Annotated in this window: 52 protein-coding genes (2 of these 52 only partly in view); 31 read left to right on the top strand and 21 right to left on the bottom strand. The window is 55.7% G+C overall.

Annotated elements, in window-relative coordinates:
• From hisG to JL474_RS08685, 4 genes are all read left to right on the top strand, one after another.
• Positions 1–32: the 3' end of an ATP phosphoribosyltransferase gene (hisG, locus tag JL474_RS08670; RefSeq protein WP_123632546.1), read on the top strand. The gene continues 613 nt to the left of window position 1, outside the view; only the last 32 of its 645 coding nucleotides appear in the window; its start codon lies off the left edge, out of view; it ends in the stop codon at positions 30–32.
• A gap of 60 nt (positions 33–92) precedes the next feature.
• On the top strand, positions 93–1,418 hold the full coding sequence (gene hisD / locus JL474_RS08675; RefSeq protein WP_203141733.1) for a histidinol dehydrogenase: 1,326 nt from the start codon (positions 93–95) through the stop codon (positions 1,416–1,418).
• On the top strand, positions 1,415–2,470 hold the full coding sequence (gene hisC / locus JL474_RS08680; protein WP_203141734.1) for a histidinol-phosphate transaminase: 1,056 nt from the start codon (positions 1,415–1,417) through the stop codon (positions 2,468–2,470). The genes hisD and hisC overlap by 4 nt, the downstream gene beginning before the upstream one ends.
• A gap of 69 nt (positions 2,471–2,539) precedes the next feature.
• Entirely contained in the window at positions 2,540–3,298 is a 759-nt protein-coding gene (locus JL474_RS08685) for a Nif3-like dinuclear metal center hexameric protein (RefSeq protein WP_203141735.1), read from the top strand.
• Between the two features lie 63 nt (positions 3,299–3,361).
• Here the strand turns inward: JL474_RS08685 and JL474_RS08690 are convergent, their stop codons facing one another.
• Positions 3,362–3,802 (bottom strand): YhcB family protein, encoded by a 441-nt coding sequence (locus JL474_RS08690; protein WP_123632542.1) that lies wholly within the window; start codon positions 3,800–3,802, stop codon positions 3,362–3,364.
• A 353-nt stretch (positions 3,803–4,155) separates the two neighbouring features.
• Between JL474_RS08690 and zapE the strand changes: the two genes are divergently transcribed.
• The 5 genes from zapE to JL474_RS08715 all read left to right on the top strand — a co-directional run bounded on the left by zapE (position 4,156) and on the right by JL474_RS08715 (position 13,348).
• A complete protein-coding gene (gene zapE, locus JL474_RS08695; protein WP_123632541.1) occupies positions 4,156–5,253 on the top strand; it encodes a cell division protein ZapE in 1,098 nt (365 codons plus the stop codon).
• Between the two features lie 83 nt (positions 5,254–5,336).
• Entirely contained in the window at positions 5,337–6,521 is a 1,185-nt protein-coding gene (locus JL474_RS08700; protein WP_203141736.1) for a thiolase family protein, read from the top strand.
• 500 nt (positions 6,522–7,021) lie between these two features.
• The gene (locus JL474_RS08705) at positions 7,022–8,887 is read left to right on the top strand and encodes a DUF1302 domain-containing protein (protein ID WP_123632539.1); all 1,866 of its coding nucleotides are present in this window, start codon (positions 7,022–7,024) and stop codon (positions 8,885–8,887) included.
• A gap of 32 nt (positions 8,888–8,919) precedes the next feature.
• Positions 8,920–10,281, top strand: coding sequence for a DUF1329 domain-containing protein (locus JL474_RS08710; RefSeq protein WP_203141737.1), 1,362 nt, complete (start codon positions 8,920–8,922; stop codon positions 10,279–10,281).
• 358 nt (positions 10,282–10,639) lie between these two features.
• On the top strand, positions 10,640–13,348 hold the full coding sequence (locus tag JL474_RS08715) for a LuxR C-terminal-related transcriptional regulator (protein ID WP_203141738.1): 2,709 nt from the start codon (positions 10,640–10,642) through the stop codon (positions 13,346–13,348).
• A gap of 222 nt (positions 13,349–13,570) precedes the next feature.
• Here JL474_RS08715 and JL474_RS08720 read toward each other — a convergent pair whose 3' ends face one another.
• The 16 genes from JL474_RS08720 to JL474_RS08795 all read right to left on the bottom strand — a co-directional run bounded on the left by JL474_RS08720 (position 13,571) and on the right by JL474_RS08795 (position 31,094).
• Entirely contained in the window at positions 13,571–14,509 is a 939-nt protein-coding gene (locus JL474_RS08720; RefSeq protein ID WP_203141739.1) for an acyltransferase, read from the bottom strand.
• Positions 14,510–14,528: 19 nt separating this feature from the next.
• On the bottom strand, positions 14,529–14,924 hold the full coding sequence (locus JL474_RS08725) for a YkvA family protein (protein ID WP_236012115.1): 396 nt from the start codon (positions 14,922–14,924) through the stop codon (positions 14,529–14,531).
• Positions 14,925–14,927: 3 nt separating this feature from the next.
• On the bottom strand, positions 14,928–15,839 hold the full coding sequence (locus tag JL474_RS08730) for a glucosaminidase domain-containing protein (RefSeq protein WP_203141740.1): 912 nt from the start codon (positions 15,837–15,839) through the stop codon (positions 14,928–14,930).
• Positions 15,840–16,167: 328 nt separating this feature from the next.
• Positions 16,168–18,342 (bottom strand): hypothetical protein, encoded by a 2,175-nt coding sequence (locus tag JL474_RS08735; protein WP_203141741.1) that lies wholly within the window; start codon positions 18,340–18,342, stop codon positions 16,168–16,170.
• A 205-nt stretch (positions 18,343–18,547) separates the two neighbouring features.
• Complete coding sequence (locus JL474_RS08740) at positions 18,548–19,102, bottom strand: YfaZ family outer membrane protein (RefSeq protein ID WP_123632533.1); 555 nt, start codon at positions 19,100–19,102, stop codon at positions 18,548–18,550.
• A 149-nt stretch (positions 19,103–19,251) separates the two neighbouring features.
• Positions 19,252–19,449, bottom strand: a complete 198-nt coding sequence (yacG, locus tag JL474_RS08745) for a DNA gyrase inhibitor YacG (protein WP_123632532.1) — start codon at positions 19,447–19,449, stop codon at positions 19,252–19,254.
• A gap of 142 nt (positions 19,450–19,591) precedes the next feature.
• On the bottom strand, positions 19,592–21,940 hold the full coding sequence (locus JL474_RS08750; RefSeq protein ID WP_328797802.1) for a hybrid sensor histidine kinase/response regulator: 2,349 nt from the start codon (positions 21,938–21,940) through the stop codon (positions 19,592–19,594).
• Positions 21,941–22,091: 151 nt separating this feature from the next.
• Entirely contained in the window at positions 22,092–22,832 is a 741-nt protein-coding gene (gene tsaA, locus JL474_RS08755) for a tRNA (N6-threonylcarbamoyladenosine(37)-N6)-methyltransferase TrmO (protein ID WP_203141742.1), read from the bottom strand.
• Positions 22,829–23,914, bottom strand: a complete 1,086-nt coding sequence (locus JL474_RS08760) for a hypothetical protein (RefSeq protein ID WP_236012116.1) — start codon at positions 23,912–23,914, stop codon at positions 22,829–22,831. Before JL474_RS08760 ends, tsaA begins: the two co-directional genes overlap by 4 nt.
• The gene (locus tag JL474_RS08765; RefSeq protein ID WP_203141743.1) at positions 23,889–24,347 is read right to left on the bottom strand and encodes an HIT family protein; all 459 of its coding nucleotides are present in this window, start codon (positions 24,345–24,347) and stop codon (positions 23,889–23,891) included. The genes JL474_RS08760 and JL474_RS08765 overlap by 26 nt, the downstream gene beginning before the upstream one ends.
• Positions 24,344–24,973 (bottom strand): dephospho-CoA kinase, encoded by a 630-nt coding sequence (gene coaE, locus JL474_RS08770; RefSeq protein ID WP_203141744.1) that lies wholly within the window; start codon positions 24,971–24,973, stop codon positions 24,344–24,346. The genes JL474_RS08765 and coaE overlap by 4 nt, the downstream gene beginning before the upstream one ends.
• 15 nt (positions 24,974–24,988) lie before the next feature.
• Positions 24,989–25,864 carry a prepilin peptidase gene (locus JL474_RS08775; RefSeq protein ID WP_203141912.1) on the bottom strand — a complete coding sequence of 292 codons (876 nt, stop codon included), beginning with the start codon at positions 25,862–25,864 and terminating at the stop codon, positions 24,989–24,991.
• Between the two features lie 73 nt (positions 25,865–25,937).
• Positions 25,938–27,158, bottom strand: coding sequence for a type II secretion system F family protein (locus JL474_RS08780; RefSeq protein WP_203141745.1), 1,221 nt, complete (start codon positions 27,156–27,158; stop codon positions 25,938–25,940).
• A 2-nt stretch (positions 27,159–27,160) separates the two neighbouring features.
• Positions 27,161–28,876: a type IV-A pilus assembly ATPase PilB gene (gene pilB / locus JL474_RS08785; RefSeq protein WP_203141746.1), complete on the bottom strand. Its 1,716-nt coding sequence runs from the start codon at positions 28,874–28,876 to the stop codon at positions 27,161–27,163.
• A 399-nt stretch (positions 28,877–29,275) separates the two neighbouring features.
• The gene (locus JL474_RS21700; protein ID WP_203141747.1) at positions 29,276–29,680 is read right to left on the bottom strand and encodes a pilin; all 405 of its coding nucleotides are present in this window, start codon (positions 29,678–29,680) and stop codon (positions 29,276–29,278) included.
• A 332-nt stretch (positions 29,681–30,012) separates the two neighbouring features.
• Positions 30,013–31,094, bottom strand: a protein-coding gene (locus tag JL474_RS08795; RefSeq protein ID WP_236012167.1) for an IS3 family transposase whose coding sequence is annotated in 2 segments (ribosomal slippage) — positions 30,013–30,905 and positions 30,905–31,094 — 1,083 coding nt in all. Because the reading frame shifts where the segments join, the coding sequence is not laid out codon by codon here.
• Between the two features lie 263 nt (positions 31,095–31,357).
• Here JL474_RS08795 and JL474_RS08800 point away from each other — a divergent pair.
• Positions 31,358–32,470, top strand: a complete 1,113-nt coding sequence (locus tag JL474_RS08800) for a Wzz/FepE/Etk N-terminal domain-containing protein (RefSeq protein ID WP_203141748.1) — start codon at positions 31,358–31,360, stop codon at positions 32,468–32,470.
• Between the two features lie 138 nt (positions 32,471–32,608).
• On the opposite strand, the gene JL474_RS08805 is transcribed toward JL474_RS08800, so the two are convergent.
• Positions 32,609–32,752, bottom strand: a complete 144-nt coding sequence (locus JL474_RS08805) for a hypothetical protein (protein ID WP_203141749.1) — start codon at positions 32,750–32,752, stop codon at positions 32,609–32,611.
• Positions 32,753–32,823: 71 nt separating this feature from the next.
• Here JL474_RS08805 and JL474_RS08810 point away from each other — a divergent pair, with 71 nt between their 5' ends.
• From JL474_RS08810 to JL474_RS08905, 20 genes are all read left to right on the top strand, one after another.
• A complete protein-coding gene (locus JL474_RS08810) occupies positions 32,824–34,233 on the top strand; it encodes a lipopolysaccharide biosynthesis protein (RefSeq protein ID WP_203141750.1) in 1,410 nt (469 codons plus the stop codon).
• Positions 34,230–35,078: a sulfotransferase domain-containing protein gene (locus JL474_RS08815; RefSeq protein WP_203141751.1), complete on the top strand. Its 849-nt coding sequence runs from the start codon at positions 34,230–34,232 to the stop codon at positions 35,076–35,078. The genes JL474_RS08810 and JL474_RS08815 overlap by 4 nt, the downstream gene beginning before the upstream one ends.
• Positions 35,079–35,151: 73 nt before the next feature.
• Complete coding sequence (wzy, locus tag JL474_RS08820) at positions 35,152–36,591, top strand: O-antigen polysaccharide polymerase Wzy (RefSeq protein WP_203141752.1); 1,440 nt, start codon at positions 35,152–35,154, stop codon at positions 36,589–36,591.
• An 11-nt stretch (positions 36,592–36,602) separates the two neighbouring features.
• Positions 36,603–37,445 carry a glycosyltransferase family 2 protein gene (locus tag JL474_RS08825; protein WP_203141753.1) on the top strand — a complete coding sequence of 281 codons (843 nt, stop codon included), beginning with the start codon at positions 36,603–36,605 and terminating at the stop codon, positions 37,443–37,445.
• A gap of 73 nt (positions 37,446–37,518) precedes the next feature.
• Complete coding sequence (locus JL474_RS08830; RefSeq protein ID WP_203141754.1) at positions 37,519–38,325, top strand: polysaccharide deacetylase family protein; 807 nt, start codon at positions 37,519–37,521, stop codon at positions 38,323–38,325.
• A 209-nt stretch (positions 38,326–38,534) separates the two neighbouring features.
• Entirely contained in the window at positions 38,535–39,059 is a 525-nt protein-coding gene (locus JL474_RS08835) for a hypothetical protein (RefSeq protein ID WP_203141755.1), read from the top strand.
• A 14-nt stretch (positions 39,060–39,073) separates the two neighbouring features.
• A complete protein-coding gene (locus tag JL474_RS21705; protein WP_203141756.1) occupies positions 39,074–40,216 on the top strand; it encodes a glycosyltransferase in 1,143 nt (380 codons plus the stop codon).
• 82 nt (positions 40,217–40,298) lie between these two features.
• Positions 40,299–41,426, top strand: coding sequence for a GDP-mannose 4,6-dehydratase (gene gmd / locus JL474_RS08845; RefSeq protein WP_203141757.1), 1,128 nt, complete (start codon positions 40,299–40,301; stop codon positions 41,424–41,426).
• Entirely contained in the window at positions 41,419–42,390 is a 972-nt protein-coding gene (gene fcl, locus JL474_RS08850) for a GDP-L-fucose synthase (RefSeq protein WP_203141758.1), read from the top strand. The genes gmd and fcl overlap by 8 nt, the downstream gene beginning before the upstream one ends.
• 48 nt (positions 42,391–42,438) lie before the next feature.
• Complete coding sequence (locus JL474_RS08855) at positions 42,439–43,200, top strand: glycosyltransferase family 2 protein (protein ID WP_203141759.1); 762 nt, start codon at positions 42,439–42,441, stop codon at positions 43,198–43,200.
• 27 nt (positions 43,201–43,227) lie between these two features.
• Positions 43,228–44,232, top strand: coding sequence for a UDP-glucose 4-epimerase family protein (locus JL474_RS08860; RefSeq protein WP_203141760.1), 1,005 nt, complete (start codon positions 43,228–43,230; stop codon positions 44,230–44,232).
• On the top strand, positions 44,225–44,776 hold the full coding sequence (locus JL474_RS08865) for a sugar transferase (RefSeq protein ID WP_236012171.1): 552 nt from the start codon (positions 44,225–44,227) through the stop codon (positions 44,774–44,776). The genes JL474_RS08860 and JL474_RS08865 overlap by 8 nt, the downstream gene beginning before the upstream one ends.
• A 2-nt stretch (positions 44,777–44,778) precedes the next feature.
• Entirely contained in the window at positions 44,779–46,719 is a 1,941-nt protein-coding gene (locus JL474_RS08870) for a polysaccharide biosynthesis protein (RefSeq protein WP_203141762.1), read from the top strand.
• 141 nt (positions 46,720–46,860) lie between these two features.
• The gene (cysC, locus tag JL474_RS08875) at positions 46,861–47,475 is read left to right on the top strand and encodes an adenylyl-sulfate kinase (RefSeq protein WP_203141763.1); all 615 of its coding nucleotides are present in this window, start codon (positions 46,861–46,863) and stop codon (positions 47,473–47,475) included.
• Between the two features lie 4 nt (positions 47,476–47,479).
• A complete protein-coding gene (locus JL474_RS08880) occupies positions 47,480–49,252 on the top strand; it encodes an SLC13 family permease (protein ID WP_203141764.1) in 1,773 nt (590 codons plus the stop codon).
• Between the two features lie 244 nt (positions 49,253–49,496).
• Positions 49,497–50,762, top strand: a complete 1,266-nt coding sequence (gene tviB, locus JL474_RS08885; protein WP_203141765.1) for a Vi polysaccharide biosynthesis UDP-N-acetylglucosamine C-6 dehydrogenase TviB — start codon at positions 49,497–49,499, stop codon at positions 50,760–50,762.
• Positions 50,763–50,988: 226 nt separating this feature from the next.
• Complete coding sequence (locus JL474_RS08890) at positions 50,989–51,357, top strand: histone-like nucleoid-structuring protein, MvaT/MvaU family (protein WP_203141766.1); 369 nt, start codon at positions 50,989–50,991, stop codon at positions 51,355–51,357.
• Positions 51,358–51,536: 179 nt separating this feature from the next.
• Complete coding sequence (locus tag JL474_RS08895) at positions 51,537–52,943, top strand: mannose-1-phosphate guanylyltransferase/mannose-6-phosphate isomerase (RefSeq protein WP_203141767.1); 1,407 nt, start codon at positions 51,537–51,539, stop codon at positions 52,941–52,943.
• Positions 52,944–53,292: 349 nt separating this feature from the next.
• Positions 53,293–54,045 (top strand): hypothetical protein, encoded by a 753-nt coding sequence (locus JL474_RS08900; RefSeq protein ID WP_203141768.1) that lies wholly within the window; start codon positions 53,293–53,295, stop codon positions 54,043–54,045.
• A gap of 102 nt (positions 54,046–54,147) precedes the next feature.
• A complete protein-coding gene (locus tag JL474_RS08905) occupies positions 54,148–54,522 on the top strand; it encodes a hypothetical protein (RefSeq protein ID WP_203141769.1) in 375 nt (124 codons plus the stop codon).
• Positions 54,523–54,587: 65 nt separating this feature from the next.
• On the opposite strand, the gene JL474_RS21710 is transcribed toward JL474_RS08905, so the two are convergent.
• On the bottom strand, positions 54,588–55,112 hold the full coding sequence (locus JL474_RS21710) for a cold-shock protein (protein ID WP_328797803.1): 525 nt from the start codon (positions 55,110–55,112) through the stop codon (positions 54,588–54,590).
• 201 nt (positions 55,113–55,313) lie between these two features.
• Here JL474_RS21710 and JL474_RS08915 point away from each other — a divergent pair, with 201 nt between their 5' ends.
• The gene (locus JL474_RS08915) at positions 55,314–55,532 is read left to right on the top strand and encodes a SlyX family protein (protein WP_123635000.1); all 219 of its coding nucleotides are present in this window, start codon (positions 55,314–55,316) and stop codon (positions 55,530–55,532) included.
• Between the two features lie 288 nt (positions 55,533–55,820).
• Here JL474_RS08915 and dapE read toward each other — a convergent pair whose 3' ends face one another.
• Together dapE and dapD are read right to left on the bottom strand one after the other, a co-directional pair.
• Entirely contained in the window at positions 55,821–56,954 is a 1,134-nt protein-coding gene (gene dapE / locus JL474_RS08920; protein WP_203141770.1) for a succinyl-diaminopimelate desuccinylase, read from the bottom strand.
• Between the two features lie 253 nt (positions 56,955–57,207).
• Positions 57,208–57,671, bottom strand: the 3' end of a protein-coding gene (gene dapD, locus JL474_RS08925; RefSeq protein WP_407944053.1) for a 2,3,4,5-tetrahydropyridine-2,6-dicarboxylate N-succinyltransferase. 574 nt of this gene lie beyond the right edge of the window; the window shows 464 of its 1,038 coding nt (coding positions 575–1,038); its start codon lies beyond the right edge, outside the window — the gene reads right to left on this strand; its stop codon occupies positions 57,208–57,210.

The following is a 57,671-nucleotide window of genomic DNA, read 5'->3' on the forward strand; positions in this document are numbered from 1 at the left end:
GTGAGGCGGTCGACCGTCGTCGCGAGGCCTGACGGCCGCCACGCCCCTGCCAAACCCAACCAGTCTTTGTCCGTATCCCGAGAGGATGTGTTATGACCGAGGTTACCGTAAAACGCCTGTCCGCCAATGCGGCGGATTTCGATGTCACCCTGGATCGCCTGCTGGCGTGGGATGACAGCGTCGATCATCAGGTCAACGAGTCGGTCCGGCATATCCTGCATGAAGTGCGCACCCGGGGTGACGCGGCGTTGCTGGAATTCACCGAGCGCTTCGATCGCGTCACGGCGACCGGCGTGGCTGAGCTGGAAGTCTCCAAAGCGCGCATGGCCGAAGCGGTTGACTCGATTCCTGACGCCCAGCGTGAGGCGCTGGAGTCCGCCGCGGCCCGTGTTCGCGATTACCACGAACGCCAGAAGGCGCCGTCCTGGCAGTACGAAGAAGCGGACGGCACCGTCCTGGGTCAGAAGGTGACCCCACTGGATCGGGCCGGGCTTTACGTGCCCGGCGGCAAGGCCGCCTATCCTTCATCCGTTTTGATGAATGCTATTCCGGCAAAAGTGGCCGGCGTGGAAGAGGTGGTGATGGTCGTGCCTACGCCCGGTGGAACGGTGAATGAGCTGGTCCTGGCTGCGGCTGGTATCGCCGGCGTGGACCGGGTTTTCACCATCGGCGGCGCTCAGGCGGTAGCCGCGCTGGCGTATGGCACCGAAACCGTGCCGCGGGTCGACAAGATCGTCGGTCCTGGCAACATCTTTGTCGCGACCGCCAAGCGCGAAGTGTTCGGCACGGTGGGTATCGATATGATTGCGGGCCCGTCGGAGATTCTGGTGATCTGCGACGGCCAGACCGATCCGGACTGGATCGCCATGGACCTGTTCTCCCAGGCCGAGCACGATGAACAGGCCCAGTCGATCCTGATCAGCCCGGACGCTGACTTCCTCGACCGGGTCGAAGCCAGTATCCGCAAGCTCCTGCCCACTATGGAACGGGCCGAGATTATCGCCACATCGATTTCCGATCGCGCGGCGCTGATCCATGTCGACGACCTGGCCCAGGCCGCTGCGGTCAGCAACCGCATTGCGCCGGAACACCTCGAGTTGTCGGTAGCGGATCCCGAAGGCTTGCTGCCGTCCATCCGGCACGCCGGCGCCATCTTTATGGGGCGCTTCACGGCGGAAGCCCTGGGCGATTACTGCGCCGGACCCAATCACGTACTGCCGACATCCGGCACGGCGCGCTTCTCGTCGCCGCTGGGCGTCTACGACTTCCAGAAACGCTCATCCATCATCGGCTTCTCTGCGGAAGGTGCGAGCGAAATGGGGAAAGTCGCTTCCGTATTGGCCCGTGGCGAGGGGCTGACAGCGCATGCGCAATCCGCTGAGTACCGTATCCGGGATAAGAATGGGGAGGCATCATGAGCCGATTCTGGAGCCCCCGGGTCAAGGAACTGACTCCCTATGTGCCCGGCGAACAGCCCAAACTCAAGGATCTGGTGAAGCTCAATACCAACGAGCACCCCCTGGGCCCGTCCCCGAAAGTGCTGGAAGCCATTCGTGCCGAGGCGGGCGACAACCTGCGTCTCTACCCGGACCCCAATGGCGATGTCCTTAAAGCCAAGCTGGCGGATTACCACGGGGTGTCGACAAAACAGGTGTTCCTGGGCAACGGGTCCGACGAAGTACTGGCGCATATCTTCTTCGGCCTGTTCCAGCACGGCAAGCCGGTCCTGTTTCCGGACATTACCTACAGTTTTTATCCGGTCTACTGCGGTATCTACCACATCGAGGCCCAGGCGATCCCGGTGGCGGAGGATTTCTCGATCCGTCCGGAGGATTACACTGGCGATTGTGGCGGTATCATCTTTCCCAACCCGAATGCGCCTTCCGGTCGGGCCCTGGCCTTATCCGGCGTCGAGCGGATTGTGGCGGGCAACCCGGATGTGGTCGTGGTGATTGATGAAGCCTACGTGGATTTCGGGGCTGAGAGCGCCATAAAGCTGGTGGATCGTTATCCCAACCTGCTGGTGACACAGACGCTGTCCAAGTCACGCTCGCTGGCCGGTCTGCGAGTGGGTTTCGCCGTGGGTCATGAAGACTTGATCGAGGCGTTGGAGCGCGTGAAGAACAGCTTCAACTCCTACCCACTGGATCGTCTGGCACTGGTTGGGGCCGTCGCCGCCTACGACGACGAAGACTATTTCCGTCACGCGACCGACTATGTGATCCGCGAGCGCCAGCGGGTGACGGCCGGACTGGAACGGTTGGGCTTCGACGTGGTGCCGTCAGCCGCCAATTTCGTGCTGGCTCGCCATCCCGGCCACGCCGGTGCAGACCTGGCTGCGGCATTGCGGGAGCGCAGCATCATCGTGCGCCACTTCAACAAGCCGCGTATCGAGGACCACCTGCGCATTACCATCGGTTCCGAAGCCCAGAACGACGCCCTGCTCGGGGCCCTGCCTGATATCGTGTAAGAACGAGGCCGGCGGTCTCTCGGGTCGCCGGCCTGTCATTTTTTCAAGCATCCACTCCGGAGGTCTCCCATGACGACGAGCACGACCCGTGACAAAGTGGTCAGCCTTGTAGAATCGTGGCTTGAACCCGGTCGATTCCAGGATTACTGCCCCAATGGCCTGCAGGTCGAGGGGCGTGATTCGGTGGCGCATGTGGTCACCGGTGTCACCGCATCCCAGGCGTTTATCGATGCTGCGATCGAGGCGGGCGCCGACTTGCTGCTGGTGCACCACGGCTACTTCTGGAAGGGTGAAGACCAGCGCATTCGCGGCATGAAAAAGCGGCGTTTGCAGACCCTGTTGCGTGAGGACGTCAGTCTGCTGGCCTATCATCTGCCGCTCGATGATCATGCCGCGCTGGGTAATAACCGGCAGCTGGCCGAGGTGTTGGATCTGCGCAACGCCGCACCGTTGCAGGCGGGTAGCCTGGTATGGACCGGCGACCTGGCATCACCGATGACAGCGACCGAGCTGTCCGGTCTGCTGGAAGAGCGGTTGCGCCGAACGCCCCTGCACGTAGGGCATGGCGCCGACCTAATTCGTCGGGTGGCCTGGTGTACCGGGGCTGCTCAAGGGTTCATCAATCAGGCTTTGGACGCTGGAGTGGACGCCTTTATCAGCGGTGAGATTTCCGAGCCCACCGTCCATACCGCACGGGAAGATGGCATTCACTATTTCTCGGCAGGTCATCACGCGACGGAGCGTTACGGCGTTCAGGCGGTGGGTGAGCGACTGGCCCGGGAGCTGGGAATTCGTCACACCTTCATCGATATCGATAATCCGGTGTAGGGAAGGGCGGTGGCAACCGGTTGTCGGGTTGCCACCGTCTGGTCACGTCGGAGCGTAGCCGTCTTATTCGGTCTTGCTTTTCTCGCGCAGGCCATAGTCTTCGGCCAGGGTGCCTTTCTCTTTGGGGTCGCTTTTGGGCGCATAGTCCCGGGGCGGCTCAAAACCGGAGTCGCCTGACTTGGCGTCCCCCAGGCGGGCGGTGTCGTCTTTCTTCTCCAGCTCATGGAGCCAGTCTTCATCGTGGCACAGCCGGTTGGCGCCGCGGGCCATGTGCTGGCTGACGTCCCGGTAGACATCGTTGAGCCGGCGCATCAGATGAGCAGATTCCATGAAGTGCTCGTTAACCTGGGCCTGGTACCGGGTATATTCGCTGCGCAACTCGTCGATCTGCTGCTCCAGACGGCGCTGGCGCAAGCTGGTGCTCTGGCCTGAGCGGCCGACCAGTACGCCGACAACGAGCCCGATGACGAGGGTGGCTAAACCGATGAGAATGAGTTGCGTCATACTGTCCCTGACCCTGAATTCGAGAATGAGTATTAAGACGCCGATGGTGGCGTCCCGGTGCCTTTGTGGCGGTTGATTACCCTGACTGCCCAGTCTTGCACCCTGGCGGCGCTCACTGGTTGGAGACGCATCGCAGGGTATTAACGCGGGCATCCTAAGTATACCGGCTGACCGGTATATCGCCCATGCCTGTTCGGCCCTCCAATCGTCGCATAGACCATCGATGGACCGGTATCGCCTGTAACGGGCGCGGTCTTGCCGCGTGCGAGCCGACACAATGGAGAAAAGGGACAAAATCAGCGACAATACGCCGCTTTATTGACCAGTATTATCCAGCGAGACAAGAGCAACGCATGACCCCGTGGGAACGCTATCAGCAAGACCTCCAGAAAGACGGTTTCGAGAAGGATGCCGCTCAGGCGGACGCGGTACAGCGTCTTCAGGCACTGTACGACAAACTGGTGGAATCCGAAAGCCAGCGACAAAAGACATTCACCAAGCTGCGGCGTAAGCTGCGTGGCGGCCGGGAGGAGCCCATTACGGGCCTGTACTTCTGGGGCGGAGTCGGTCGTGGCAAGACGTACCTGATGGACACGTTTTTTGAATCGCTGCCGTTCGAGCGCAAGATGCGGGTTCATTTCCATCGCTTCATGCAGCGGGTGCATAACGAACTCAAGACGCTCAAGGGAACCAAGAATCCACTGGAAACCGTCGGCGAGCGCTTTGCCGAAGAAACGGCCGTCATCTGCTTCGATGAGTTTTTCGTGTCGGACATTGGTGATGCCATGATCCTGGCTACGCTGCTCGATACGCTGTTCAGCCACGGCGTCACCCTGGTCTGCACCTCGAACATCGTGCCGGACGGCCTCTACAAGGACGGCCTCCAGCGCGCCCGATTCCTGCCGGCGATTGACCTGGTCAAGAAGTATACGGACGTCGTCAACGTCGATGGCGGCGTCGACTATCGTCTTCGGACGCTGGAGCAGGCCCGCCTGTTCCACACGCCACTGGGAGCTGAGGCTACCGAGAGTCTGCAGTCCAGTTTCGACCGGCTGTCGGTGGACTCCACCGGTCACTCCCTGAATCTGGAAGTGAACGGCCGCAAGATCCCGGCCATCGGTCACGCCGACGATGTCGTCTGGTTCGACTTCAAGGCCCTGTGCGACGGGCCGCGCAGCCAGAACGACTACATCGAGCTGGCGCGGGAGTTCCATGCGGTGATTGTCAGCGATGTGCCGGTTCTCGGCCGCGAAAAAGACGATCAGGCCCGGCGCTTCATCAACATGATCGATGAATTCTACGACCGCCACGTCAAAGTCATCATTTCGGCTGAGGCCCCCATCCACGAACTCTACGCCGGCGGCCGGTTGGGTTTCGAGTTCGAGCGGACCGAATCGCGTCTGCTGGAAATGCAGTCGAAAGAATACCTCCAGGCACCGCATAAGCCCTGACCCGGCGGGCGGAGCCGACGAAACACCAATAACAAGCCCGTGCCTTCCAATAAAACGGGCTCGACCACAGATGAGGAAATACCATGAGCAACGATAACGTCGTCATCGTCAGCGGTGCCCGCACGCCGATGGGCGGTTTCCAGGGGAGCCTTGCGGCGGTCAGTGCCGTCGAGCTGGGTGCGCTGACCATTGCCGAGGCCGTGCGCCGCGCCAAGCTGCAACCGGAAGACGTGCAGGAAGTCATCATGGGTAACGTGTTGCCCGCCGGCCTCAAGCAGGGGCCCGCGCGCCAGGCGATGCGTCAGGCGGGCCTGCCTGACGGCACCGGCGCCACAACGATCAATAAGCTGTGCGGCTCGGGCATGAAAGCCGCCATGCTGGCCCACGATCTGATCAAGGCCGGCACCAATGACATCATGGTGGCCGGTGGCATGGAAAGCATGTCCAACGCGCCCTATGTGCTGCTCGGTGCACGCCAGGGCTATCGGATGGGACCGGGTCAGGCGCCGCAGGACCACATGTTCCTGGATGGACTGGAAGACGCGGAAACCGGTCGTCTGATGGGCGCATTCGCCCAGGATATGGCCGACAAGAAGGGCTACACCCGTGAGGAGATGGACGATTACGCCATAAACTCGCTCAAGCGGGCCCAGCAGGCGATCAAGGACGGCGTGCTGAAAGACGAGATCATTCCGGTTACCGTCAAGACCCGCAAGGGCGAAACGGTGGTCGAGGATGACGAGCAGCCCATGACGGCAAACCTGGAGAAAATTCCCACGCTGCGGCCTGCGTTCAAGAAGGATGGTACGGTGACGGCAGCCAACGCGTCCTCCATTTCCGATGGTGCTTCCGCGCTTCTTTTGATGCGTGAGTCCGAGGCGGAGCGTCGCGGTCTCCAGCCCATGGCACGGATCGTCGCCCATTCGACTCATTCCCAGCATCCCTCGGAATTTACCTGTGCGCCGGTTGGTGCGATCAAGACCCTGTTCGAGAAAACCGGCTGGGCGAAGGATGACGTGGATCTGTTCGAGATCAACGAAGCGTTCGCCATGGTGGCGATGATGCCGATCCGGGAACTGGAGCTGGATCCGGCCAAGGTCAACGTTCACGGGGGCGCGTGCGCCCAGGGTCACCCGGTTGGTTCCACCGGCTCCCGTCTGGTGGTCACCCTGATGCATGCGCTCAAACGCCAGGGCAAGTCCCGGGGTATCGCTGCGTTGTGTATCGGTGGGGGCGAAGCCACCGCCATGGCCGTCGAAATGCTTTGATCCCCGCATCTGCGAGTTATTAACCGGCAGAATGTCCTCCCAAGCCCGGGCGTTGGTCGTGCCCGGGCTTGCCGGATTCCCTCCTGACCGATTCCGTTCCCTTGCAGTCCATCACAAATATCCTGCCGTCGGACCTGAAACCGGTTTGCCTGCGCTGGTTGCCCCCTGTTTTACCGTCTATATTGAGGGTGCTTTGCGAGAAGTCTTTACCGGGCGCTGGCGTCCGGCTGTGGCGAGCAGGCATTTTTCGGTGTTTTGGGCCGGCCAGGACAGAAAACCGGCATGCAGCACAAAAAGGGTGATCCGCAGGGGGCGGTGCCGCGATGGCATCACGGGAGACCCGGCGGTGAGGGGGCCGCAAAATCATACTTTTGATCGATCAAAGCGTCCCGGAGCCTTAGCTATAGTGCCATCATCACGAGCACTGTGCGTGGAGTCTCCGACATCGTGAAAACAAATAACTAGAGCGCGACTCAGAACAACAATGGAGTAGCTTTCCAATGACAAGAAAAATCCAACAGCGGCAACAGTGGGTCAAACTGCCCCTGGCAGCAGCCATTACGGCCGCACTGTCGACACCTGCCGCCGCCTTCCAGTTCTATCTGGGCGACGTTGAAGCTTCCTTTGACACCACACTGACAGCCGGTGCGGGCTGGCGTGTAGAAGACCGGGACAAGCGTCTGATTGCGCAGGGTAACCTCGGGCCGTCCTACGCGCCGGGTGGCGCCAACGCCAACATTGGTGCGTCGACCAACAACTATGACGACGGCAACCTGAACTTCGAAAAGGGCGACACCTACAGCAAGATCGTCAAGGGCACCAGTGAGTTGTACCTCAACTACAACGTGGACAGTGAATACCTGACCCGTGTCGGCGGTTTCCTGCGTGGCCGTTACTGGTACGACTTCGAACTGAAGGATGAATCCCGCGCGACCGACTACGTCGGCCAGCAGCGTGAACTGAACGATGAGGCTAAAGACAACGCTTCCGGTGGCGAGTTCCTGGACGCGTACGTTTTCAGTGACTGGTACTTCGGCGAGACGCCGGTCAGTGTCCGTTATGGCAAACAGGTCCTGAGCTGGGGTGAAAGTACCTTCATCCAGGGCGGCATCAACGTCATCAACCCGGTCGACGTTAACGCCATCCGGGCACCCGGTGCGGAACTGAAAGACGCACTGCTGCCGGTCGAGATGCTGTATTCCTCCATTGGTCTGACCGAGAACGTCACCCTGGAAGCCTTCCTTCAGACGGACTGGGAAAAGGTCCGTCCGGATGACTGTGGTACGTTCTTCTCCACCAACGACTTTGCAGCTGATGGCTGCGGGCCGGTCCTGCTGGCCGGCCAGCTGCCCGACTCCCAGGCTTATGCTCAGGGCTTTATCTCGCCGCGTGTTGGCGACAAGGAACCGGACGACCGTGACCAGTTCGGTGCCGCCATTCGCTGGTACGTGCCGGCGCTGAACGATTCCGAACTGGGCTTCTACTACATTCGTTACCACAGCCGTCTGCCATACGTGAGCGGCGTCGTGAACGACGAGGACAACGGCAAGCAGTTCCCGAGCTACTACATCGAGTATCCGGAAGGCATCAACCTGTACGGTGTCAGTATCAACACCACGATTCCGGGTGGCTGGTCACTGGGGGCTGAGTACAGTTTCCGTGACAACATGCCGCTGCAGTGGAACGCCTTTGAGCTGATCTACGGTGGTCTGCAGCTGGATAACCCGGAAACCGGCGAAGCGGCCAGTTTGCTGCAGCAGCAGCGTGAGGCGGAAGCCAACGGTGCGGATCTGTCCGGTTCCGAGGTAAAAGGTTATGACCGCTTCAAGGTTTCCCAGGCGCAGTTTACCCTGATCAAGTTCTTCGATCAGGTGATGGGCGCGAGCCGTCTGACCTTCGTCGGCGAAGTGGGCGCAACCTACGTTCACGGTCTGCCTGACTACGACGAAGCCCGATACGGCCGTTCCGGTACCTACGGTATCGGTCAGCTGCCCGGCGGTGCCTGTGACGGTTCCGGTTCAACCGGTGCGGCGCTCAACATCAACACCAACTACTGCAACAACGAAGGTTTCACCACATCCTTCTCCTGGGGCTACCGCACTCGTTTCGTGTGGGACTACCCGAACGTGTTTGCCGGTGTGAACCTGAGCCCGCAGCTGGCCTTCTCTCACGACGTACAGGGTTACGCGCCGTCGCCCGGCGGTAACTTCCTGGAAGGCCGCAAGGCGATTGGTCTGTCGCTGACCGGTGTCTACCAGAACCGCTACAGCGCGAACGTTGGCTACACGAACTATTTCGGCGGTAAACCGTACAACGAACTGACCGACCGGGATTTTGTCAGTGCCAGCGTATCGGTCTCCTTCTGATCGGGCCTGAATTCGTATTACGAGGTATAACAATGAAACTGAACAAGACACTAATCGCCACCGGCATTCTGGCTGCGTCTCTCTACGGGGGAGCCGCCAGTGCCGCTGTTTCTGCTCAGGAAGCGGCGAAGCTCGGAGACACGCTCACGCCGATCGGTGCCGAGAAGGCCGGTAACGGCGGCGCCATCCCTGCGTGGGACGGCGGCCTGCAGACCATTCCGGCGGGCTACAAAGGCGATGGTATCTACGTCAATCCGTACCCGGATGACAAGGAGGAGTTCCGCATCGACCAGAGTAACGTCGATCAGTATGCGGACAAGCTGTCTCCCGGCCAGGTGAAGATGATCAAGAAGTACGACGATTACTTCATCCCGGTCTATCCGACCCATCGTCCGGCGGCGTACCCGCAGGACATTTACGATGTGACCAAGCAGAACGCCACCCAGACCAAACTGATCCCCAGCGGCAACGGAATGGAGAACTACACCAACGGTGTGCCGTTCCCCATTCCGCAAAACGGTCTGGAAGTCATCTGGAACCACATCACGCGATATCGTGGTGGCTCGGTGACTCGCCACGTTGGTCAGGTGACTCCAACGGCGGATGGCAACTTCAGCGTTGTCCATTTCCAGGACGAGCTGACCTGGCGTGCGGCGCTGGAGGATTTTGATCCGAAGGAAGACCAGAACGTCCTGTTCTACTTCAAGCAGGCGATCACCGGTCCGGCCCGTCTGGCCGGTAACGTCCTGCTGGTTCACGAGACCATCAACCAGGTTCAGGAGCCGCGCCGGGCCTGGGTTTACAACGCGGGCCAGCGCCGGGTTCGCCGGGCACCGCAGGTGGCCTATGACGGTCCGGGTACCGCTGCCGACGGTCTGCGTACGTCCGACAACTTCGACATGTACAACGGCTCGCCCGACCGCTACGACTGGGAGCTGATCGGTAAGCAGGAAATGTACGTTCCGTATGACTCCTACAAGCTGGTCGACCGTGACCTGGACTACAACCAGATCATCAAGGCCGGTCACATCAACCAGGCGCTGACCCGGTATGAGCTGCACCGCGTGTGGCACGTGCGGGCGACCCTGAAGAAAGGGGAGCGCCACGTCTACGCCCGTCGTGACTTCTACATTGACGAAGACACCTGGCAGGCGTCCGTCATCGACCATTACGACGGTCGTGGTGAGCTGTGGCGGGTGGCTGAAGCCCACAGCATGTACTTCTATGACCACAAGGTGCCCTGGTACGCCATCGAGGTGCTGTACGACACCCTCTCCGGTCGTTATCTGGCCCTGGGTCTGACCAACGAAGAACAGGATCCGTACGAGTTCGGTACCAAGCGCAGCTCTCGCGAATACACGCCGGCCGCACTGCGCCGCGCAGGTACTCGCTAAGATCGGATATCGTTCTGGAAAAGCCCCGGCCCTGGCCGGGGCTTTTTTGTTTACGGCGTCGTAAATCGGTCCAATGGCTCTGCCATGCGTAACAAATTGTATCCAGCACGCTGAAATTACGAGATTTTTGCCCTTATGGTCCAAACTGTATTAATCTAGTCGCTAAGCAGAACCGGGCACTTTCAGTGCGATATAACCGGTCGGAGACAACAAGAAAAACAGGGAGAACAACAACAGGAGTCTCTGGACAATGCGTGGATGATGACAGTCCGCCGTCATCAGGAGCATGGGACAGAAGACCAGACGCAACACCACACCCGCGATTGGCCTGGATCGCGACGTTTGATTGGGGCACATCTTGAAAACAATTCTCGACGTACAGGCGGCGAACGACGATTTCGCCGATCAGGCCCGTGCCGTGCCGTCCGGCGAGCTGATCCGGGATCTGCTCGGTCACCGGATCAAGGTACCGGCTGCACCCACTGACTTCCTGGCTCGACCTGGCCTGCAACAAACGATTGCGGAAGCGCTGCAGCCCGGCAGAACCCTGTTGCTTGAAGCGCCCGCAGGCTATGGGAAAACGCAGGCGTTACGGGAATGGGTCGTGGCCGCTGAGGCTGACCGGGTGGCCTGGCTCAGCATCGAATCACGAGACAACGACCCCCGGCGCCTGATGGCCCTGTTGGGACTCGCCCTGGGGCAGGATCAGCGGCAGGCCCAGGGGGCATTGCAGCGTGATCTTTATCCCGACCTTCTCAGTCTCTTGTTGCAGCGTTATGCCCGGGAATTTGCCAAGAATCCTGCCAAGCTGCCGACCTGCATCGTTCTCGACAACGTACACTGGCTGGCCCATCCAGACGCCCGGGATCTGATTGAGCAGCTGGTCGCCGAGTTGCCGGAAACGCTCGCACTGGTGCTTATTTCCCGAGAACAGGTCACTTTCTCCACGCATAGTGCAGCTCTGAGCGGCCGGCTGACGCGGCTGGGTGCCGAGCATCTTCGTCTTTCTCTGGCCGAAACCGAGGCCCTGTTTGCGGGGGAAATGCAACAGGAACGCATCCGCCCGGCGGACGTCGAACAGGTGCATCACCTCAGTGAGGGCTGGATGACGCCACTGCAGTTGTTCCGGATGGAGCTGCAGGGCGACTCTGATACCCCGCGAACCATATTGGAAAGCCCGTCGGTTGCCCGTTTCTTTCGCGACGGTCTTCTGAGCGGTTACAGCACCGTCGCCCAGGTGATGTTGTTCCACATGGCTGAGCCGGAACTCATCAGCGACGCGCTGCTACAGTCCCTTAATGAGGCCCTGTTTGATCTGGAGCTCACGCCTTCCGTGGCCTGCCAGCGGGGGTTGCCGATCTGGCCGGTCTCCGGTCAGGGGCGCTGGTACCGGTTTAATCCCCTGTTCCGCGACTGGCTGCTGGGCAGGGAGCTGCATGGCCGGCAGGCGAGGGCATTGCGTGCCAGTCACTGGTTCGAAGCCCGGGGTGACCGTACCGAAGCACTGACACACGCGTTACGAGCCCAGGACGCCGACCGTGCCCTGGAAATAGCCGCCAGCGGGTCCGAAGCCTTGTTGGCCGGCCAGAACACCGGCGAATTATTGAGCTGGCGCCAGCAATTGCCGGCTCACCTGGTCGACAAGAGTCCTCGCCTGCGTCTGGTTTACGGCTGGGTGCATGCGATTGGTGGGCAGTTCAGTCAGGCCGAGAAATTGATCGATGGCCTGCCGGAAGCCGAACGCGATGCGTTGGGCGGCCGCCTGATGACGTTGCGTGCGTTTATCCTGCGCGGGCGCGGTGCGATCGAACCGGCGCTTTCGGTTGTCGATCAGGCGCTCGCCGATGCCGCACTGTCTGACCATGCCCGACTGATGGCGCTGTGGATCCGCTCCAGTGCCCTATGCGCCGGTGAGCGCTATGCCGAAGCGCGCAGTGCCAACCGGCATGCCGCGCGGCTGGCCCGTGAATCCGGTGATCCGGGCAGCGAAATCCTGGCGGTTTACGATCATGCCCGGATTGAACTGGGCAAAGGCTATCTCAAGCGCGCCGAGACCCTGATTCGTCGCGGTATGGACGTTGCGCTCAACGCACCGTACCAACCTCCGCGAGTCGGCGAGAGCCGTTTGCAGCTCAGCCTGGCCCTGCTACTTTGGCACCAGGGCCGCTGGCAGGAAGCTGAAGCCTGTCTGGTGCGCGCTGCGCGTCAGGCCGAGCACTGTCGCGATCTCGGGTTGCTGATGAACCTGGCATTGCGTGCGTTGATTGCCAAATCCCGCGGCGAGCTGGAACAGGCTTTCAGCTGGATCGGGCAGGCTGAGCGCACCATGCAATTGTGGCAGGTGGATGATGTGGCCTACCGTCCGGTTCTGGAAGCGTTGAAGCTGTCCTGTTGGCTGCAGGGTGACCAACTGCAGCGCGTGGATTCCGCTCTGGGTTCTCTCGCGGTTGAGGGCCAGGAACCCTGCGTGCCCGAGCTGTTCCCCATGCTGCCCGGCTTGGTGGAAACCCTGCGGATTCGTCAGGAGATTGCCCGGGGAGACCTGGCCGCAGCCCAGGATCGCCTGTCGGCCTACAGCCAGGCGGTCGACGGTCTCGAGTTGCCGCTGGGACGGCTGATATACGGGCGAATTCTCCAGTCCCTGATCCACGACAAGGCCGGCAAACCGGACAAGGCCCTCGTCGCTCTGCGCGAAGCATTGCAAGAGGCGGCACGCGAGGAATACGTCAGTCCGTTCATCGAGATGGAGAGCGCGCTGCGCGAACTGCTGCCCAAGGTCCTGGCGTCTGCAGGCGAATCGCCCTTCTTTGATCGGCTACGGGCCTATTTCCGGGTCGAGAAACACCAGGCGTCGAAAGCCGGTGGCGAACTGGCTGAGCCCATCAGTGATCGTGAACGAGGTGTGCTCGAGCTGATTGCCATCGGCCTGTCCAACCAGGACATTGCCGATCGGCTGCATATCTCATTGCATACGGTAAAAACCCACGCAAGGCGCCTCAACGCCAAACTGGGCGTGCGGTCAAGGACCCAGGCCATCGTCCGCGCGCGGGAGTTGGGTGTGCTCTAATCTCGTCGGTTGGGCTGACGCAGGAAGCCCAACGATAAGCGGGCACCGGGTATTCCCGTAATCCTGGACCTGTTGGAAATAGGGGGTCTCAAAATCCGGTTTGGCGGCCATTGGATTGGATGAGATTGGCCGCAAACCCGGTTTGTTGGGCTTCCTGCGTCAGCCCAACCTACGCTCGTTGCGCGCCGGAGTAGCCACTGGGGGTGTGGCACTGAAGCAAGATCAGACGAGCGTCGCCTCTTTCTTCGGAATCGCCGTATCCGAACCGACATGCCCCATTAATCGGTCGATCCTGCGATCCTTCGCCAGCCACAGGTCATCGACCCAGGCCTGGAATTCCTTTCTTAGCTGCTCGTCACTGGTGTAGTCCATACCCAGGAAGTGAGCCGGTATCTCAATGGTGCGGACGTCAACGATCACGCGCTTGATCCGGCCACAAAGATAGTCCCAGAACCCGTGTCGGCGATCGGGATAGACAATGGTGACGTCCAGCAGCGTGTGCAGTGTTTCGCCCATGGCGCCGAGTACGAAGGCCGTACCGCCGGCCCGGGGCTTTAGCAGGTGTTTGTAAGGCGACTTCTGGGCATCGTGCTTGGCTTGAGTGAAACGAGTGCCTTCCATGAAATTGAAGACAGTCACCGGCGTGTAGTGAAACTTCTCGCAGGCGGCGCGGGTGGTTTCCAGGTCCTTGCCTTTCAGGCTCGGGTTTTTGGCCACCTGTTCCTTGGTGTAACGGCGCATGAAGGGGAAATCCAGAGCCCACCAGGCCACGCCCAGCAGGGGCACCCAGATCAACGCCTGCTTGAGGAAGAACTTGAGCAATGGAATGCGGTCGTTCAGGACGTACTGGATGACCGGAATGTCCGCCCAGGATTGATGGTTGCACGTCACCAGATACCAGTCGTCCTGCGACAGCGCGTCAACGCCCTCAACCTGCCACTCAATCCGATGGAATAGATCGGCCAGACGGTTGTTGTAGCCAATCCAGAGGTAGGCGATCCAGCTCAGCACCACCGTGCAGCCGGCACGGACCGGGCGGATGGGAACGATCAGCTTGATGAACGCAAACAGCAGCAGTACCGGGAACAGGACCAGCGTGTCTGCGAGGATCAAAAGGGCAGCCAGGCACCCTTTGAGTGTCGCAGGCAGAAAGTTCAGCATGACATTGTCTCGTTAGCGATCAGAGCGAGTCCTGTGGGGTATCTGGCTTTCTGGACTCGCCCATCAACTGGTTGGTTTTCGCGCGGGCCTGGTCGCGGATTGCCGGTGTGACATGGACACCGAGCGCGGCGAGTGCGGCCAGCATGACTGAAATATCGTCTGTGTAACCCAGAACCGGTGTGAGGTCGGGGATGGCATCCACCAGGCTGATGAAATAGCCCAGGCTGCCGGAAATGACCGTCTTGCACCACAGCGGGGTACCCGGTGCCCGCAGTGTATAGAAGAGTGTTAGTCCCAGCTCCAACGGCTTTCGCCCGAGGTTGTAGGCGCCTCGCCGCAATTTATCGCGAAACCCGGTTTCCGAGTAGTGTCCGGACCACTCGGCGATCCGGCTGCTTTCCGGTTGTGTCGTCACAGGTCAGCCCTCGCTTTTTGCAATGCCTCCCGGCGTAAACGCCGACTTGTCGCCGGTCGCCAGCTGAAGCAGTTCCGGCAGGGTATTGCTACTGCCAATCAATGCTTTGTATTCCTTGTCGTAGTATCCAAGGTTGTTGTGCCGGATCATAGCCTGGATTTCCTCGACGTAGGCCGCTCCGCGCTCGGAGTAGCCAATCAGCCCCTGAGCCAGTGCGATGCCGCCAGGGAAGCGATCCTTCGTGCGGGCCTGCTCGCGGGTGTTGCGCAGGGCCTGATAGCTGTCGTGACGATTGAGATTGGTGATGTAGGCCCGGATCGACTCATAGGGAGACGGGAACGCGGCGACCTCGTGCGTCGCACCCTCTACACGGCTGCGGGGCACCAGTCCGCAGCCTTTGGTGAAACACCACTGGCCGAACAGGTTATTCCCCTGGGTGGCAAAGCGTGAGGTGCCCCAGGCCGATTCGTTGGCCGCCTGGGCCATAATCAGCGACGGTGGGATGACATCGAGGCGGCGATTAAGCTTGTCGTACATTTCGGGTGAGGCGACCTCAGCGTCCACCCGCAGGCGCTTGGCCTGACGCTCCAGCCAGGCGCTTTCCTGATCGGTCAGCTCCGATTTGCCTTCCAGGATTTCCAGGTTGTCACGCAGCATCAGGACGCGCGTGTTGGCGAGAACAATGCGTGGATACAGGAAGGAGAAGAACGCGGCTTTCTTTTCGGCGGTGTCGTGATACCCGGAGAAGTCCGGCAGGTCCGCCATGGCCCAGTCCGGCAGCGGTGGCAATGCGTCCAGGGTCGCGTTGTCCTGGTCGTATTCCGGCTGGTAGTCGGCGGGCTTGTGGAATGCGCCCCATCCAAAAGCCAGGACCAGCGTAGCGGCCATGGCTGTCAGTTTTACACCTGCTGACATCACGTTCTCCCATTACTGCAGTATGACGCGTATTGTAACAGGTTACGTTTGGGGCACTGTTTGGTTCAGTTACAGTGGGTATATAGAGCGTTGTAAAGGCATCGCGAGTGACGCCCGGAATCTGTAGGTTGGGCAGACGCAGGAAGCCCAACAAACCAGGTTTGCGGCCAAACTCATCCAGCTCAATGGTTGCCAAATCGGTTTTTGAGCACCCATGATTCATGCATATCCGCGCTAACGGGAGCTTCCGGTGCTCACTTATTGTTGGGCTTCCTGCGTCGGCCCAACCTACGCTCTGGGGCTATTGTAGCGCTCTGTGTGCGTTCTTCTACTCCGGCTCCCGGGCACCCAGTAGCAGGCCGATGTACTCCTCGCCGGAGGCCTTCGTTTCACGGTACCGCAGCACCATAAATTCGCGGTCACTGGACAGGTAGCCGTCCAGGGTGATCGTGCCGTCGCTGCTGTCGAACGTCAGCCGGTCATCGGATCGCGTGTAGGTCAGATCGATATTGGCGTCGTTGACCGACGTCGGTGTTTGTTGGCTTGTGGTGCTGATGGATTCCCTGATCTGGAAGCCGGCCAGCGACACGGTGGCTTCCTCTGCTGAGACATCGGTGATGGACAGCCGGCCGCCATCCACCTGTCGCAGATACTGCTCGTCGTCGCCCAGGCCGGCGATGGTGCCGGACAGTCGGTAAGTTGCTTCTTCTGGACCGCTGCTACCTTTTTCCAAGGCAAATAGGATGCCTTGTCCATTCACTGGATTGTCCAGGTTGAACGCCAACAGGCTGGCATCGGGATTGCTGGCGCCAATTCCTTCAACGCCGTAGAAACCGGTGGTGCTGCCATACAGCAGGTTAAGTCGGCCGGTATTGGCTTCACCGGCATTCAGTTGGGACGTGCGGTTGCCGACACTCGCGTTTTCGTTCCGGTTAGGTGCGGTCGTGTCGATGGCACCGCTGGCGTCCCTGCGAATGGCTTCTCCGGTGGCCGTCTGGTCGTAGTCGCCATTACCCGAACCGCTCCAGTCGCCAATAAACGATTCGGCGCGGAAGGGGTAAGTGTTGTCACCGAGTTGGACGGAAAAGCTGATGACGTTGTAGCTGGAGTGCAGGGTACCTGTATCAAAATCATCACTTTGAGCGAGGCCCACATCAAACGCGGACACGAAATAGTTCTCCAGCTCATCCTGGCGCTGATAGTTGCCGTCATTGTCCTGCTTCAGTTCGATGGCTTTGCCGGCACTGAAGTAGTTGGCCAGGAGCGTGTCCGGGTAGTCGTCGTCAGACAGCAGGATGTGCGCGTCCAGGAAGTAGGGGTTGCGAGTCCAGCCTACGGGCAGAGCGCCGGTCTTGTCGGTGATGCTCTGGTAGAGCGACGAGCCGGCCAGCAGCCGGTCCTGGTTGACGATGCTGGCGGCGCTGGGGGAGGTGGCATGGCTGTTGATTTCCCAGAAGCCCCGGCCCTTGGTGTCATAGAGGCCGTTGTCGTAGCGGTCGAGGGTGGCGCGTTCGTAAGGGTAGTCGCTCGCCATCGAGGTCACGTTGATGCCGAAGACCGAGAAGGACGTCATGCTTAAACTGGGATAAACGTAAGACACGCCGTTGCTCTCAAGGCGCTCCTCATATGCACGCTGGGTGGCCCACTGCGCTGCGGTGCCGCTGGAAAAGCGACTGCTGCGGCCCAATTCCAGCCCGAAATAGACGCCGTTCATATTAACCGAGTCGGCCGAAATGGCGCTGGTGGACACGGGGGCCACCTGGGCCAGTTCCGCCATCCGTTCGACGTAGTTGGCTAGGTCGGTGCGATTGGCCAACAGGCTGACAGCGCCTTCCAGTGAGGTACCGTCGGGAATGTTGATCTCGAAGTCCTGGATCTGGTCGGCCAGGGTCGACCAGACGAATTTGTTGATGCACAGGCCTTCGCTGTCGGTGGACTCGACACAGTCCATGACCGCCGCAAATTCGCTGCTGTTGTACCCGCCCAGTCCGTAGCGGACCACGTATTCGGAAAACGGATTTACCTTGACGTCGCGATCGCGATCCGTAGCAAAAGCCCGGATGCGGGTGCTGCCGTATTCCACCTCAATCAGCACGTCGGGGCCGACCGGCTGGCCCTCCGGGAAATTGATGATGGTGTACCCGTCGTCGTCCTGGCGTTGCTCCGTTTCCACGGTGCTGATTTTGGTCAACGTCTGGTTGGTTTTATAGACACTGACGCTGTCGGGTTGCACCAGATGCAGGTTGCGGCGGGACAACGGGGCATTGGGAGCCAGTGACTGAGGCACTTCCACCGTGATCCGGACCTCGCTCTTGGCCAGGCCCGATGAATTGTTCGAGTCACCGGTGCTGGATTCGGTGAAGTCTTCAGCGGGGTTTTTCTTGCCCGAGAAACTGTTGGGGCGGTCGCCGGCCCCCTGGACCGCGTCGTCTCCCCCGCCGCCACAGGCGGTCAGCAGGGTGGTGAGGGTAATGAAACTCAGCAGGCGCAGGGCAACGGACATAGAAATCGGGCATCCAGGATTTTTAAGTTCCCGGCAGATTAGCAGGACCGTTAACCCGAAAAAGTGAGGTTTGGCACGGAACGGAGAGGAAGGCTTATTTCGGCGTGTTGTGCGTTAGCGGGGGGGAGATCCATAAGCAGAGAAATAAAAAACGGGATTCATCCGGAATCCCGTTTCTTGCTGAAAGCGCTCTGACGTTCGGGTTTTAGAAGTAGAGCTTCATACCGGCCATGGCGCCTTCATCCAGATCGATGTCGCCGCGGGGGTCGAGATCGGTGTTCAGGTAGCGGTAGCCAGCGAACAGTTCGGCGTTGCGGATGACCCGATAGCTGACCCGTCCTTCGAAACTGGTCATATCGTCGGAGTCCCCGAAGGACAGGATGCTGGGTGCATAGTGCAGGGCGCCGGTCACCGACAGGCCAGGAACGTTGGGGATGTTCATGGTGGCGAAACCACCGATGCCCACCGCGCCGCCATCAAAGTCGTCATCATCCCAGCCAATACCCTGAACGCCGATACCGGCGGTTGTTGGCAGGTTGCCCAGTGCCGTGCGGCCTTGCGCGTGCAGGTCCAGGTTGACGATGTGGCGGCTGCCTTCGTGGTAGGTGTAGCCGGCGCCGGCCTGGAGATCGGCGGTGTTCGGCATGAAGTCGATCTGGCCTTTGGCGGAATCGTTGGTCAGGCTGAGATCAAAATCGGCGGCCAGCGCCGGTGTGGCGGCCACGGACAGTGCCAGAATGGAAAGGCGGCAATATTTCATGGATTTACCCTTATCGTTCGTTGGTTCTGCGGCCCATAGTAGCCATGGGCTAAGGGCCTCTCAACTTAACATCTGGTCATTCAGCCGGGTCTTCCATGACGCCGATCAATGGGTTGCAGACGTATTAGTCTGAATCCCGATTGAGTTGTTCAGTGCTTCGGAAAGTCGTGCTCGTTGTCAGCGTCCGGAAATTCACCCGGGTCGGCGTCTTCAGCAGGGATTCGGAATTCCTCGTTGGCCCAGGCGCCCAGGTCAATCAGCTTGCAGCGCTCGCAGCAGAATGGCCGATAAGGATTGTTGACGTCCCACTCGACGTCGTTTTTGCAGGTTGGGCAGGTGACAAGCATGGATCTCTGACTACCGATTGAGATTGCCCCGTTTGCGTTGGGAAAAGTGTTCAACGCAAGGACGGGATGGACCAGACTGGGTGCAAAGAATTGATTTAACTGGCTATCTATCCGTTGCATCCTGAAGCCTATGTTAACCGGCTCAGACGTCGATTGCACTCCGGCAGAACTGTTCGATCACGGCACGGAGCATCTCCATGTTCACGGGCTTGGCAACGAAGGCGTCCATACCCGCCCGGCGACAGCGCTCTTCATCCTTCTCCATTGCGCTGGCGGTCAGCGCAATCACCGGCACGGGCGGCTGATTGAGGTTGCGTTCGCGCTCACGCAGACGCCGGGTGGCTTCGTAACCATCGACCCGTGGCATCACGCAGTCCATAAAGATGATGTCGAATTCGTGCCACTGGATCAGGCCCAGGGCGGCTTCGCCATCGTTGGCTGTGGTGACTTCGCACCCCAGCTTCTCCAAAAGTCGGCGGGTCAGTGTGCGGTTGACCGGGTTGTCCTCGACCAGCAGAACGCGCATGCGCTGGCTGGGTAATGGGTGTTGGCTGCGCTGTTCCGGACTGGGCTGCAGGGAGAACCGGGTCAGGAACGCGCGCTCGCCGCTGGCGCGATCACTGAACATCTGGTGGAGGATCGGAGTCAGGCAGGATTCGCGCAGTGATTTGCTAAGGAAGCCGTCCGCGCCGGCCTGTCGGAAGTGTTCCGCGTCGCCGCGCTGCGGGTTGGAGGACAGCACAAGGATGCGAGTGTCCTTCCAGGCGGGATTTTCACGCACTTGCTGGCACAGGAGATCGCTGTCCATATCCGGGACGAAGCCGTCCAGGATCATGGCATCGAAGGGAACACCGCTGTCACTGTTCTGGCGCAGGGTCAGCAGGGCTTCGGCGGCGGAGTGGACGGCTTCGATCTCCACCTCGTTGCGGGACAGCATCTCCAGGGTGATTTTGCGCGAGAGCGCGTAGGAATCCACAACCAGCAGGCGTTTACCGCGGATCATACGGGTGTCCGGGCGCACACGGGTGGTGCCTTCCGGCGCGGTGGCCAGGTCCAGCTCGATCCAGAATGTGGAACCTTCGCCGGGGCAGCTCTGGACATCCAGGTGCCCGCCCATCAGTCCAATCAACTGCCGGCAGATGGTCAGCCCCAGGCCGGCTCCCGGCAACTGCCGGCGAAAACGTTGTCCCAACTGGACGTAGGGTTCATAGACCAGTGGCAGATCTTCGGCGTGGATGCCCACCCCGGTATCTTCAACGGCAATGCGGACCTGAATGCGGTCGTCCTTGTGGCCGAGCACTTCCAGATTGACCAGGACATGGCCGGAATCGGTGAACTTGATGGCGTTGGAGGTCAGGTTCAGCAGGATCTGGCGCAGGCGGATCGGGTCCCCGCGCAGGGCACTGGGCAGGTTCTCATCGACGCGTAACTCCAGCGCCAGCCCTTTCTCCCTGGCACGTTCGCCGAGCATCACCACCAGGTCATTCAAGGTGTCGCGCAGGTCGAACGGAATGTCCTCAAGCACCAGCTTGCCGGCCTCCATACTGGAAATGTCCAGCAGGTCGTTGATGATGGCGGACAGGCTCTCGGCCGAATTCTGCAGGGTTTTGACGAAATCCCGTTGCTCGTCGTCAAGTTGCGTATCTTCGAGCAGGCTGGCATAGCCCAGTACGGATTGCAGGGGCGTACGCAGTTCATGGCTGACGTTGGCCAGGAACAGGTTCTTGGCATGGTTGGCCCGTACCGCTTCATCCCGTTCGTCCCTTGAGCGCAGGCTGGATTGGCGCAGGTCGCGTGCTTCTTCCAGCAGCTGGGCGCGCATGATGTTCAGCGCATGCTCGACTTCGCTGAGTTCATCGGCCCGGCGTGGTGGACGGCGTCGAAGCTTGAGCGGGGCGATCAGGGCATCGAAGTTGAGTCGTTTGATGTAATCGGAAATGGTTTCCAGGTGCCGGGTCAGGGTCAGGCGCACGATGACCAGCAGGCCCAGGGTGCCCAGCATCACGATCATGCTCTGGAACAGCAGCAAAATCAGGCCGCGGCTGATCACCTCCTGGTAGACCGTGCTCAGGGACGAGCTGATGGTCAGCGTGCCCAGCTGTTGTCCCTGGTGTTCGCCGTCGCTCATCTTGATCGGGTAGGTCTGCTCAATGCTATCGTGATCGACCGGCTGGCCCGCGCGAAAGACATCGCCGGTTTCGGAACGGACCTCGGCGTACTGCATCGACGGGAAGGCGAGCAGTCCATCAAGACTGGTTTCCACGGCCTTGAAATCGAGCATCCAGAGGTTGCTGCTCAGCACCGGTTGCAACATCTCCGCGGCGCGGTTCTGGACTTCCTGCAGCTCACTCTTGCGACGGCCGAATTCACCCATCATCTGGGCGCCCGTGGCGACAACGGAGAGCAGGAAACTGAAAATCAGGACGTAGACCAGCAGGCGTGCCGCGAGTGGCCGGACACCGAATTTCTTGAGGGATGTTCGTAATGCCACGCTACCGTTTCCCTGGTGAAGTGATGCGACTACGGCAAACCTGAGGCATCTGTGTCATGCAGGTGGCCCCATGTCATGCACCGAATGCCCGGGCGTGTTCAGAGGTTGCTTTATTACAGATGTCTTCTGCAGCCCTGTTCTGACTGAAATCTCAGTCTAGCAGACTTATCGTCAAAACGGTCACGCCCGCTTCGCTGAAGCGGAAGCGGACATTGTGATCGTAGAGGTGCGCGCCATAGATCCGCTCCTCGATGCGCCCCCGGCGAAAGGACGGGCGCGGATCGTAGGCCACCACGTCTTCGATCAGCGCGCGAAACTCGGGGTAGCGCTCGGGATCCAGCGCGTTCAATTGGGCCTCGGCTTCTGCCGCAAACTCGACTGGCAGTCGCTCGATGGGCAGCGCGGAAGCCCAAGGGATCTCGGCATCGGAGACCGCATCGGCAAACGGCAGGTAGGGTTTGATGTCGAGGATGGGCGTTCCCTCGATCAGATCATGCTCCCGAATGCGCAGCACCAAATCGCCGTTATGCCGGCGCAGCCCTTCGTTGCGCACGACGGACAGGCCCAGGCTGTTGGGGCGGAAGGGCGAACGGCTGGCAAACACGCCGACTTTTTTGTTGCCTCCGAGACGGGGCGGGCGGATTGTCGGCCGCCATTCGGCCCTCACGGCTTCATGGAACTGGAACGTCAGCCAGAGATGGGAGCAGTCTTCAAGGCCCCGGAAGGCGTCTTCCCGATTGTAAGGCGGCTGGATGATCAGATCCGCCCAGGCGTGTCGGGTGAGGCCCGGCTGGCGGGGAACGCCGAACTTGTCCTGGAAGCAGGAGCGGGTGACCGCAATCGGTTCAAGCGTCAGGGCGTCCTGAGCCGGTCGGGATGGATGTCGGCTCATCGGATACTTCCGGCAAAATACATTTCGATACGAAAGGTGATGGAGGTGGTTTCGCCGAAATTGTCGTCTCGGTAAAAGTTCACGGCCGGGATGGCCTCGCCATAAAGCCAGGTGCTGTAAAGACGATAACGGTAGGTGAAATCAACGAAGTATTCCGTCGGACGCCATGAGGGCTGGCTCTCGCCGAGGACGCCCATGCGGGGATTCAGCTCGGCCCGATTATTGGGCCGACTGTAGAGGCTGAAGATCTCGGAAAACTCGAAATTCCGGTCGGAATGTACCCAGCGCAATTCAGAGGCGCTCCGGAACCGCCACTCTCCGTACAACCTGGAAAATCCCAGCCAGGTGCTTTCGCCCCAGCCGTCCTGGTGAAAATAATAAAACCGCTGGTCGATATCCAGATCCCAGTCATCGGCCAGATCGAAATGACCGCGGGAGCGTGCCCGCCAGAACGCATCCGGCGGCAGTCGCAGCCGGGCACCCACGTCGTTGGTCAGGTTCAACGTGTCCGTCAGATCCGTGATGTAGCGCAAGGCACCGGTGGCCTCCGAATCACTGCGTTCGTCTTCGGTCAACTGACGATCCCGATCCCTTTCTGACAGGGATTTGGTCTCCTCGCTGTCACTTTCGACAACCAGGCGCAGTTTTTCTTCAACGGTGGGCAGATCCAGCTTGAAGCGGGCTTCCGGCTGGATTTGGGCCAAATTGCCGGTTTCCGAGCGGGTGGCGAAACCGATCCGCAGGTAGCTCTGGTTGTCTGGAAGGGCGAGCTGGTCGCCGGCCAACGTCTGGTCGGCCCATGCGCCCATGTTCTGGACTTCCTTGGAGCGTTCTTCGTGCTGTCGGATGATCCACTCGGAGGTGTCCAGCCACCATGAGTCCTGCGGCTGCGTGTAGCGCTGGTCCTTGGTGTAGGTAAAAAAATCCGGGCCCAGCGCGTCCATCCGCAAAGGAGAAACGAACGGCTCCTCCCGATCCGCCGTGCTGCCCAGGGCGGCGACGGGTAGAGCTGTGAGGCAAAGAAAGAGCGCCTTGGTGTAGCTGGTTGGACGTACTCTATTCCTGGAAACGATCGATTTCATGCCGAAGCGCTTTCGCCTGTTGTTGCAATACCGCTGACTTCTGGCGAGGACCGAACAACCCGGTCACGTGCAGCAGAAGACGTCCCATGGATTTCAGGCTGTCCCGGGATTCCCGGGGAATGACGTGGATATGAGCATGCGGCACCGTCTGGTTCGCTGCCTTGCCATCGTTCAGGAGGATATGGGTTCCCTGCAGTCCCCAACCGAGTTGGCGTTGGGCCTTGAGTACCCGGCGAGCAACCTGGAACAGTCGATCCTGAAAAGTACCGTCCAGCTCGGTTATCTGAACCGCATGTTGTTTCGGAATAACAAGAACGTGGCCCCGTCCAAGCGGATGGATATCCATGAAAGCGCTGCATTCAGCGTCTTCGTAGACCAGGGCATGGGGCGCTTCATTAGCCGCGATCTGGCAAAAAATGCAGGGCTTGCTCATGAACGTTGATCCACAGAATTCGCGTCCAGCAATGCGTGAAGCGCCTTGACCTCGTCTTCGACCACCGCGAGAGGTTGGGTGTTATCAACCACGTGATCGGCTTTCTGGAGTCGATCCTCCCGGGGCATCTGTGCTGCAATAATGCGCTCCACCTGGTCTCGAGTGTTCTGATCGCGATTCATGGTGCGTTCGATCTGGGTTTCAACAGGCACGTCCACCACAATCACCTCATCCGCCAGCTGATGCTGATCGGTTTCCAGGAGTAACGGGGAAACCAGCAAGACATACTGATGAGGATAGTCTGGCGGAGCAGGTTCATCATCCAGCCAGAGCTGGCGTCGGATCTCGTTTCGAATAATGGGGTGGAGCAGGTTCTCCAACCATTGCCGCTCGGCTGGCGCTTCAAACACGATCTGCCGCAAAGCTGCGCGATCCAATGCTCCTTCGGGTGTCAGGATATTCTTGCCAAAGTGCTCGGCAATCCGTGCCAGTGCCTGCGTTCCGGGTTCAACGACTTCACGAGCAACGATGTCGGCATCCACCGCATGGACACCCAACTCCTGGAAGAACCGGGCGACCGTGGACTTACCACTGCCAATACCGCCCGTCAGACCGATGACTCTCAAGGGATAGACCTGTTGTTATACTTTGAGGAAGTTGACCCAGGCTGCCGTCATCTCCGGACCGAACCAGAGTGCAAGCAGGCCGGCGATCGCCAGATAGGGCCCAAACGGAATCGGTACCTCGCGCCCATGGCCACGGAAAACGATCAGACTGATGCCTATGACGGCACCCACCACGGACGATAGCAGAATCACTGCTGGCAGCAACTGCCATCCCAGCCAGGCCCCCAGGGCGCCTAACAGCTTGAAGTCACCATGCCCCATGCCTTCTTTGCCGGTTACCAGCTTGAACAGCCAGTAGATGGACCAGAGGGATAGATAACCAAAGATCGCCCCCCAGAAGGCGCTGCTGAAATCGGTCAGTACTCCGAAGTAGTTGAGAATAAGACCCAGCCAGAGCAGGGGAAGGGTGATGCTGTCCGGTAGCAGCTGGGTATCGAAATCGATCACGGTCAGCGCGATCAAAGCCCACACCAGAACCAGCGCCCAAAGCCCCTTTTCGCCGGCGCCCAGCCAGGCCACGGTAAAGACCGACAGAATGGCGGTAGCGGCTTCAATCAGCGGGTAGCGAATCGAAATCGGTGCTTTGCAGGAGGCGCACTTGCCGCTCAGGAACAGGTAGCTGATGACCGGGATGTTTTCCCAGGGCTTGATCTCGTGCCCGCATTTTGGGCAGGTCGAGTTGGGGGAGGAGAGGGTGAATTTCTTTTCGGGCTTTCGGTCACCTTCTGGAATTTCAAGAAACTCCTCGCATTGGCAGCGCCAGTCTTGCTCCATCATTTTGGGGAGGCGGAGGATGACGACGTTTAGGAAGCTGCCTATGCAGAGAGATATCGCGAAGAGGCAGGGATAAAAAAGCCACGGGGTGGCCATCAGGGCGTCTATTTGAGTCATGAAGTCACTGAGTGATCTGAAGAGAAGAGCAGAGGGAGGCAAATGACTTCACGCTCCCTCAAGCGAGAATGTGTTATCCGACAACTTTGCCCATCTGGAATATGGGTAGATACATTCCTATAATCAAACCACCGACAAGGACGCCCAGAACAGACATGATTATGGGCTCCATGAGAGAGGTGAGGTTATCGACCATATCGTCGACAACGGACTCATAGTGGTCGGCTACTTTCTCCAGCATGGAATCCAGGTTGCCGGACTCTTCACCAATGGCGGTCAGTTGCACTGCCATGATAGGGAAAACATCAGTAGCACGCATTGAGGCCTGCAGCTGAGTACCGCTTGATACGTCGTCGCGAATTCTTGTTACGGCATCCCTGTATACTGCGTTGCCCGTTGAGCCGGCCACTGACTCAAGTGCGTCCACTAACGGCACACCCGACGCGAAAGTTGTGGAAAGTACTCTGCCGAATTTTGCAACAGCAGACTTGTCAATAATTTCACCAATAATCGGGATTTTTAGCACATACTTGTCTACGATGTCTGAAAATTTTCTTGAGCGTTTTTTTGCCTCTTTAAAAGCCCAAATAAACCCAAATATGGCCAGTAAGACGATAAACCACCAAGATTGAAGCCATTCGGAAATATTGATAATGAACTGTGTAAAAGCGGGGAGGTCAGCGCCGAAACCATTAAATAAGCTCTCAAATTGAGGAACAACTTTGACCAACAGGATGGCTGTTACGATGATGGCGACAACAACAACGGCAATAGGGTAGGTCATTGCCTTTTTGACTTTCTTCTTTAGTATCTCCGTTTTCTCTAGATAAGTCGCAATCCTCGACAACATTTGCTCAAGTGCGCCAGCTTTTTCACCGGAGTCGACAAGGTTGCAGTACAAATCATCAAAATATCTTGGGTGTCTGCGAAGTGCACCGGCGAAACTGGTTCCCGACGCAACATCGTTTCTCAGGCTTACAACAAGCTCTTGCAGGCCTTTATTTTCCAGGCCATCTGCGACTATATCGAAACTCTGGACTAGTGGAACGCCAGCTTTCATCATTGTGGCCAGTTGACGTGTAAGCATGGCAATGTCAAACGGGCTTACCTTTTTGCTGCCGCCAAATAAAGGTTTCGACTTCTTCTTGACCTTTTCCGGCATTATGCCCTGCTTTCGAAGTTGAGCTTTCGCCAGAGCGAGGTTGCTGCCAGATATTTCGCCTTTCGTTTTGTTACCTTTGCGGTCCTTGCCTTCCCAAACGTATGTAGATAGCTTTTGCGCGTTTTCTGCCATAATTAATCCTTCGTCACGCGGTTCGCTTCCTCAAGACTGGTGACGCCGTCCATGACCTTTTTCAGGCCCGACTGTCTGAGGTTGGCGAAGCCTTCCGCCTGAGCTTGCTTTGCAATCTGAATCGAACTCGCCTCTTCCATAATCATGTTGGCGAGGTTGCCGGTGACCTTGACGACTTCGTAAATGCCGACGCGGCCTTTATATCCACCATTGCATTTATCACAGCCCTTTGGGCGGTACAAAGTAAAACCTGTATCAATTTGTTGCTCTGTGAAGCCCTCCTTCAATAGGACGTCTCTGGGGATATCGGCAGGCTCCTTGCAACTACATAGGCGGCGAGCCAGTCGCTGGGCGATAATGAGGCTGACGGAGGTAGCGATGTTAAAGGCGGGAACCCCCATATTCATCATACGGGTAAGCGTTTCGGGTGCGCTGTTAGTGTGCAGTGTGGATAGCACCAAGTGGCCAGTCTGAGCCGCTTTAATCGCGATGTTTGCGGTTTCGAGATCCCGGATCTCACCAACCATGATGACATCGGGATCCTGTCGCAGGAAGGCGCGCAGTGCTTCAGCGAAGCCCAGGCCGACTTTGTTGTTGACATTAACCTGGTTGATGCCTTCAAGATTGATCTCTGCCGGATCTTCTGCTGTGGAAATGTTTCGCTCTTGCGTGTTTAAGATATTGAGGCCCGTATAAAGAGATACCGTTTTACCAGAACCGGTTGGGCCTGTTACTAGAATCATTCCTTGAGGTTGTTCCAGGGCCTCCATATACATTTGTTTCTGCTCGTCCTCGTAGCCCAGAGCATCAATCCCCAGTTTTGCCGAACTCGGATCAAGTATACGAAGTACGATTTTCTCACCCCAAAGCGTCGGAAGTGTATTGACCCGGAAATCTATCGCCTTGGTTTTGGAAAGCTTCATCTTGATTCGGCCATCCTGAGGTACTCTACGCTCAGAGATATCAAGCTGGGCCATGATCTTGACGCGTGCCGATATCTTGGGCGCCAATTTGATAGAAGGCTTCGACATCTCTTTCAAGATGCCATCGGTGCGATACCGAACGCGGAACGTCTTTTCGTAAGGTTCAAAATGAATGTCTGATGCGCCGCCCCGGATCGCGTCGAGAAGCACTTTGTTGACGTACTTGACGATAGGGGCATCGTCAACATCTGTGGCGGCTGCCGTGGCATCGTCGCTCTCATCATCACCGCCATCAACGTCGATATCTTCAAGTTCTGCATCTTCAAGGTCGCCCATGGACGACTCGTGGGACTCTAGGTAGCGGTCGATCATTTCCCGGAGCTTTGCATCGTCTACTAGAACAGCGTCAGTGCTAAGTCCCGTATTGAACTTGATTTCGTCCAGCGCCTGGATATTCGTGGGATCCGAGACCGCAATAAACAGACGCTTCCCCCGCTTGTAGAGAGGGAGCGCATTATGTTTTCGGATCAGCTTTTCATCGACAATCTTCTCTGGGAGCATCTCTGGCGCAAATGAACTCAAATCAAGTACCGAGACGCCGAACTCCATCGCCGCTGAGAAGGCCAGTCCACGGCTATCTGCCAGGTTATTCTGAACAAGATAGGTGATCAGCGGAATCTTATTGTTCGAAGCCTGAATGAACGCATCACGAGCGGCAGCTTCGTCAAGCAGGCCATCCTCAACAAATTTACGGGCGAGACCAGTCAGGGTTACATTCTGATTGCTTGGAGGCATAAATTTTAGTGCTTTCGACAGTTTGCTGAATGTTTATGATGTCAAAGTCTAGATCGGACTCGGTTCATTTGAAAGCTGCATCGAGAATGTCCGCTGAAATCAAATTCCCCGTTTTCCTAAGCAGAAGGCGTTGGATTAAAGTCGCCTGCAGAGTACGAGCTATTTTTTAAGCCGGTAGAGGTCGCTGGTCAAACCGTTTGCAATCGAACAGTTAGGGGCAAGGTGGCAGGCTAAGCGTTAGTAGCGGTTGGATGTCTGTTTTAAGTGCTCTCTTAATCCTTCACATTGAGCAACAACAGGGGGCAATCGAAGCCGATTTTAATCTCCACGTTAACTTGCGGATAAAAGAAAAGGCTGCAGCGCAGCCTTTTCTCTAATTTTTCGGTACGAAGATGGCGTTTATAAGCCAGCACCTTCGGTGCACTGTGCATCAGTAGCGCCACCGCCAGAGCTGGCCGCTGCGTACGTTACTTCACTATCCAGAGCAATTGTTGCCGTCACAGCACAGTCACCGTCGTCCCAGGTCAGATCGGTAGTAGCAAGGTTCTCTGCCGGGGCTGCAGAAGCGGTAAGCGCTGTTACATTACCAATTTCAGTGTTCAGGGAGGTACACCCAATACCAGTTTGCATGCAGGCTTGTGTCTTCTGCACAAAACCACTTACGCCAGCCATGGCTGCGCCACCGTGGGATGTTGCGACATAATCACGGTAAGCAGGAATTGCTACGGCGGCCAGAATACCGATAATAGCCACTACGATCATCAATTCGATAAGGGTGAAACCTTTTTGGGCTTGCTTGTTCATGTAGTTTTCTCCGTTGTTTAACAAACTCTACTGTCAATTCGCGCTCAGCGAATCGCTGATTATCTCTAAGCATAGAGCGGGCCAGTTTTTAAAAAAATTTAAAAAAGTTTATGAATCAAGATCTTGTGGTTTTATGGCTGTCTAAGATTCAGGCTGTGCCTAAGGGGGTTCGCGTCACAATGTGACGAATATCGTCACTTGTGGATATGGGTTTATAGCGGGCTCTTGCTTTTCGTTCTGTATAGGGGCGATCTTGGTCGAGCTGGTGCAGGGGCTTCAATAAATATGATTGCCTCTCCCCGCTCCGCTGCGAAGCACGACACTCCTCGCCCTCAAACGGAGGCCAGCTCAAAGGCCTCGGGGCTGACGCCTCCCAAGTGGGTATGACGTCGAAGCCGGTTATAAAACACTTCGATGTAGTCGAACACATCCGCCTTGGCCAGATCACGGGTTTTGTAGATCCGTTTGCGGATGCGTTCCTTTTTCAGGCTGCTGAAGAAGGACTCGGCTACCGCATTATCCCAGCAGTTGCCTCGTCGACTCATACTGGGTTCGAGATTATGGGCGCGACAGAACCGATGCCAGTCATCGCTCCCATATTGTGAGCCTTGGTCGGAGTGAACCAGGACGGTCTCCTTCGGCCGACGCCGCCAAACGGCCATGAGTAGCGCATCTACCACCAGGCTGCGGTGCAGAGTGGGTTTCATTGACCAGCCCACCACGCGGCGCGAGAAGAGATCGACGACCACCGCCAGGTACAGCCACCCCTGCCAGGTCCGAAGGTAGGTGATATCAGTGACCCAGGACTTGTCGGGTCGCTCCACCGTAAACTCCCGCTGGAGCTTGTTCGGAGTCAGGATGGAGGGCCTGCCGGCGATGACTCGCGGGGCCTTGTAGCCTCGTAGCGCTTTGATTTTATGTTCTTTCATCAACCGTGCGACTCGGTTCAGACCACAGGTTTCCCCGGCCTCTCTAAGGTCCAGAAAGACCCTGGGCGACCCGTAAACACCGGAGCTGCCCTGATAAGACGCCAGGATCTGGGCCAGCAGTCGCTGGTTATCAATGGCTCGGTCAGACAGTGGTTTGTGCAGCCATTGATAGAAACCGCTACGGGCCACCCGGAGCACTCGACACATGGTTTTGGTGCTGAATTCGCGTCGGTGATCGTTGATGAATCGGTACTTTACTCGGGCTCTCTGGCAAAGTACCGAGCGGCCTTTTTTAGGATATCGCGCTCTTCTTCAATTCGACGCATTTGGGCGCGCAGCCTGAGGATCTCACTCTTGGCTTCAACCAGCTCGGCAGCCTGCTGATCAGACTTATCCGGCTTTACCGCTTTAACCCATTTGTAGAGACTGTGAGCGGAGACTCCAAGTCGTTGCGATACTTCCGATACGGTATAGCCTCGCTCCAGTACTTACCGGACCGCTTCATCCTTAAATTCTGGGGTGTAACGTTGGCTGCTCATGGCAATCCTCCTATGCTCTAATCATAGGCTAGGAGTGTCCACTACACCGGGGGAAGTCCAGCCTCTTTTTAGGAATGTCCGCAGTAACGGGGTAGAACCCGTGTTGCGGTTTTATGGGTAAAGGTCAACCCGAAAATAGCGGTTAGTATTTTTCCGCCTTTGAGGTAAGGTGTCCGTCATTTGACACTTGTGCAGAGGTCTATCGAGGTATGTCGCCTACGGACGTTGAAAAGGATCAGAGTGATCGGGAAATCGATTTGAGAGACTTGGCCATTATCTTGATCGAGGGGTGGCGTTGGATTTTGGGCGCGATCTTGATCGCAGTGATTCTTGGGGGTGTTTATAAATTAGCGCAGAAGCCTGTTCTCCAGACTCAATTTCAAGCCGTGCCCGCCACGGAAGGAAATTTCTCAAGCTTCAATATTCTGGGTGGGTTCTCAGTGGACCCTGAGGATGTTTACCAGACGTTGGCTATTCAGCTTTCTAGCGCCCAGAATTTCAAAGCATTTGTAGAGAATGGTTCCGCAGATGTTCCCTTCAAAGAAGGGGATGATGTCGAGGCTGTTTTCAATAAGCGATTTTCATTTGATGGCGTAGCTGTTCAACGCGCCCGGGATATGAATCTGGTTGTCCAGTACAAATTTCCCGAAGGTGAGGGCGGTGAAGAGCTGCTTCAAAGCTATCTTGATTTCTCTGCCAAGCGTGCTTTGACCAGTCTTGGTGAGCAGTTTGCGAATGAAACGCAATCTGAAATCGATAGTCTCGAAACGAAATTACGGCTTGAGAGATCTAAGTTAGAGAAAGTCCGAGAGGATCGCCTCTTTGAGCTCAATCAGGCGATCAAAGTGGCGCGCAAACTGGGGCTCGAAAAGCCGTCTGTTCAGGTCTGGGTCGGCCAATCAGCGGCATCCGCCGGCGCAGAGCAGTCCGGTAGCTCATTCGGCATGTATCCGCCCCTCTACTTTTTGGGCTATCGGGCACTGGAGGCAAATCGCGATGTTATCAAAGACGATATCAGCGCAGGATTGAATAGTGCTCAAACACGGGAAATCGAGCAGCAAGTTGCCGAGCGTCGAGAGGTACTTGAGCTCATTAGCAGCGGCAAGATGTTGAATAGCGCCAGCGCTTCGGATCACAAGGCCGTTTCCAATCTTGTAGACGTTGTCGAGTCTCCGTCTTCCGGGCGAACGTTGGGCATGGGTGTGATAAAGACTCTGGTCGTTTGTGCCTTTTTGGGGGGAGTGCTGGGCGTGATACTGGTGTTCGGCGTGCGGTTTGGAAAGGGCGTTCTGCGCTACCGGCAGCAGAGTGACGCGGACTAGCGGGTTCTCGGCCAGAGAAAGAGTGGCTTGGAATGAATGACGTCGCCCGGAGGCCTAGGTACAATCGGCGCCCCGGGGCGTTGGAATGCGGAGTATCGTCACCTGCTGTAATGGGCGAGTTTCGATTCGCAGAGTTCTTCAGCGCAGATGTTTGGCCTGGAGGTGCTCAAGCGGCATGACGACTCCCGGAGTCCAAGCCACCATGCCAAATTGATTGAGTAAGCATTGTGTATGATTTTGCCCGCCGTTGAGTTGGATGCCGGAAATGGTTTTGCCGGCCATTTGATAGGTCATGGCTGAGTGGCAAGGTGACTTCATGACCGTTTTGAATATCTAGGCGGAGCTTCCTACCTATGGGCTTCAAGGGCTCCTACAGTAAAGCAACATTGATTTCGATGGGGGCTTTGGCGGCGCAAGTTGGATTTGGCTTGCTGGCAATCGCTATCCTCGCGAAATTCTTACCCAAAGCACAGTTCGGCAACTTCATTATTGCGCTGACAGCGACACAGCTTGCGGCCAGTGTGCTTTCGACAAGTACCGAGAGGGCGGCCCTGTTTGTTATGTCCAGACAGGGCAAGGGCGTGCGTCCTGAAGAAAAAAGCGCGCTTATTGTCATCGCAGGGCTGACCGGTGCAGTCGGAACTCTGGTATGTCTTCTGGTTTCGATGGTCATCGGTGACTTTGGGGCTGAGGCCGTTGCGGGTTGGGTTGCCTGGCTATCCCCCCTGATGTTCGCAACCTGTTTCAGGGCTACGATAAACGCCTGCCTGAGGGCCTCCCTCCGCACGACAACCTTTGCCCTGCTGGAATATGCGATGCCAGCAACGATACGGGTTGCTGGACTTCTCGTTGTCGTTCTAATGAATACTTCGGCGACAACCCCGCTGGTATCTACGGTGTTTGTCGTGTCCGCCTTGCTGCCGGCGTTCCTGGGCCTGGCTGCCTTGCTCCCGACCTTGGGAATGCCACAGGCAATACGGCAGAGAGGGTTGGTTCGATATGGACTGACGGTCATGATGACCAAACTTACGTCTGAGCCCAACAAAACACTTGATGTTGTTCTCGTCGGTGCCTTGACGTCTCCTGTGGTTGCCGCTGACTACGGGTTGGCTTCTCGATTAACTAATGCGCTGTCATTGGTGAAGCAGGCTCTAGATACGCTGCTGGTGCCGAGGATTGGGCGGCTACACGCGGCAGGCAATAAGCCGCAGCTATTGAAAGAATATGCGTTGGCTCGTGATGCGGGGCTTGCTGCGTTGTTGGTGGCGAGCCTGTGTTTCTGCATAGTCGGAAGGCCTCTCCTGCTTTACCTGGGGGATTACCAGGATGCTTATGCCCTTGTCCTGATGCTGTTGGCGGGCTCTGTTCTCCGGGTTGGTGTGGGTTCAACAGGCAACTACCTGAATATGATCGGCAGGCCTGGGATGAATCTTGTTGCGACGGGGCTGGGCGTCGGCACGTTAGTTGTATCATCATCGCTTTTTATCCCTGCAATGGGTGCGGAAGGTGGCGCGTTTGCCGTCATTCTCTCCCAGTTGGTGATGAATGGTTGCGCTTTGATTATTGCCAAGCGTGTCGACCATGTTCTGCTCGTTACACCGGTAACCCTCTCAATTCTGATTGCGTCGACGGTGGCATTAATAGCGTTGGCGTTCGGCTTGGTGCCTGCCTGGCTCTCTTCAGTGCTGCTAGCTTTCCTGGTGCTGGTTCTTTTGAACAGGCATTTCAGTCTTCCTTTCAAAGTCAACGGAGCGAATACGTGACAAAAAAAGTGGATCTCATACACATCGGGCCGCAGAAGTCAGGCACTACATGGTTATACGAGTGTCTGAAAGAGCATCCGGGTTGCCAGGTATCGAAGCGGGATACCGTCCATTACTTCGATATTTATTATTCGCAGGGTGAGAGTTGGCTTGAGCAGCACTATGAAGGGAGTGGTGAAGGGCAACTGAGAATTGACATGACCCCGTCCTATTTACGGGATGGCAAGGCCCTGGAGCGGATTGCTGAATACAATCCGTCGAAGGGTATTGCTTTGTGTTTGCGTGATCCTATCGAGCGGGCTTTTTCCCATTACTGGCACGAAAAAAAGAAGCAGAGATTCAACTACTCGTTCAAGGAAGTTGTTGAAAACTACGATTTATGGTCAAGCTGGGTTAAGCCGGGGCTATATGCGCAAAAGATTAAGCGTTGTTTTGATTTAGTCGGAAGGGATCGGGTACTGGTTCAGTTTTTCGATGATTTGAAAAGTAATCCAGAAGGCTTCTTTTCTGAATTTTGCGAGTTTTCTGGATTGGATGAAGGATTCAAACCTTCGGTATTAGAGAAAAAAATTAATTCTGCTTCTCCTCAGCTTTCTTCTGAAGCGCGACACAGGCGGGCCGGTGCTCGAAAGGCACTTGAAAATGCGGGTCTTTTGAAGTTTGCTCAAAGAGTCAAGCCAGCTTTAGAGTTTATTCCTGGGGTTGGCCTAAAAGCTGGTAATGTTGAAAAGCTCTCTGATGAAGACCAAAGCTTTGTTGCTTTTCTTTACGGGCTAATCGAGAGTGAGGTCAAGGAGTTAGAGGAATTGACAAACAGAGATCTATCTTCTTGGTCAAGAAGATGAAGTAAACACGGTCATGTTGAATGGCCATGGAGATAAAGCAAGCGAATAGTTCTATTTAACTCAAGGAAACGGTGTGCAAATTCCTAAACTTTCAAAGTATCAAGCATTTTTGATGCTGCTTTTATTATTGGGGTTGCAGTCGCTAGCTTTGATTTCTGTGGTATTGCCGCTGTCGACAAGTCAAGATTCATGGTTCCTTATAGCATTTGTTACGTCGCTTACCATGGTAGGTGCGGGAACAGTTCTGGCTTGGCGGCAGCGAGATTATTTTGATGCGATGGTTCTGGTTTACTTGGCTTTTGTAGCCTTTCATGGAGGGCAGATATTTTTAGTTGCGACAATTGGTTTGCCAAAGAACGAAGTCTTTCTTGATGGCTATTTTAATTTCAGAGATTGTCTTTGGCTCGTGCTTCTTGTCGGCTACTCTTCTATTGCTCTTGCTTTCGGAATGGTTTTGGCAAGTTCTTCATCGCCTAAGATGGAGCTCCCTGTTGAACGGCTGAGTCGTTATGAAAGTAATCTCAAAGGAATGGGTGTTTTCCTCCTATTCCTAAGCTCTGCCTTTTTTATTAAGGAATCATATATATATGCTCAGAATTTGGCAGAGGGGGGGCGTTACGGTGTTTTCGGTGGTGGCGATAGAGTTGGGGTGGAAGCAACAGGGAAGATACTGTTTCACGCATTTCCGGTAAGTGGACTTCTTTTAATTGCAGGTGCCGGACGGTCAAAATTTTTCTTAGTCACCGGTATACTGGTTTGTGCGATTAATTTTTACTTTCACTTGTATCTAGGAAACCGTGGTTACGCTTTTATGCCGGTTCTGGCGTCAGTGTGGCTTATTGATCGGATTCATTGGCGTTTTTCAAGGATGTGGTTAGCCCCCCTTGGGGCATCGGTTTTATTTGTAGTTTTCCCTGTTATTCGAGTGTTGCGCTCGAGCCCTGATGGCAAGGGTTTTCTCCAGTTGTTGACTCAGGTTGATTTTTTATCGTTGGCTCGTGAATCTTTGTTTGAGTTGGGAAGTCAACTTCGAGTGGTCGGCTGGGTACCTGATTTAATTAGCATTCATGGTTTTCAGTTTGGTGAGACCTACATTAGGGCCATTTCTACTGTTATTCCGAATTTGTTTTGGAAGGTGCATTGGGGTGTCCAAGGTGTAATGCTAAGGGATGACATCAAAGATTATGTTCGAGCTGATGTACTTGGGTGGGATAAACAGATGGGTTGGGGAGGATCGATTTTAGGTGAAGCCGTTTTGAATTTTGGGGTCATTTGCTCTGTGTTTATGATGGTTTTTATTGGATATGCGTTGAGCAGGTTCCATCGGTGGTCTCTAAATAGTAATAATCCAGCAAAGATGTTTGTGTTCGCGGTATTAGTTGCAAATATATTCATGTCTATACGTGGCGAAATGCATCAACTTGTTCGTCCGGTCATATGGTTTGGCGTCTTGCCTTACTTGGCCATTATTGTGTTGCCGGCAATTAGATTTCGGCACAGCAGTATAAAATGAGTCTTCTTCCAATGACTGAATCGCCCCAAATTAGCGTGATTGTCCCATGCTATAACTCTGCCGATACTATTTTGCGCTCATTGCAGAGTGCCCTTTCCCAGCGGGGGGTTACTGTTGAGGTTGTTGTCGTGGATGATGGATCGTCCGATGGAACAGCGGAAATCCTCAAAGAAATAAATGATGACCGACTGCGATACGTGTTTCAGCAGAACTCGGGGCCTTCGGTAGCTCGGAACAAAGGCGTTTCGGCCTCTTCCGGTGATTATGTGGCTTTTCTTGATGCGGATGATGAGTGGCATCAACACAAGCTCTTGAAGCAATTTGAGTATATGAGCCAACATGATTTGGTTGCGTCCATATGCGATGTTGAGGAGCAGGTGCCGGGGTCTCCGGCGACAGTTTACAGGAAGCCCCAGCTACGGGATAAACGTGAGGAAGAGATCGTAGATTTGATTTACCGCGGAAAGGTGACGCGTAATACGCCGACAATGATGATTAAAAGGTCGGCCTTTACAAATGTCAGCGGGTTTGATGAATCACTTCGAAATCGCGAAGATCACCACCTTTTATGTAAGCTTGCTTCAGTTGGGAGAATGGGCACGTTGCCCGAACCCTTAACGATCCGGCATGTGGTGATGTCAAGCTACAGTCGTTCGTACAATGCGCTCAGATATTACTCAGATACGCTTCTTTTCCATAAAAAAATGCACACGACGTTTCCGTACCTTGATGTGGTTTCGGGAGTTCGGCGCACAAAGGTTCAATCCGTCAAGAGGGCACTAAGGTCGTATTCGATCAGCTCGGTGCTAAAAATAGTGTTTGATCGAACGTGGAAGAAAGTGATTGAACTCTAGGATGACCTATTTAGTATGGAGTGAATCCAGAGTCATTCGATGCAAGTGTGACTCTCCGGTAGAGTGATCATTTATGTATATTTTTTATGGGCATCGAGTGCTGCCTGACAAACAGGCCGTTAACGTGCAGGGGCCTGATAGCGGCAATGTCATTTCCGTCTCCAATCTGGAGCGTCTGTTGGATCGGCTGACTGACTACAAGTGCGTTTCCGTAGATGAGTTGGGTGATATGCGCGATGTCGCGGATGATCGCTGTTATGCGCTGACTTTTGATGATGGCTTTAAGGACAACCTTGACGTCCTGTTGCCTATTCTGAAGGAGAGAGGGTTACAGGCGACATATTTTGTGGCAACCCGATTCCTGCAGGGTGAAATCCCGTTTGAGTACGATCTGTGGCAGCGTGTTTCTCACAATGGCGATAGTGACGACGACTACCGAACCGTTCGGCTACAGATGAAAACCGGGAATTACGCCACGCGTCAGGCTGGCATGAATGAGAAATATCCCCAGAGTGACAGTAACCGGACTAGTGAACGACTTATGCTGAGTCGGGATGAGCTCGTTGAGCTGTCGCGAGAGTCGATGCTGTCAATCGGCTCTCATTCGCACAGTCACCTGGTGCTTTCCAGGCAGTTGCCCTGGGTTGCCTTTAATGAGTTAAGTTACTCGAAGCGTGCGATGGAGTCTTGGATCGGACGGCGCATTGAGCACTTTGCCTATCCCTATGGAGCGCGATCTTTTTGGACAGACTGGTTGGCCAGGTTGGCCGGCTACAGGTCAATTTTCAGTACGGAGGCCAAGCGCGCTCAAAGATTCCAGTTCTGTATGCCGCGAATTCCCCTTGAACGCGCCCATGCCGCGTTGGATCTCGAACTTTAAGCCGCCACTATTTTATGCTGAGCTACAATCATTTTCGTCGCCAAATCAGGCGGCTCATCACTTCCAAACCCTGTCTATACCTTCCGGTTACGCGAATCAGGGCGCCGCAATTGGTGGTTTCTAGAGCGTCAGAGATCGTGATTGAAGGGTACCCAAGATGTGGAAACTCATTCGCCGAAGCCGCTTTTCGACTCCCTCAACAAAGGGATATGAAGATCGCACATCATTGTCATGCTTCGGCGCAGGTGATTTATGCGGCAAAAAAGGACATTCCTTGCCTGGTTCTCATCCGCGAGCCGGTCGACGCTGTCACATCATTTATTATTAAATCGAACGAATCTATTGGTGCCAATGCTGCCTTGAGGGAATATTTGGAGTTTTATCAAGCTGTTGCGAAGTGCGCGGGCAAGTATGTCCTTGCCGACTTTGAAACAGTCATTGCGGATTTTTCTAAAGTGATTGGCGCGATCAATGCCAAATACCGCGTAACGTTCGAGAATTGGGCAGCCCATTCTGTCGATGAAAAAATGGTGATGGATGAAGTTGAACGCCTGAACCGAATTCGCAATAAGACGGTGAGCACGGGATACGGGACGAGTGCTACGGAAGAAGAGCTCGCGGCACGCCGTCAGAAAAAAATGGAAATTCGCAAAACTATTCAGGACGACCTGTGCCGGGATCTGGTGTCCGAATGTGAATCGCTTTACCAATCTTTGCGTCGCCAATCGGTTTGAGGTCATTTGTGCAAGTGAAACGTAAAACGGCCATGTGCTTTAACGCATCAACCAATGTCGTTGGAGGGGCTGTACAGAATTCCGCCAACTTTATGCGTTATTCTGCAGAAGATCCTGAAATTGATTGGTATTACGTCGTTTCGCCACAAGTGTTGGCCGAGGCCAGGAAAATAGGGTTTGACGATGATGTTCTGTGTCTCCAAGAGTCGCCCGCTCAATCGGCGTCCAGTCGGCGACAGCTCTATCGGTATGTGGCGGAAAAGCAGCCAGAGGTCGTCTACACGATGGCTGGGCCGGCTTACGTCAGTTTTCCATGCACTCACGTGATGGGTTGTAGCAATCCATATCTCACCAACTTGAGTTGGCAGTCCCTGAGCTATAACAGGAGTTTCGGGCAGATACTGATCACTTTGGCTCGATCGGTTTATCAGGCGTTTTATGCCCGAAAGGCCGATGCCTGGATATTTCAGACTGAAGCCTCTCGCAAGGGATTTATGGAGCGATTGTTCGTTCCGGAAACGGCAACGGATGTCGTGCCCAATGCGGTCGGCAAGGCATTTGATTTGGAGCGATTCGCGGCTTCCACTCCGGAGATGAATGGCGGCGTGATAAAAGGCCTATACCCGGCCGCCTATTACCCTCACAAAGCCCACATGATGATTCCGGATGTTTTAGCGGAGCTTAAACAGCAGTATCCAAAGGCTGATATCAAGCTTTCCGTAACGTTAAAGAAGCATTCTCCAGAAGAGGGCAAGTTGTTTGACCTGGCAGCCAGAAAAGGGGTCGTCGATAGCGTTGTCAATATTGGTCCCTATAGTTATTCAGATGCGCCAGATATATTAGCCGCTCATGACTTTGTCTTTTTTCCGAGCATTCTGGAGGTGTTTTCAACGTCGTATCTTGAGGCTATGGCGTCCGCACGCCCATTGGTCGTTGCCGATAAGGATTTCGCGCGCGAGGTTTGTGGCAGATTCGCGACTTATTTCAAACCTCTTTCGTCTAAGGATGCTGCACGGAAGATCATGGAGGTCTTGGACAGGATTCAAGCTGGGGAGGGGGCGTCCAGGCCAGCCGAGGAAGGCATATCGTCTCCCTTGATTGCTTATGATGAGCGATACAGCCGAATCCGCAGTATCTTACTCTCAAAGTGTGGCTAGCGTAAAAAATGCGCGCGGAGCCTCTGAGAGCATTTTATAAATTCAGGCCATCGTTTTTGGCTGGAACGTTAAGCAGGTTGCTATGAAAAAAGCTCTTATTACTGGAGTTACCGGGCAGGACGGCTCGTATTTGGCCGAGTTTTTATTGGAAAAAGGATATGAGGTTCACGGGATTAAGCGCAGGGCCTCATCATTCAACACCCAAAGAGTCGACCATATCTACCAGGACCCTCATGTCGAGAACCAAAATTTCGTCCTTCATTACGGTGACCTGACAGATTCATCGAACCTGATTCGCATCCTCAAGGAGATTGAGCCTGATGAGGTGTATAACCTTGGCGCTCAATCCCATGTCGCGGTGAGTTTTGAGGCACCTGAGTATACCGCGGACGTTGATGCCATCGGCACATTAAGGTTGCTGGAGGCGATCAGGTTTCTCGGGCTTGAGAGTAAGACCCGCTTCTATCAGGCATCGACCTCCGAGTTATATGGATTGGTCCAGGAAACACCGCAAAAGGAAACAACGCCTTTCCATCCACGATCGCCGTATGCCGTGGCCAAGCTTTATGCATACTGGATTGCCGTCAACTACCGCGAGGCCTACGGTATGTATGCCTGTAACGGTATCCTCTTCAACCACGAATCGCCTCGTCGGGGGGAAACCTTTGTCACCCGCAAGATTACTCGTGGGATGGCCAACATTGCTCAGGGCCTTGAGTCGTGCCTCTACATGGGTAACCTCGATGCGCTCAGGGACTGGGGGCATGCAAAGGATTATGTTCGCATGCAGTGGCTGATGCTCCAGCAGGAGAGCCCCGAAGATTTTGTGATCGCTACGGGCAAACAATATTCTGTCCGCGAGTTTATCCAGTGGTCGGCCTCGGAACTCGGTATCACTCTGCGTTTTCAGGGCGAGGGTGTCGACGAAACCGGCATTGTAGAAGCGGTTAAGGGAGACGCCTGCCCCGCAGTGACCGTAGGTGACGTCGTTGTTCGTGTAGACCCCCGTTATTTCCGTCCTTCGGAGGTGGAGACGTTGCTGGGCGATCCTACCAAGGCTAAGGAACAACTGGGTTGGGAGCCTGAGATCACTGCGATGGAAATGTGCTCGGAGATGGTTGCTGAGGATCTCAAGGCTGCCCAGAGACATGCGTTACTGAAAAAGCATGGGTTGGAAATTCCCGTCTCATTGGAGAGCAGTCATGACTGACCAGAAGCCCAGAATTTTCGTGGCCGGGCATCGTGGAATGGTCGGGTCGGCAATCGTCAGAAAGCTTGAGGACCTTGGGGGGAGCGACCTGGTCACCCGGACCCGTGCTGAACTCGACTTGACGAACCAGAAAGAGGTGGAAGCCTTCTTCCACGATGAAAAGATTGACGAAGTGTATATCGCCGCGGCAAAAGTCGGAGGTATTCATGCGAACAATGAGTTTCCGGCCGAATTCATTTATGAAAACCTGATGATGGAGTGCAACCTCATTCACTCTGCTCATAAGGCTGGCGTCCAAAAAGTGCTGTTTTTAGGCTCGTCTTGCATCTATCCGAAACTTGCAGGTCAACCTATGGCCGAAGATGCGCTGCTCACGGGTGTGTTGGAGTCGACCAATGAGCCCTATGCGGTCGCGAAAATTGCCGGTATCAAATTGTGTGAAAGTTATAATCGCCAATTCGGACGAGATTATCGAAGTGTGATGCCAACCAACCTCTATGGACCTCACGATAATTTCCACCCTGAAAATTCCCATGTAATTCCTGCATTGCTGAGGCGTTTTCATGAGGCGTGCGAGCGCGGTGATGAGGAGGTCGTCATCTGGGGGAGTGGCAAGCCCAAGCGTGAGTTTTTACACGTTGATGATATGGCGGCCGCGAGCGTTCACGTCATGAACCTTGCCCCAGAAGATTATGAGCGTGATACCCAGCCGATGTTGTCACATATCAACGTTGGTACCGGTGAGGACTGTTCGATAGCTGAATTGGCTCAAACGATCGCAAAGGTAACAGGCTTCAGTGGGCGACTCGTCTTTGACGATTCGAAACCGGATGGGGCGCCTCGGAAGCTTCTGGATGTTTCCCGTATCACATCGATGGGGTGGTCACCGACGGTGACCCTCGAACAGGGGCTTCGCTCAACATACGCCTGGTTTGTTGACCACATAAGGTCAGTTCGTGGGTGATTTGAGGTTCGGCAGGCGACTCGAATACATTAACGTTGTGGTAGAAGCTTGAAAGTCTCAATTATTACGGTTTGCTTTAACAGTGCAGAAACGATCAGAGATACGATGGTTTCTGTGGCCAATCAGACGTATCCGGATATCGAGCACGTGATTGTCGATGGCGGATCGAAAGACCGAACAATGGAGATTGTTCAGGAATTTCGCGATCAACTCGGCCCGGTTATCAGTGAGCCCGACAAAGGCCTCTACGATGCGATGAACAAGGGAGTTCAGGCGGCGACGGGCGATGTCATCGGAATTCTCAATTCGGATGACTTCTATGAGACCGATGATGCGGTACAAGCTGTTATGGACGCATTCGGTCGACAACCAGACCTTGATATCGTCTTCGGCAACGTCGTGTTCGTAGCTCCCGAGGATTTGTCCGCCATCACGCGGTTTTATCGTGCCGGCCATTTTAGGCCCTGGAAACTCAGGTTTGGCTGGATGCCGCCGCACCCCGCTACGTTCGTTAGAAGAGAAGCGTACGAGGCGTGTGGACAATACCGCCTCGACTTCAAGATAGCAGCCGACTATGAAATGTTTGTACGCTGGCTGGCCATTGCCGGGCTCAGGTATCAGTGGGTTAATAAGGTGATCGTCAGAATGAGGGCCGGAGGGGTGAGTACCTCCGGGATCAAAAGCAGCCTTTTGCTGAATCGGGAGATCGTCAGGGCTTGCCTGGAAAATGGCATATACACAAATCTCGCTCTTGTCATGACTAAGCTGCCTTTCAAGCTGATGGAGCTCTGGCGGAAGTCGGGACGTTAGTATGACAGGGACAGGAGTAGGGCTCTTATGACTCGGGTTCTTGTCACGGGGGCTTCCGGCTTTGTCGGTGGGGCGCTGCTTCGTAGACTTGCCGATGACGACAACGTTGAAACGGTCGCCGCTATCCGCAATAGCAGCGGTCGTATTCCCTGCGCAGATCGGATCGTTGCTGGCTGTGTTCTGGGAAACGAGTGTACGAGTTCGGGATGGGATGACGCGCTTCGGGGCGTGGACGTTGTGGTCCATTGCGCTGCCAGAGTGCACATAATGAACGACACAGCGACAGACCCTCTCGACGAATTTCGGCGGATTAACGTAACAGGGACACTTAAGCTCGCAGAATTGGCGGCCAAGGCAGGGGTCAGGCGCTTTGTGTTTGTCAGTACTGTCAAGGTAAATGGAGAAGCAACTCGCCCGGGAGAGCCTTTTCGCGAGACCGATACCGGTGCCTGCCAGGACGACTACGGATTATCGAAGTCGGAGGCCGAAGCGGCCCTCCGTACTCTCGCAGATAAAACCGGGATGGAAGTGACGATAGTGCGCCCGCCGCTGGTATACGGGCCGGGTGTCAAAGGTAATTTTAAGAGCCTCTACCGGCTGGCGACGAGCGGTCTACCTTTGCCCCTCGGGGCGATAAACAATCTGCGCAGTTTGATTTATATTGGAAATCTGTCTGATTTTCTGGCGTTGCTTGTTCATCACCCGAAGGCGGGCAATGACGTTTTTCTTGTCTCAGATGGTGATGATCTTTCAACGACATCCTTGCTGCGTTGTTTTGGTCAACATTCAGGGAAGAGAGTCCGGCTTTTCTATTTTCCTGCAGTTGCGCTGTTCTTGCTTGGTCGAATGTTGGGGCGAAAGTCCGTCGTGGACCGATTGTGCGGTAGTCTTCAAGTGAGCATTGAGAAAGCGCAACAAAGATTGAGCTGGCAACCCCCTTTCACCGTCTCCGAGGGAATACGGTCAACGGTTTCGGAGCTGGGGAAAGAAGATCGTTCCAGAAATGAGAGAGAAAGAGGGAATTTTGATTAGATTTTTCGATATCGTTTTTTCTTTTATAGGGTTGGTTGCCGGGTTCCCGGTCATGCTGATTATCGCATGTGTCGGTTTCTTCGATACGGGCTCGCCAATTTTTCGCCAGGAACGTGTTGGTCGGTTTGGTAGCCCTTTTGTGTTGGTTAAGTTTCGAACCATGGCCAGAGAAACGGCTTCGGTGGCCAGTCACTTGGCTGAATTTTCCTCTGTGACCCCATTGGGGCGTTTTCTTCGGAAAACCAAGCTGGATGAATTACCCCAGCTGTGGAATGTGCTGAAAGGGGAGATGAGTCTTGTGGGACCTCGGCCATGCTTGTTCAGCCAACATGAGCTTATCGAGGCCAGGAAAAGTTTGCGGGTCCTTGATGCCCGACCCGGTATTACCGGCCTGGCGCAAATCAATGACATCGATATGTCCACGCCCGAACTGCTGGCGGAAACGGATGCCAGGATGCTCGCCCAATTGGATCTCCCAGCATACTTCCAGTTTATAGTACTGACGGTATTAGGCAAGGGCTCTGGAGACAGGATAAAGGAGTGAGAATGCTTCGAGCATTTCTGGAGTTGCCAAGAGTTTACAAGCGGCTGGTGTCCGTTTTTTCGGATGTCTTCTTTCTCGCAGTGGCGCTTTGGGCTGCGTTTGCGTTGAGACTGGAGCAGTCTGCATGGGTTCCCACGAACTCCCAGGTTACGGTCTCTATCTTCACCATTGCCGTCACGATCGTTGTTTTTATCCGCCTTGGCCTATATCGGGCCGTCATCAGATACATGGGCGATAAAGCGTTACTTACGATCATCTATGGGGTGCTCGCGTCCAGTCTTTCACTCATTGTGTTGGGTTATCTTTTTCAGGCATTCGTTCCGCGCTCTGTGCCCGTCATATACGGTGCGTTTGCGTTTATGTTCGTGAGTGGCACGCGGCTGGGTGTCCGTGTGCTTGTCAATCGACCCATTCAGCGAGCCAAAGAGACTGTTGCTATCATCGGTGCGGGCGAGACAGGGATGCAGCTTGCTTCTGCGCTGGAGCAGGGTACAGAGTTCCGTCCTGTCATTTTTGTGACTTTCGATCATGCGAATCACAAGGCAACCATCAATGGCCTGCCTGTCATTGGTATCCAGCATATTGCGAGGGGTGTGGTTGCACACAGGGTCGAGCGAATACTCCTTGCGCTGGACCCCGAATCAAAAATCGATAGAAAACGTCTGCTGAAGCAACTTGAACCTCTTGCGATTCCCGTTCAAACAGTGCCTTCCATGTCCGAACTGGTTTCCGGCATGGCGCGAATCAATGACATCCGGGACCTTGAGATCGAGGATTTGTTGGGACGAGAGCCCATCCGTATTGATAGCTCGCTGATTGAGAACAGCCTCAATCAGTCGTCTGTGCTGGTTACCGGAGCCGGTGGCTCAATCGGGTCGGAGTTATGCCGTCAGATACTGAGGCAGAGGCCCCGCGTGCTGGTGCTTTTCGAGCAGTCCGAGTACTCGCTGTATCAGATAGAAAGAGAGCTGTGCGCTATCAATCAAGTTGAGGGGCTCTCGGTGGAGCTGCATCCCATCCTTGGGAGTGTGTGTCATCGGCGTCGAATGGAGGCCGTTATGAAGGCCTTTGGAGTAAAGACGGTCTACCATGCCGCTGCCTATAAGCACGTCCCGCTCGTCGAGCACAACGTCATTGAAGGTGTGCAAAATAATGTCTTCGGTACGTGGCACACTGCTGAGGCCGCAGTGGCTGCCGGGGTCGATCGTTTCGTGTTGATTTCAACTGACAAGGCTGTTCGGCCAACGAACGTCATGGGAGCCAGCAAGCGCCTGGCGGAACTGGTGCTGCAGGGGCTCGCGGGGCGAGCGGAAAAAACACGTTTTACCATGGTTCGATTTGGCAACGTTCTTGGATCCAGCGGTTCCGTTGTTCCGCTGTTCAGGGATCAGATTCGTGACGGCGGTCCTGTGACTGTGACCCACCCCGATATCATTCGTTACTTTATGACGATCCCGGAAGCGACTCAGCTTGTGTTGCAGGCGGGAAGTATGGGTGAAGGCGGGGAAGTTTTTGTTCTCGATATGGGAGAGCCGGTAAAAATAGTCGATTTAGCCCGTAAGATGATTCGTTTGATGGGGCTGGATGAAAAAAATGAGGCGAATCCTGACGGTGATGTGGAAATCGTATTCAGCGGGCTCAGACCTGGAGAAAAACTTTTTGAAGAATTGTTGATTGGCGACGACCCTCAAGGAACGGCTCACCCTCGCATCATGAAGGCGAGGGAAGCGAGTCTTCCATGGGTGGATGTGAAACACCTGATCGACATGATTCACGAAGCAAGCTTGCAGTTTGATTTGGACAGGATATTTGCGCTTTTGAGAGAGGCGCCTCTTGGCTATTGTCCTAACTGTGAGGTATCAGATCTCGTTGCTGGTAGTCATCGGGAAGATGCGTCCGTGAGAGATGCGCAATTGGAGACCTTTCAGGGGAAGCTTCATTAATCACTAAACATTGAGGCTTGCTCCTTTTGGTGCCTTCCGTACACGTATCAATGGATAAAGACTTAAGTGTCTCCCGTACTGGGTGATTTAGAGGCACCACTGGGCATATAACAGCGATTTAGGCTAAATGAGGGCAGCGGTTTGGAAGAAAATATTGTCTGGCACAACCATCGAATTTCTCGCGCCGAACGCGCTGAAATCAAAAACCAGAAACCGTGTCTCATATGGTTTACCGGATTAAGCGGATCGGGTAAGTCGACAATTGCGAATGCTCTGGATGTGGCTCTCTATCAGCGTGGTTATCACACGTTCCTGCTTGATGGTGATAATGTTCGTCATGGTTTGAACAAGGATTTGGGTTTCTCAGATGATGAGAGGGTAGAGAATATCCGGCGTATTGGAGAGGTGAGCAAGCTGTTTGCTGATGCTGGGTTAATCGTTCTCAGTGCATTTATTTCTCCGTTCACGAGTGACCGTCGGATGGTTCGCAATCTGTTTCCGGCGGGTGAGTTTATCGAAGTCTTCATGAATACGCCTCTGGAAGCCTGTGAAGAGCGCGACCCCAAAGGTTTGTACAAAAAGGCCCGAGCGGGTGAAATTACGCATTTTACCGGCATTGACGCTCCTTACGAATTGCCTTCTCACCCAGAAGTTACTCTGGATACGACTCAATACAGTGTGGACCAATGTGTCGATAAACTTGTCTCATATCTGCGAGATCGAAAGCTGATTCTCGAGTGCTCCGGCGCGGGTTGATTATATGGACTTGGGCGTTGCGCTGACGCTAGGGACACTGTGTGCGGTGTTGCTGGGGCTGACACTGACAAGCGTTTCAGCGGACCTGATAATGATGGGCGCTCTTGTCTTTATCGTTATTTCAGGTGTATTACCTCCTGAAGATGCGCTTGCTGGATTTGCAAATCCCGGAGTGATCACGATAGCGACGCTTTATGTCGTCGCGGCAGGATTAAAGGAAACCGGGGCTGTTCAATGGATTGCACGTATCCTTCTGGGACACCCCGGCTCCATGTATGGCGCTCAAATGAGGATGTTGGCACCGACGAGCGCGCTCAGTGCCTTCATGAACAACACCGCTGTCGTGGCTATGTTTATACCTGCCGTTCAGGATTGGTCGCAACGGCTGCAAATTCCAACCTCCAAACTGCTGATTCCGCTGAGTTATGCTGCCATTCTCGGCGGGACATGCACCCTGATCGGCACCAGTACGAATCTGGTTGTTGATGGCATGCTTCAAAGCTGGCTTGGAATCAACCTCGGGCTCTTCGAGCTTGCCTGGCTGGGTGTGCCTATTGCGATTGTCGGCGGTCTCTATCTAATCTTTGTTGCGCATCGTCTGCTGCCAAATCGTGGTGGACTGAAAGAAGAGCTTGACCAGGTCCGGCAGTACGGTGTGGAGGTTGAAGTCGACGCCAGCGGCCCACTCGTCGGTAAATCTGTTGCTGAGGCAGGTCTCCGGGCTTTGGCTTACGGGTTTTTGACCGAGATTAGTCGTCAGGGAAAGCTGATTACCGCTGTTGATCCTGAACGGACCCTCCATGGAGGGGACAAACTTTATTTTATCGGTGCTCCGGAGTGTGCCAGTGAACTTCGTCGTATTCATGGTTTGAACCCGGCATCCGGCAACGTCTCAAAACTCGATATAGCCAATCACCAGCGCTGCCTGGTCGAGGTCGTTCTGGGACCGGAGTTCCCGGCGTTGGGCGCCACTATTCGTGACTCCAGATTCCGCTCCCGATTCAACGCAGTCATTCTTTCTGTTTCTCGTGAGGGAAGACGGGTTGCCGGTAAGTTGGGCGATATTCAGCTTAAAGTTGGCGATACGCTGTTGCTCGAGGCGAGCCATGAATTTGCCGATCAATACCGATTTAGGCGAGATTTTCTACTCGTCAGCACCTTAAACGATTCAACGCCTCCAGATTTCCAAAAAGCGCCGCTCGCCCTAGGCATTCTATTTGTAATGGTGGCTCTGAGTGCATCGGGTATTTTTTCCATTTTGGAATCCGCCTTTCTTGCGGCGGCAGCGATGATTCTCTCAAGATGCATTACCCCAAGTCGAGCTCGCCGCAGCATAGACTTGCCTGTCTTGATTGTTATTTCGGCGTCATTTGCGCTGGGCAATGCGATGTCTGCTACCGGCGCAGCCAAGCTGATTGCCGACGCGGTACTGCAGTTTGACGGAGTTTCGCCTTGGCTTGCTCTGGTTGTGGTTTATTTGGTTACTGCAGTCTTCACCGAAGTCATTACGAATAATGCCGCCGCAATCCTGATGTTTCCCATTGCTCTGGCCATTTCAGATGCTCTTCAAGCCAGCCCTATTCCTTTTGCAATCGGTGTGATGTTCGCTGCGTCCGCTAGCTTTATTACGCCGCTCGGGTATCAAACCAACCTTATGGTATATGGGCCGGGGCGTTACAGGTTCTCGGATTACTTTAAAGTTGGAGTTCCTCTCTCATTGTTGGTTGGGATGGTCGCCGTGTCTCTCATTCCGGTGATTTGGCCGTTTCAAGGTTAAGCCTGAGTGGCTGTCTTTCTGCCTGAAGGCATCCGATGACGAGCCAATGACTTAAGATCTTTGCGATTAAGCTCAAGATCAGTCGTGAAAATTGGTAAGGCTGCGATGTCCGCCTTGATACGGGTGTTATCGAGGCCTCGGCCGATTGAAATCAGCATGACTCTGTGAAAGTTTCGCTTTTATATGGTTCATACGCTCAACTAAACTGAGCTCCAGAATTGCCCGTTAGCAAAGGAATTGAGAAATGGGAAAAAAAGTTGCTGTGATCGGTCTGGGTTATGTTGGCTTGCCGCTGGCTGCTGCTTTCGGCGGAAAGATGGACGTTGTTGGTTTTGATATCAATCCAAAACGGATCGCTGAACTGCGGAAAGGGCAGGACTATACGCGGGAAGTGTCTACTGCTGAGCTCGCTGAAGCAAAGGGACTTTCGTTTTCAGATTCCGTTGAAGGGATAAGGGACTGTCAGATCTTTATCGTCACGGTCCCTACGCCAATCGACGAATTTAAGTCCCCTGATTTGACACCGCTCGTTAAAGCCAGTGAAACCGTAGGCCAGGTCCTGAAAGCAGGCGATATCGTCATTTATGAATCGACCGTTTATCCCGGAGCAACCGAGGAAGTTTGCGTCCCCATTCTTGAAAGAGACTCTGGGCTCAAATTCAATCGGGATTTCTATGCCGGCTATAGTCCGGAACGGATCAACCCAGGCGATAAAGAACATCGCATAACAAGTATCAAGAAGGTGACTTCAGGATCCACACCTGAGATTGCCAGCGAAATCGACGCGCTATATGGAAGTGTGATTACCGCAGGCACTCACAAAGCCACCTCCATTAAAGTGGCCGAGGCGGCCAAGGTCATCGAGAACACCCAGCGTGACGTCAATATCGCCCTAATGAATGAGTTGGCCATGATCTTCGCACGCCTTGGTCTGGACACTCAGGACGTGTTGGCGGCGGCGGGCACCAAATGGAATTTCCTTCCGTTTAAACCGGGCCTGGTTGGCGGGCATTGTATTGGTGTCGACCCCTATTATCTGACTCACAAGGCACAAGCCGTCGGTCATCATCCGGAAATGATTCTTGCGGGTCGTCGTATGAATGACTCCATGGGCGCTTATGCCGCCTCTGCGCTGGTTAAAGCAATGATCAAGGCCGGGCAGACGATATCCGGGGCTCGCATACTGATTTTGGGCCTGACATTTAAAGAGAATTGCCCGGATTTGCGGAATACGCGCGTTATTGATGTCGTTCGTGAATTGCGGGATTTCGGATGTCAGGTTGATGTCGCCGATGTTTGGGCAAGTAATGAAGAAGCGCAGCACGAGTATGGGATAGCATTGGCGAATCAGCCGGAAGCAGGCGTCTATGAAGGCGTCATACTGGCTGTGCCGCATCGTGATTATATTGAAATGGGTGCGAGTGAAATTCGAACCTATCTGAAACCGGGCGGCATCTTCTTTGATCTGAAGGCTGTATTCGGGAAGTCGGAATCCGATTTACGACTCTGATTTATTGAAGTGCGATATCGGTAATTTCGTGTTCTTGTCGTTTTTACTCGATATTGTCATGAAGCTCAGGTCATATTTCCTCATTTAATTGTCACTGAGGGATTATTGATCTATTATCGCTGTTGTCAGTTTTTGACTCGGCAAAGAACGATATTTCTTTTGCTTTACTTTCCGAATTTACGAATTCAGTTTCAAAGTTGTTTTTGACCAATTAAGGGTAAAATCCATGGCAAAGATCAATGAGTATTACCAGAAAAAACAGCTGATGGATAAGCTTGCAGACGAATTGAAGAAGCTCGAGGAAGACAACGCATTGAAGCGTGAACTTGAGTTTGAAGAAAAGATTCGCGCTCTGATGAAGGACTACAACAAATCCGCCAAGGATGTGTTGCAGGTCCTGGGTGCGATTGATCCGTCAGTGTCTGGCGCCAAAGCCGACGCGGCAGGCTCCTCTCGCCCGAAGCGTCCGCTGAAGACTTATAAAAACCCGCACTCCGGCGAAGTTGTGAAAACCCGCGGTGGTAATCACAAAACGCTGAACGAGTGGCGCGAGAAATACGGTAAGGAAGCCGTACAGGGCTGGCAGCAGGATTAAGCCAGTCGGGCCTCGGCAGTTGAGGTGCCGAGGCCTCGTTTCTTTTAATTTCCGCCGCATTATTTCTCGTTAATAAAACTGTCTTATTGGCTTTTCCGGCCATTTGACCTTCTTCCAAAGAAGCATTGAGTAGCGCTTTTACGTTAGAATCCGATCAAAGTTTCTGACAAGGATGCTCTATGCTAGCCGTCATTCTTTCCGGCGGGTCCGGTACCCGATTGTGGCCGCTATCCCGCGAGGCTTATCCAAAGCAGTTCCTGCCTGTAGTTACAGAAGAGTCGCTTTTGGCCGAAACCATTACGCGTGGTTTGGGGTGTGCCCCGTCGACACGTGTTATGGCGATTACCAATGAAGATCACCGCTTTGTCGTGGCAGCGCATCTGCATGAGCTGGCGGACAAGAAAACCGATGGGATCATTCTCGAACCGGTTGGTCGGAACACGGCGCCGGCAATCGCGCTGGCGGCGCTGGCCGCTGCAGAAAGCGATCCGGAAGAGTTGTTGCTGATCATGCCTTCCGATCACGTCCTTCGTAACCAGCAGGCGTTTGCCGAGGCCGTCGCGGTCGGAGCCAAGGCCGCCGAAAGCGGCAAGCTGGTTACTTTTGGTGTGGTGCCTGCCACGCCTCATACCGGTTATGGCTATATCAAGGCGGGCGACATGGCCGAGGGCTTCGCTCCGGTGGAGGCCTTTGTAGAAAAGCCTGATGAAGCTACGGCTCAATCCTATCTGGATCAGGGCGGCTACTACTGGAACAGCGGTATGTTCCTGTTCCGCGCGGATCGCTATCTCGAAGAATTGGGCAAGCACAACCCGCAAATGCTGGAAGCCTGCCGGAACGCTTATGCCGGCAAACAGTCGGATATGGACTTCGTGCGCGTCGATCGGGAAGCCTTCGAGGCCTGTCCGGATGACTCCATTGACTATGCGGTGATGGAAAAGACCCAGGATGCCGTAGTCGTACCTCTGGACGCCGGTTGGAGTGATGTGGGGTCCTGGTCCGCGCTGTGGGAAATTCAGCCGCGGGATGAGCATGGCAACGTCTGTCGGGGCGATGTCATCACCGAGGACGTATCCGGCTCCTACATCCATTCTGAGGGCCGTCTGATTGCGGCGCTGGGCATCAGTGACCATGTTATCGTCGAGACCGATGACGTGGTCCTGGTGGCGGACCGTAACCGGGTTCAGGATGTGAAGAAGCTCGTCGCCCAGGTGAAGGCCCAGGGGCGCGCCGAGCACCGCTTTCACAAGAAAGTCCATCGGCCCTGGGGAACCTACGAGGGTATTGCGATGGGCGAGCGCTTCCAGGTCAAGCGTATCACCGTCAATCCGGGCGCGTCCCTCTCGCTGCAGAAACACCATCACAGGGCCGAGCACTGGGTCGTGGTCAGTGGGACCGCCAATGTGGTTCGCGGTGACGAGGAGATTCTGCTGACAGAAGATCAGTCCACATACATTCCCGTTGGCCACCGACACCGTCTGACCAATCCTGGAGTCATACCGCTGGAGTTGATCGAGGTCCAGACCGGGAGTTATCTCGGCGAAGACGATATTGTACGGTTCGCCGATACCTACAACCGGGTCTGACCCGCGTTCGTAGCCGGGGTACAGGAGTTAACCGGCTACGAGATCCATTATCCAGTCATACAGGTCAAAGGAGGACCTTATGTCACAATGGCCAAGGAACCGGCCGCAAGCCCCTCGTTCGTCTTCTTCCGGCGCCTCGAGTCGCACTTCCCATCTCACGTTGGCCTCTGTTTCACCGGGGTGGCACGCCTTTGCTGACTCGTTGGCCGTCGCCCTGATGCGCTCGTCGAGAGGAATCGTCTGGTTAAGGGGAGAAGCCGGTTCGGGCAAGACCGAATTGCTGCGGGCTCACATCCCGCATTGGCCATTTCCCTCGGTGTGGATGGACTTGCGGAGAGAGTGTGAGGTGATGGCGAGTCTCGAGCCGGCTGTGCCATCGGGCAATGAGGTGAGTCCGGCCCGGACGGTGTTGATCCTCGATGATATGTCGCCAGACGATCTGCTCTACCTGATGAAAGACCCCCTACATCCGGCGAGCGAGTTGTTGCTGTCTCACCCGGGCCCTGTGCTGTTGTCCAGTCGGGCTTCGGGGCAAGAGGATGCCCAGTCACTGATGGCCCAATCCGGCCGTTCGGTCGACCCCATGGATATGCCGCCCTCTGGAATCGACCACCGGTTGAGCATTATAAGAGGCAAGCAGTCGGCGATTGAGCGCGAATGGCGTGTCGAGATCGACCCTGATGCGTTGCATCGAGCGGCCCGTGGACTTTCGCCCGAAGGGCCGGAGACGCCGGGTGGTTCGTTGCGTTGGCTGTCTGCGGCGGCGGCGCGTGTGGCGATGGTGGCCGAGCGGGGCGATCCGGCGTTGCGAAGTGTCGAGGCGCGTATCGAAGATCTTAACCGGGCCTTGTTATTGGCTCAGGCCCGCGGTGGCGACGTTGACTCGTTGGAGTACGACATCCGTCTGGCGGAGATCGAGCGGGCGGCGTACAGCGTCGACTGGCATGAAAAGGCGCGCCGCGGTGATTTGCGGACGGTGCGGGCTGTCGATGTGGAGCGGGAGATTGCCGCGGCACGTGGGGCAACGTTCAATGACGGCGGCCCGGATGTGCTGTGTCGGCAACCCCGGTGTTGTCCCGCACCAATTGCCGAAGACAGCTAGCTGCGGCATTATGGCCGGATTTGGCGTTTCTCGGTGCTGCGAGAGCGGTCGTTCTCGTGCCGTCGCATTGAGCGTCGTTATTCGAAGGTTTGATGTCCCGCTATGAACGATCTGGAAATTTACGTGCGTGAACTGGATACAGCCCGGCTGGAAACCTGGCTGGCCGAATCCCTGGATGGCCTGGCGATGGCCGCTGTCGGCAGTGTCGGTGTTGCTAAAGGTAAGGGCTATTATCAGGGCGTGCCGGTACGCGTTTCGTTATACCCCGGTGCCTTTTCCAAACATTTCACCAGCGTCGTACTGGAAGGCGACGAGCTGCCATGGCGTTCGGATCTGGACTGTGCCCGTAATGCCTGGCGTCGTCTTGACGTGGAAGTTCGGTGCAGCCCGGGCGACTGGAAGGAAGGGGATCCCGTGCAGGATGAAAAATGGTGGCGACTGGATCACCGGGGCGAGCAGATGGTGAACTGGAATTGAATGGCCTGAGGTAAATGGGAATCCCGAGCCACGTCGGGATTCCCATGGATTTGCAGTCGTTTCCGTCAGTCTTCCAGGATGCTGACGTTGTCCGCCTGCAGACCTTTGTCGGCCTGAACGACGTTGAAGCGCACCAGTTGGCCCTGGCGCAGAACGCGACGACCGCGGCCGCGAATGGCGCGGAAGTGGACGAAGACCTCATCACCGCTTTCGCGGACAATAAAGCCAAAGCCTTTCTTCACATTGAACCACTTAACGGTTCCTTCCTCATTGCCTTCCGGCCCGAAATCATCCTCCATGCCATCGCTGGCGGGACGGTCATTCTGGCTGCCGCTGGCGGATTTGCTTTGGGTCAGCGCCACGGCCAGGAAGCCGGCGATGCCAAACAGGATCAGGGCGATCACGTAGGCGGCGATACCTTGCGCGCTGCCGAGCACAAAGGTGGGGTTGTCGGCGACATCATTGGTGCCCGATTGCGACAGGATCTGGAAAAGTTCCGGTGTAAAGGTGACCAGGAAAAAGGCCAGGACGAACGGGGCCGGAATAGCGATCAGCAGGGCTACCAGAATCGCTTTCTGTGGATTACGCATTGGACGACTTATTCTCCCATCAATCGATCAATCAAAAACATAAGGGCGCCTGAATCACGTAAAATAGGGGCTCAGGCGTAACAAAATGCAGAGGTTCCAGGCGACCACAGTAGCCGGATTGGCCGGGTAGCCCATCTGCAAGCGCAGCATCATAACAGATCAGTCTGTGGACGACCCACCCCAGAGCAGGAGTTCCGTCACATGAATTGGGAAGAACTGGAAGCACGAATGGTGGAACTGGAAACCCGTGTGGCCTTCCAGGACGACGTGATAGCCACCCTGAGCGACCAATTGTCACGTCAGGAGATCGACATGCGGGAGCTTTGGGAGGCCAAGAGGCTGCTCAAGAAACAGTTGGAAGCGGTGTCGCCCTCCAACATCAAGCGGGAAGAGGAAGAAGCGCCACCACCGCATTATTGAGGTTGCGCGGGATTTTGCGGGCACCTGGCGGCGCCTCAGAAGCGAAAGCATCTGCTACATGCTCGAGTTGGCTGACCAATGTAGCCGATGCTTCAGCGGGGTAGTTGGGCTGACACAGGAAGCCCAACAAACCGGGTTTACGGCCAATCTCATTCAATACCGGCCAAGCCGGTTTTTAAAACCCAAGCGCTAGGCATGTCCGCGATAACGGGAACATCCGGTGCCCACTTCTTGTTGGGCTTCCTGTGTCAGCCCAACCTACCGGATCGCGGCCGTGATCACCGGCGTTTATTTAGCCAACAACCGCACCAGAATCTCTTCATAGATCGCCGACAACGTATCCAGGTCGTCGGCCTTCACGCACTCATCGATCTTGTGGATCGTTGCATTCACCGGGCCCAACTCCACGACCTGGGCGCCCGTCGGAGCAATAAAGCGACCGTCAGAGGTGCCGCCGGACGTTGAGAGCTCCGTCGGCTCGCCGGTAACGGCCTGGATTGCCTCGCTGGCCGCATCAACCAGGGAGCCCCGGTCGGTCAGGAACGGCTGGCCGCTCAGGTGCCACTGCAGGTCGTATTTCAATCCGTGGCTGTCCAGGATCTCGATCACGCGCTGCTGCAGGCTGTCCGCGGTGTTCTCGGTGCAGTAGCGGAAGTTGAAGTGAACGGTCAGTTCGCCTGGAATCACATTGCTGCCGGTGCCGGCTTCGACCTTGGTGATCTGGAACGTGGTGGCAGGGAAGAATGCATTGCCTTCGTCCCACTGCGTCCGGGCCAGCGCGTCCAGTGCCGGAGCCGCCGTGTGAACCGGATTTTCGGCCAGGTGAGGGTAGGCCACATGACCCTGGATGCCGTGTACGGTCAAGTAGCCGTGCAGCGACCCCCGTCGGCCGTTCTTAATGATGTCGCCCACCCGATGCGTGCTGGATGGCTCGCCGATCAGGCACCAGTCCATCTTTTCGTTGCGGGCTTCCAGGGCTTCGACCACTTTGACGGTGCCATCATGGGCCGGACCTTCCTCATCGCTGGTAATCAGCAGCGCAATCGAACCCTTATGATCCGGATGCTGGGCGACAAAGCGTTCGCAGGCCGTCACAAAGGCCGCCAGGCTGCCTTTCATATCGGCGGCTCCCCGACCATACAAATAGCCATCCCGGATCGCCGGCTCGAACGGCGCCTGTGACCAGTTCTTTTCCGGACCGGTCGGGACCACATCGGTATGACCGGCGAACGCCAGCACGGGCCCTTCCTTTCCACGACGCGCCCAGAGGTTCTGGACCTCGCCAAAGTTCATGGCTTCACCCTCAAAACCCAGCGGGGAAAGGTGTTGCATCATCAGCGCCTGGCAATCTGCGTCATCGGGGGTGACGGATCGGCGGCGAATCAGTTCGATGGCGAGTTCGAGGGTGGGGGATAGGGACATGCGGGTCTCTTGGGTTGGTTGGATCTGCGGGTTATTGGATTAACCGAATGTTTAGTACGGGCCGTGGCTTCTTGCGAGAGGCCGGTAGGTTGGGCTGACGAAGGAAGCCCAACAATTCTCGACTTGCAGCCGGTTGGATGCCATCCGCGTTCATAGCGGAAACTGTTTGCGTTCAGTACCTTAGGGCGCTCACCCCGTTGGGCTTCCTTCGTCAGCCCAACCTACGGTGATTTAGCGCCCCTCCGGCAAACAATCAATTATTCGCGTGCAACGCCTCGTTCAGTTCGATCGCGGTCTTGTTGGTCTTGCACTCCACCGCGCCGTTCTGGGAGTTGCGGCGGAACAACAGGTCCGGCTTGCCGGCCAGGTCCCGCGCCTTGACCGTCTGAACCACCTCGTTCTTGTCGTCCAGCACAGCAACCTTGGTGCCGGCGGTGATGTACAGGCCGGCTTCAACGGTGGTGCGGTCGCCCAGCGGAATGCCGATGCCGGCATTCGCGCCGATCAGGCAGTTCTCGCCGACGGCGATGATGATGTTGCCGCCACCGGACAGGGTGCCCATGGTCGAGCAGCCACCGCCCAGGTCTGATCCTTTGCCAACCATGACTCCGGCGGAGATCCGGCCTTCGATCATGCTGGTGCCTTCGGTACCGGCGTTGAAGTTGATGAAGCCCTCGTGCATGACGGTGGTGCCTTCGCCCACGTAGGCGCCCAGGC

This window comes from Marinobacter mangrovi (assembly GCF_016798325.1).
Taxonomy (GTDB): Bacteria; Pseudomonadota; Gammaproteobacteria; order Pseudomonadales; family Oleiphilaceae; genus Marinobacter_A; species Marinobacter_A mangrovi.

Bases quoted from the DNA above. Each gene is read 5' to 3' on its own strand.
- hisD (WP_203141733.1), top strand. From the start codon at position 93: ATGACCGAGGTTACCGTAAAACGCCTGTCCGCCAATGCGGCGGATTTC.
- hisC (WP_203141734.1), top strand. From the start codon at position 1,415: ATGAGCCGATTCTGGAGCCCCCGGGTCAAGGAACTGACTCCCTATGTG.
- JL474_RS08685 (WP_203141735.1), top strand. From the start codon at position 2,540: ATGACGACGAGCACGACCCGTGACAAAGTGGTCAGCCTTGTAGAATCG.
- JL474_RS08690 (WP_123632542.1), bottom strand. From the start codon at position 3,802: ATGACGCAACTCATTCTCATCGGTTTAGCCACCCTCGTCATCGGGCTC.
- zapE (WP_123632541.1), top strand. From the start codon at position 4,156: ATGACCCCGTGGGAACGCTATCAGCAAGACCTCCAGAAAGACGGTTTC.
- JL474_RS08700 (WP_203141736.1), top strand. From the start codon at position 5,337: ATGAGCAACGATAACGTCGTCATCGTCAGCGGTGCCCGCACGCCGATG.
- JL474_RS08705 (WP_123632539.1), top strand. From the start codon at position 7,022: ATGACAAGAAAAATCCAACAGCGGCAACAGTGGGTCAAACTGCCCCTG.
- JL474_RS08710 (WP_203141737.1), top strand. From the start codon at position 8,920: ATGAAACTGAACAAGACACTAATCGCCACCGGCATTCTGGCTGCGTCT.
- JL474_RS08720 (WP_203141739.1), bottom strand. From the start codon at position 14,509: ATGCTGAACTTTCTGCCTGCGACACTCAAAGGGTGCCTGGCTGCCCTT.
- JL474_RS08730 (WP_203141740.1), bottom strand. From the start codon at position 15,839: ATGTCAGCAGGTGTAAAACTGACAGCCATGGCCGCTACGCTGGTCCTG.
- JL474_RS08735 (WP_203141741.1), bottom strand. From the start codon at position 18,342: ATGTCCGTTGCCCTGCGCCTGCTGAGTTTCATTACCCTCACCACCCTG.
- JL474_RS08740 (WP_123632533.1), bottom strand. From the start codon at position 19,102: ATGAAATATTGCCGCCTTTCCATTCTGGCACTGTCCGTGGCCGCCACA.
- yacG (WP_123632532.1), bottom strand. From the start codon at position 19,449: ATGCTTGTCACCTGCCCAACCTGCAAAAACGACGTCGAGTGGGACGTC.
- tsaA (WP_203141742.1), bottom strand. From the start codon at position 22,832: ATGAGCCGACATCCATCCCGACCGGCTCAGGACGCCCTGACGCTTGAA.
- JL474_RS08760 (WP_236012116.1), bottom strand. From the start codon at position 23,914: ATGAAATCGATCGTTTCCAGGAATAGAGTACGTCCAACCAGCTACACC.
- JL474_RS08765 (WP_203141743.1), bottom strand. From the start codon at position 24,347: ATGAGCAAGCCCTGCATTTTTTGCCAGATCGCGGCTAATGAAGCGCCC.
- JL474_RS08775 (WP_203141912.1), bottom strand. From the start codon at position 25,864: ATGACTCAAATAGACGCCCTGATGGCCACCCCGTGGCTTTTTTATCCC.
- JL474_RS08780 (WP_203141745.1), bottom strand. From the start codon at position 27,158: ATGGCAGAAAACGCGCAAAAGCTATCTACATACGTTTGGGAAGGCAAG.
- pilB (WP_203141746.1), bottom strand. From the start codon at position 28,876: ATGCCTCCAAGCAATCAGAATGTAACCCTGACTGGTCTCGCCCGTAAA.
- JL474_RS21700 (WP_203141747.1), bottom strand. From the start codon at position 29,680: ATGAACAAGCAAGCCCAAAAAGGTTTCACCCTTATCGAATTGATGATC.
- JL474_RS08800 (WP_203141748.1), top strand. From the start codon at position 31,358: ATGTCGCCTACGGACGTTGAAAAGGATCAGAGTGATCGGGAAATCGAT.
- JL474_RS08805 (WP_203141749.1), bottom strand. From the start codon at position 32,752: ATGGCCGGCAAAACCATTTCCGGCATCCAACTCAACGGCGGGCAAAAT.
- JL474_RS08810 (WP_203141750.1), top strand. From the start codon at position 32,824: ATGGGCTTCAAGGGCTCCTACAGTAAAGCAACATTGATTTCGATGGGG.
- JL474_RS08825 (WP_203141753.1), top strand. From the start codon at position 36,603: ATGACTGAATCGCCCCAAATTAGCGTGATTGTCCCATGCTATAACTCT.
- JL474_RS08830 (WP_203141754.1), top strand. From the start codon at position 37,519: ATGTATATTTTTTATGGGCATCGAGTGCTGCCTGACAAACAGGCCGTT.
- JL474_RS08835 (WP_203141755.1), top strand. From the start codon at position 38,535: ATGAAGATCGCACATCATTGTCATGCTTCGGCGCAGGTGATTTATGCG.
- gmd (WP_203141757.1), top strand. From the start codon at position 40,299: ATGAAAAAAGCTCTTATTACTGGAGTTACCGGGCAGGACGGCTCGTAT.
- fcl (WP_203141758.1), top strand. From the start codon at position 41,419: ATGACTGACCAGAAGCCCAGAATTTTCGTGGCCGGGCATCGTGGAATG.
- JL474_RS08860 (WP_203141760.1), top strand. From the start codon at position 43,228: ATGACTCGGGTTCTTGTCACGGGGGCTTCCGGCTTTGTCGGTGGGGCG.
- JL474_RS08870 (WP_203141762.1), top strand. From the start codon at position 44,779: ATGCTTCGAGCATTTCTGGAGTTGCCAAGAGTTTACAAGCGGCTGGTG.
- JL474_RS08880 (WP_203141764.1), top strand. From the start codon at position 47,480: ATGGACTTGGGCGTTGCGCTGACGCTAGGGACACTGTGTGCGGTGTTG.
- tviB (WP_203141765.1), top strand. From the start codon at position 49,497: ATGGGAAAAAAAGTTGCTGTGATCGGTCTGGGTTATGTTGGCTTGCCG.
- JL474_RS08890 (WP_203141766.1), top strand. From the start codon at position 50,989: ATGGCAAAGATCAATGAGTATTACCAGAAAAAACAGCTGATGGATAAG.
- JL474_RS08895 (WP_203141767.1), top strand. From the start codon at position 51,537: ATGCTAGCCGTCATTCTTTCCGGCGGGTCCGGTACCCGATTGTGGCCG.
- JL474_RS08900 (WP_203141768.1), top strand. From the start codon at position 53,293: ATGGCGAGTCTCGAGCCGGCTGTGCCATCGGGCAATGAGGTGAGTCCG.
- JL474_RS08905 (WP_203141769.1), top strand. From the start codon at position 54,148: ATGAACGATCTGGAAATTTACGTGCGTGAACTGGATACAGCCCGGCTG.
- JL474_RS21710 (WP_328797803.1), bottom strand. From the start codon at position 55,112: ATGCGTAATCCACAGAAAGCGATTCTGGTAGCCCTGCTGATCGCTATT.
- JL474_RS08915 (WP_123635000.1), top strand. From the start codon at position 55,314: ATGAATTGGGAAGAACTGGAAGCACGAATGGTGGAACTGGAAACCCGT.
- dapE (WP_203141770.1), bottom strand. From the start codon at position 56,954: ATGTCCCTATCCCCCACCCTCGAACTCGCCATCGAACTGATTCGCCGC.